Source organism: Ureibacillus massiliensis 4400831 = CIP 108448 = CCUG 49529, assembly GCF_000772965.1.
Lineage (GTDB): Bacteria > Bacillota > Bacilli > Bacillales_A > Planococcaceae > Ureibacillus > Ureibacillus massiliensis.
In genome coordinates this window covers 1-57671 of sequence record NZ_JPVQ01000014.1, presented here as the reverse complement: position 1 = coordinate 57671, position 57671 = coordinate 1, and the positions used below count along the sequence as shown (strand labels likewise).

Here is a 57671-nt window from a genome sequence, read left to right as displayed (position 1 = left end):
ACGAATGGAATGAAGAAGAGCAAATAGAGTCAACTGAATTTGTTGTAAAGGACGCAAATGGCAACATTTTATCCGATGGTGATACTGTTTCGGTTATTAAGGATTTAAAGGTTAAAGGAAGCTCACAAGCATTAAAACAAGGAACAAAAGTGAAGAACATCCGCTTAGTTGATGGCGATCATAATATTGATTGTAAAATTGACGGATTTGGAGCTATGCAGCTGAAATCAGAATTTGTAAAAAAAATCTAATAGAAAACGCGTAAACTCATTGGTTTACGCGTTTTTTATATTATTCTTCAGTTGGCATGTAAGCATCAAGTGTATCTTGTAAATCAGCATCTTTGATGTCAACATTTGCAGCTTTAACTAATTCCATTAATTTTGTATTTGATTTTTGAGAAATTAAAGTTTGACGAATTTCTTCTTTTTTCTCTTCAAATGTAGGGTAATCTGCAACTTCACGTTTATCTGTTACTTCAATGATATGATATCCATATGAAGATTTAACAGGCTCACTAATTGTATTTAATTCAAGTGCGTATGCAGCATCATTAAATTCAGTAACCATTTGACCAACAGAGAACCAGCCTAGCTCTCCACCATTTGCAGCAGTGCCAGTATCAACACTGTTTTCACTCGCTAATGTAGCGAAATCTTCACCATCTTGAAGTTTTTTGTAAATTTCATCGGCTTTATCTTTATCTTTTACTAAAATATGACGTGCATTTAGTTCATATTTACCTTGATCGTAGTAATTTTGTAGTTCTTCATCAGTAATGCTTGATTGCACTTCTTCAGATAGTTTTTGTGTAAGTAATCCAAATTTAAGCTCATCTTTATAAGCTTCTTCAGTGTAACCGTACATTTCTAAAACGGAATTATACGATTCGCCGTACATTTCTTTAAATGAATCAAACTCTTTATTTAAATCTTCTTCGGAAACTTCGTAAGTATTTTCTAATACTTGTTTAACGACTAATTGTTCAAGCAATTTTGGCCCAGCCATAGTTTTTAACTCTTTGTAGAATTCATCCTTTGTAATTTCACCGTAAGATGTTGAAACAACTACCTCATCAGCTGCATTATCTTCTGTATTGTTGTTACATGCAGCAAGGGTGAATACAGAAGAAGCTAGTCCAATTGCTAATAATGTTTTTTTCATTTGTATTTAACTCTCCTAACTTCATAATAAATGCATTAGATACTATAACATAAACGAAGAAAAAACAAAATGGTTGCCCGTGATTAGTTTATTGCCTAAGATTCATGAACATCTCCGCATAATATAGCTGTTAGAAAGGAGGTGTTCGGAATGGGCAGTTCTTATAGCGGCGGCGGTTACGGAGCTGGTTCTGGTTTTGCGCTATTAGTTGTTTTGTTCATCTTATTGATTATCGTTGGTGCAGCGTTCATCTACTAATTTAGAATAAAACATAAAATAGGGTATGCAAACTTAGATGTAGAGCTAGAGGCAGATAGATGCCTTTAGCTCTTTTCAATGCTAATAATAACATTAACAAAAAGATCGAATTTCAATCTGTTACATTGCTAAAGAAACCTCAACATAAAAAGATACAAGTAAGATAGTAATCAGTACATTAATTGTACGGAATATTTTAGAATGCTTTTCTTCAGGAATTTCCTTTTGCACTACTAGTGCATAAGTCATTCGATTTATTTGGAATAAGTAAAATAATGAGAATAGCACTATCACTAAAAGTAGCAAGTCTATTCCTCCCCTCTTTCGCTTCATTTTAGCATATCAAAGGATAGTTCCAGTGACAAGTTAGAGATTATTGGATATTTGGAGGTACTAAAATTTCATAGCCTCTAGGTGTTTCTTCAATCATGGCATTGCGTGGTGCACGCAACAAATTTTTAACATATAGTATGTCGATTAAACAAATACTGCAATGACATCCAAGCAATAAGCACGAATAATGTGTGTATTGTGGAAAGGAATAGGCTACATAAATCAATATAGAATTTATAAGTAAAAAAGGTAGAATTAACACGAAAATATAGTGTGTTTTAGGAATAATTTCCGTTAATCGCATACGAATAATGGGAACAAATCGATAGTCAATTTTTATTTTTAAACGGACATTTTTGCGATATTTAAATAGTGAAAAATAATGAATAAACTTATGAATGGGGTATAGAAATAGGACAATTAAGAAAAACAACCAAACATAATTATCGGTATACTGTATCGGATCAAAATACCCAAAGAATATAAAAGAGAATGAAAATACAAGTATAAAAACAATAATTGCCCACAAAGTTAGTCGAGTTGTCCCGTATTCATGTTTTATGTTGATTGTTTTCCAACAATGCATCGAAATGGCTCCTTTTTTACTTGTTAGTAAAAATATTTTAAAGGAAAAAGCAAAGTTATGCCACTTTCGTTGGATAGTTATTTAAAAATATATGTAATTTGATTCTATAAATAAAAAAAGAGTGTTATATAAACACTCAAAATCTATCTGGCGATTATTTCCTTTTCTTTCTCGTGCATATTATCAAAAACTTCGTTGTAATTTTTGAAGGAACGCTCGAAAATTTCTACAAAATCATCGCCGTAAATATTTCGAATAACAGCCATTACATCAAGAAACTCTGGGAATCTACCATACAATTCTTTTAATGGAAGAGAGCCATCAAGAATAGAATGTGGTGTATCAAGATAACATTTATTCATCTGAACGATTAGTTCAGCTCCAGCTTCAGTAAGTTCAATGTAAGTATTTCGTTTGTCGTCATCACGTTTAGAGAATTTTAAATATCCTCGCTCCTCTAATTTCTTAGAAAAGTTAAATGCAGTGGAAACATGCATCACACCAAATCTAGCAACATCTGATATAGATGCCCCTTTTAAATGATGAGAAATCCACAAAATATGGTGTTCGTTGATATTTAAGTCAAATGGTTTAATCCAAAGTTGCCAGTCTTTTTCAACAGCTTTCCATAAAGCTTTTGATAAATGTCCAATTCTTTGACTATAAAGCATTGCTTCTTTTAATGTATAAGATTCTTCAGACAAAGAAATCACCTTCTACTTTCATGGCATTTTAAAATATTATAGCAATAAAAGAAAAAAGTTTAAAGTTAGAAAAATAGAATAATTGAATTCTGATTAAAAAATGTTATTTTTTCATAAAAAAAGATAATAAATTGATATCGAGAACGTTAAATGTAGGTAATTTTACACAATTTGAAAAATTCAAAAAATACTATTTCTTGTTGATTTTGTCTAAATTTTTCTCGATTTCTGCAATGGAATTCTGTAAACCTTCTAATTCCTGTTTTAATTTTATTGCACCGGGTTCGATTTCGTGGCTATATTTGGTAATGGACTGTTTTAAGTCCGATATTATATTAGGGATATTATTTTTCACTTCATTTTTCAATTGAACAACAGCTACTTTGAGAGATGCTGTTTTTTGTATTAAATCGTTTACATTATCTTTAGCTATTTTTGTATTTCTTGATATATTTGAACGAAGTTGATCACCTGATTGTGGTGCAGTTAAAATGGCTGCAGTAAGTCCTCCGACTAATCCAGCAGTTACCCCTAATAAAAAAGTTTTCGTTTTCATTTCATCCAGCTCCTTACAAGATACTATGTGTAGTCATTGCCAAAATTATAATTCCTAACAGCTAAATTATACTATGAAAATGTAAAGAAAAAGAAGCTATCTAAATAAATTAGATAGCTTCTTTAAAAATTCGTTTGATTATGCCTGAGTTGCTGCGGTAATGAATTTTGATCGTTTTAAGATGTTTGTAATAATTGGATAGATGATGAAAAATGCTAGAGCATTTAAACCACCTGTTACTAATACTACAGTTACAAATAAAGCAGCAAATGATTCTGGTGGTAAATTTGCAATTAGTATTGCTGAAATTAAAAAGATTGTTCCAGATAAAATCGTACCTAATCCGACAAGTAAAGTGGAAACGATAAGATTTGTTACTAAATGTTTTAATAATAGAACAACTACTAAAAATACGATACCAGTTATTAATTTATCAATGATATTTGGAACAAATCCTCCAGGGAACGTTGAAAATAAACCAGATAACACACCGGTAGAAATTGATAGTACAAACATTTCCTTAAATGTTGGGAATAATAAAATTCCGATGAACATCATTAAAACCATAAAGTCTGGTTTCATTCCTCCACCGTAGCCAGGAATGACAAAGTATAACACTGTGCCAACCCCTACTAATAACGCCATTATTACAAGATTCTTTGTATTCATTTTTCTCTCTCCTCTAAGCTATTCTAAGCTATTTGCCTGTCTTACATTTCCTAACGTGTTCTCGTAACCGTTAGCGAAATATAGTTATTCATGATTTTAATTGTTATATAAATATTTTGCAACCTAATTTAATAGAATAGTATAGAGATTTTCTATTATTAAATTAGGCATTTAAATTTTCTTTAATTTTTTCTGCGACTGTACCTAAGACATCGAAAGTGAATTCACTTTGTTTTGTTTCCCATTTCATTTTTAATCCATCTGTTTCATCGTAGCGAGGGATAAAATGTAAATGATAATGGAATACAGTTTGACCTGCAAAAGCTCCGTTATTATTTAACGTATTCATGCCAACAGGATTAAATGCTGATTTTATTGCACCAGCAATTTTAGGAGCAACAGCATACAAATTTCTTGCAACATCTTCAGGCATTTCAAAGATGTCTTTTACATGTTGTTTTGGAATTAAAAGTGTATGACCTTTCGTAAGTGGTGACACATCCATGAACGCTAACACATGGTCATCCTCATAAACTTTTGTGCTTGGTATGGAACCATCAATTATTTTACAGAAAATGCAATCAGACATATAAAACATCCTCTCATGACAAGTTTTAGTAATAATTATAAGTTTAGCATATGTTAACTGATTACATTCACATTTTTTGTTAAACTAAATATAAGGATAGGAGTGAAAAAAATGGCATTGCTAGAATTAACAGATGTAACAGGTGGCTATACTCGGAAACCAGTAATTAATAACTTATCTTTTACCATTAAACAAGGAGAATTGGTGGGGCTAATAGGGTTGAATGGTGCTGGGAAAAGTACCACAATCAAACATATCATTGGAACATTAATTCCACAAAAAGGTCATATTAAAATCAATGGCATCTCTTTAAAGGATGATATTGAAACCTATCGTTCATCATTTTCATATATTCCAGAAACCCCAGTTTTATATGATGAGCTAACATTGAAGGAACATTTAGAATTAACAGCAATGGCTTATGGAATAGACGAAAAGACGATGAAGGAACGTTCTGAGCAATTATTAAAAGAATTTCGTATGGAAAAGCGTCTTAATTGGTTCCCATCTCATTTTTCAAAAGGGATGCGACAAAAAGTAATGATTATGTGTGCATTTTTAGTTGAGCCACTGCTTTATATTATTGACGAACCATTTGTTGGCCTTGACCCATTAGGGATACAATCTTTGCTAGATCAAATGGATAACAAGAAAAAAGAAGGCGCTTCTATACTAATGTCAACACACATTTTATCGACTGCTGAAAAACATTGTGATCGCATTATATTACTTCATGAAGGACGAGTTCGTGCGCAAGGAACGATGGATGATTTAAGAAATGCCTTTCAAATGCCAAATGCTACACTGGATGATTTGTACATTGCCATGACGAAGGAGCAAGACAATGAATAGTTTGTCACATGTTTGGGCGAAAAGGTTTCAATATTATCTCAATGAAGTCCAAAAATATATGCGCTTCGTTTTTACTGGGCATTTGGCTTTGGTGATGGTATTTGTCATAGGGGCAGTTGGATATCAATATAGTGAATGGCTAAAAATCGTTGAAAATCAATTTCCTGCTGAATGGTTAATCGCAATCATTGTTGGGCTAATTTTAGGTTTTAGTCGCCCTGTCACATTGCTTCGAGAGCCTGATCAGGTGTATTTATTACCTTTAGAGCTGGAAATGGAGAATTATTTTAAAAAAGCACTAAATTGGACATTTTGGTCTCAAATTTTAACCGTTTCAGTTGTTTATATTATTGGAATTCCATTACTCAATAAGGTGACTGAGTTAACACCAACACAAGTCTGGATTGGGTTAGCATTAGTCATTGTGTTGAAATATTTAAACGTTCAAATTGAATTTAATTTCAGGTATGCAATACGGGGGAAAAACGTAATACTCGATCGTTTCATTCGAATTGTTTTTTCAATTTTAGCGATACAAACGATTTTAACGGAATTTTATCCACTTACCCTGTTATATCTGGCTTTACTAATATTTTATTATTTTAGTTGGAAACGTAGCGTGAAGGAGCAACCTATTCCGTATGAGCATTTTGTAAAACTAGAAGAAAATCGGATGAAGGCATTTTATCGATTTGCGAATTATTTTACAGATGTTCCTCATTTAAAAGGTGCGATTCGTAAACGCTCTTGGTTGAATTTTATTTATTTCTTTGTGCCTTACACAAAAAACAATACACAAGGTTATTTAGTATTCCGCACTTTTGTACGAACAGATGATCATTTTTACTTATGGGTAAGACTTACGGCAATTTCTGCCCTCGTTGCAGCATTTGTGGAAATTCCAATAGTAATATTAATCGTCACTGCTGCATTAGCATTTGCTACTACAATTCAATTAAAATACGCTCTGTTGTCCTCTAGTGATTTTCGAATGGACATGCTTTTCCCTATAGCAAAAGATTCCAGAGTAAAAGCTGTACAAAAATTAATTCGTGTTTTCATAGTTATACAGGCAGTGATTGTTTTATTATGTTCTATTGGAGATGCGCTTTTTTATGTACCACCACTTTTAATATTGTTAATAAGTGAGCTTACATTTTATTTAACAAAAAATCCAAATCAATAATGGAAAAATCCTAATCATAAGAGTCTTTCTTACGATTAGGATTTTTCATTTATAGAGTTGAAACAAGGATAAATTGAACATCTGTATTACTACTATTCCACCAGTAATGATTTTTGCTTGAATCTAGCATAATGGAATCCCTTTCATTTAATTCGTATATTTTCCCTTCAATTGAAACAGTTAGGACACCAGATAAAACATAAATAAATTCATGGCCAAAATGGGTAAATTCAGTGCCTTGATTTTCTTTTGGTTGGAGAGTTACGAGAATTGGATGGAAGGATGCACCTTTAATATTCTTTGATAAGTCTTCATAAAAAAAGGGAAAATTATTAGTTGAACTATCATGTTTACTGTTAGCGAAAAATATACTTGGATTAACATTAAGGGCATCACTTATTTTCCTTAATGACTCCAATGTCACATTGCATTTATTCCTTTCAACCTGTGATAAGAAGCTTATGGAAACACCTGTTTTTTCAGAAAGAGTTTTCAAGGTCATTTTATGTGTTTTTCTTAAATATCGTAGCTGTTCACCAATTGTCATACGAACACATCCTAAAAAATAATTAAAAAAATTATACTCTAGTATTATTTTATACTCAAACTAAAATTAAAATATTGACTGAAAAATAAGAATAGAATAATAATTTAATTGTAGATTTAAAGTGTTGCTTTAATTCACCGCAATTTTATTTATTTTTTTATCCAAAAATTAAAGTAGCACTTCAATTTATAAAAAATAAGGAGGATTATTGTGAGTAAAAGTCAAATGACGAGAGTTTGGATCGCTAGTTTAGTAGGTAGTTCGATTGAATGGTTTGATTATTTCCTTTATGGTACTGTTGCCGCACTGGTATTTAACCAAATGTTCTTTGCAGCTGAGGATCCGACTGTTGGTTTAATGTTGGCCTATGCATCATTTGCTTTAGCATTCTTTATTCGTCCGTTAGGTGGAATCATTTTCAGTCATATTGGGGATAGAATTGGACGGAAAAAAACACTTGTTTTAACACTCACAATAATGGGAGTTGCAACAGTTTTAATGGGACTACTCCCGACTTATGAAGCGATTGGTGTTGCTGCTCCTATACTTTTAATTACACTGCGATTAATACAAGGTATTGGTATCGGGGGTGAATGGGGAGGATCAGTATTACTTGCGGTTGAATATGCCCCTAAAGACAAACGTGGCTTTTTTGGTGCCTTCCCACAGATGGGGGTAACAATCGGGATGTTTCTAGGGTCTGGGGCATTAACCTTTATTACTTCCGTTGTTTCACCTGAAGCCTTTGTAGCATGGGGCTGGAGAATACCTTTCATTGCTAGTGCATTATTAGTTGTTTTTGGGCTTTGGATACGTAAAGGACTTGATGAGACACCATCCTTTAAAAAGGTACAAGAATCTGGAAATATACCTAAATTGCCAATCGTTGATATTTTTAAAACTCAATGGAAGGAAGTATTTATTGCAGTAGGTGGTAAAGTTGTAGAAACAGCGCCATTTTACATTTTTGCTACCTTCATCGTTTCTTATGGTACGAACAATTTAGGGTTCTCTAACACGGAAGTATTGGTAGCGGTCATGATTGCTACAATTATTACAACAATTCTTATGCCGTTTATGGGTGGGCTTTCTGACAAGTTTGGCCGTAAGAAGGTTTACATTTTTGGAACAGTTGCGATGCTACTCTATGCATTCCCGTATTTCTGGTTATTAGAACAAAGAACCTTTGCAACTTTGCTAATAGCTACAATTTTAGGATTGGGGATTATTTGGGCACCGATTACAGCTGTGTTAGGTACGATGTTTTCTGAAATTTTTGATGCGAAAGTTCGTTATACTGGAGTATCTTTAGGTTATCAAATTGGTGCGGCTGTTGCAGGTGGTACAGCGCCGTTAGTGGCGACTGCACTACTTGTACAGTTCACAATTCCTATATCCCAGTAGCGTTGTATATTATTTTGACTTCTCTTATTTCATTGTTGGCAGTTTGGGCGGTAAAAGAGAAGAGCAATCAAGAGCTAGATGAGTTCGAAGAGGAGAATTCAATAGAAAAATCCATAGTAGAAAACAATGAAACTACAGTAATAAATTAAAAAAATTTTAATGTCATCGGGGTGTGTCAATTGATCGTTCTAAATCAAAAAGAGATTATGAGTTTTTACCATATGAAAGATGCCATAAAGGATGTACGAGATACTCTATTAGCGAAAGTAGAAAGTAAGGTGCAATCGCCACATCGAACAGTATTGGAGTTTCCGCAGAAGGGTGCAACATCCATTTATATGCCGAGTGCTGATTTAGAAAATGATGTGGCGGCAGTAAAGGTTGTTACGATTTTCCCTAACAACCCATCAAAGGGGCTCCCTACAACACAAGGTATTATTGTATTAACAAGTACTGAAAATGGGGAACATCTTGCAGTCATGAATGCTTCCTATTTAACAAGACTTCGAACAGGTGCAATGACTGCCTTAGCAACCGATTCACTTGCAAGAAAAGATGCTAATATATTAACGGTAATTGGCACAGGTGAAATGGCTTTTGAACAAACTATCGGTGTTTTAGCTATTCGAAATATCAATCAACTCCTTTTATTTAACAGAACAATTGAAAAAGCACATCAATTTAGTGAAAAATTAAAAGGATTTGGCGTAGATATTCCAATTGTAATTGCATCAAGTGTGAATGAAGCTGTTAGTAGCGCAGATATTGTATGCTGTGCAACAAAATCGAATACACCAGTGTTTGATGGCAAGTTTTTAAGACCAGGAACGCATGTGAATGGTGTAGGCTCCTATTTGCCTCATATGCATGAGATTGATCGAACGACCATTTCAAAGTCTTCGAAAATTGTCGTTGATGACATTCATGGTGCAAAAGACGAAGCGGGAGAATTAATAGATGCTGAGGAAAATGGAGTATGGTCATTCACCAGTGTGTATGGTGAACTAGAATCATTAGTTAGTGGGCAATTAAAAGGCAGAGAAAATAAAGAAGAAATCACCTTCTTTAAATCAGTCGGAGCATCCTATTACGATTTAGCCGTAGCAAAAGGTGTCTATAAAAAAGCGATAGATTTAAATAAAGGGTTAGCAATTGAAGTGTAAAAATAGGGGGACCAGAAAGCTTTAAAAATTCTGGTCCTTTTTGTATTTGACGCCAGCTTTGAGAAGGGGAGGGCGTTACTGTATGTTTACTTTTTATCGGGAAGCTTTCCAGAAAATGTCGTTACGTAACTAGCTGCATTGAAAATATTTTGTTTTTTTATGCCAGTAGCAGTAGCAGGCTTTGCATGTGCATTTGCAAAGGATTTTGATTGTTTCCATGCATCAAAAGCCTGTTTATTTTCCCATTGTGTTAACACAATATAAGTATCATCTTTAATCGGACGTAATAGTCGAAATGCAACAAAACCGTTCATTTTTTCGATATCTCTTGATCGGTTGAGGAAACGTTGTTCGAAAATTGGACGCCCCTCATCAGCCACAGGAATATTGTTGAATACAAAGTATCCCTTTTGTTGAATGTCATTAACAGAATCGATTACCTCAAACTTACGTGGTGTAGTAAATACGGTTTTCCCTTCAGTTTCATGGAGTAGCGCGGTTTTGTCTGACCCATATAAAATAAACATTGTTTCATTTTCATGTTGTTTTAATATTTTCTCCATGTAATCAGGTGTGCCAAAAGTAAGATATAAGTACACTTGTTTAACCTCCGATCCAATGAATATCAAGTAATTTGTCATAAAATAAAATCAACTCACCGATATTATATTCTAATTGGATAGAATAAGTCTTGTATCCACATTTAATCCTTTTGTACTGTTAATTTCTTGGGTGTCAATATTCGCTATGATTTAGTTCGATATTTTGCATCATATTTCAATTAAATTGAGTTTTTTGTATAGTAAAATGAAACAGAATTGTTACTAATTAATGAACAATTTTATGACATTTAGTCCATAAAACTATACAATATAATAGGAAAAGTTTATATTGGAGAACGGATAACAATGGTAAGTAGAAAAAAGTAGGTTTAACTTAAAAGTTAGAATAAAAATGAGTTTTCAAGCATTATTACTAAATTTCATTGAAACTTTGAGGGAAGGAAATAGTTTAAAATGAGAGCAATTAATGACACATTATTGCGTGCTGCAAGAGGGGAACGAACGGAATATACACCTGTTTGGTATATGCGACAGGCGGGTCGTTCACAGCCTGAATACAGAGCGATTAAAGAAAAATACTCTTTAGAAGAAATTACACATCAACCAGAATTGTGCGCATATGTGACACGTCTACCTGTTGAAAATTATGACGTTGATGCTGCAATTTTATATAAAGATATTGTAACGCCACTTCCTGGGATTGGTGTAGATGTGAAAATTAAAGCAGGAGTTGGACCGGTAATTTCAAACCCAATTCGTTCAATGAAGGATATTGAACGCCTAGGTGAATTTAACCCGAAAGCGCATACACCTTTTGTTTTGGAAACAATTAAATTACTAACGGAAGAACAGCTAAATGTACCTTTAATCGGATTTGCGGGTGCACCATTTACACTAGCTAGCTATATGATTGAAGGAGGACCTTCAAGAAACTATGCGAAAACAAAATCCTTTATGGTGTCAGAGCCAGTTGCATGGTTTGCCTTAATGGATAAGTTAGGCGATATGGTCATTGCAGATATTACTGCGCAAGTGGAGGCAGGAGCAAAAGCAATTCAAATATTTGATTCTTGGGTTGGCGCTTTAAGCGTTGAAGATTATCGTGTGTTTATTAAACCGATTATGACTAGAATATTTGCAGAATTACAAAAAGAAAATGTACCATTAATATTATTTGGAGTAGGGGCAAGTCATTTAGTTAATGAATGGAATGACCTTCCGATTGATGTATTAGGATTAGATTGGCGTATGCCGATTCGAAAAGCTCGTGAAATGGGCGTTACAAAAGCTGTTCAAGGAAACTTAGATCCAACTTTATTACTTGCAAATTGGTCAGTGATTGAACAACGTGCGAGAGATATTATTGATCAAGGTCTTGAAATACCTGGTCATATTTTTAATTTGGGCCACGGTGTGTTCCCGGAAGTGGATCCAGCAGTTTTAAAACGACTAACAACATTTATACATGATTATAGTAGAGAAAAAGTTGCTCAACTAGGACAATAATATTTTGAGGTGAAAACATTGAAACCAGTTCATGGACTACTAGTAATGGCATACGGAACGCCATACAAAGAAGAAGACATCGAAAGATATTACACACATATTCGACATGGTCGTAAACCATCTGAAGAACATATAGAAGATTTGAAAAGTCGTTATAAAGCAATTGGAGGGTTATCTCCACTTGCGAAAATGACAGAAAAACAAGCTCAGGCACTTTGTGAACGTCTAAACGAGGTGCAGGACGAAGTGGAATACAAATTATATATTGGTTTAAAACATATTGAGCCGTTTATTGAAGATGCAGTAGAAGCAATGGTAAAAGACGGTATTGAAGAAGCAGTTTCAATTGTTCTTGCTCCACACTTCTCAACCTTCTCTATCAAAACATATAATGGTCGTGCACAGGAAACAATCGATAAATTAGGAAGCTCATTAAAATTAACTTCTGTAGAAGCATGGTATGATGAACCAAAATTTATCGAGTATTGGAAACAGGCTGTGGATGCAGCATTTGCTGAAATGCCGGAAGAAGAAAGAGAAAAAGCTTGTTTAATCGTTTCAAACCATTCTCTACCGGAAAAAATCAAACAATCTGGTGACCCATATGAAGATCAATTATTTGCTACAGCAAAATTGATTAAAGATGCAACTGGTGTGAAAAATGTTGAAGTAGGCTGGCAATCAGCTGGTCAAACACCAGAACCTTGGTTAGGACCAGACGTTCAAGATTTAACACGTGAATTGTTTGAAGAAAAAGGATTCCGTTCATTTGTTTACGTACCTGTAGGCTTTGTAACAGAACATTTAGAAGTACTATATGATAATGATTATGAGTGTAAAGTAGTATGTGAAGAATTAGGTGCAAATTATCGTAGACCTCCTATGCCAAATACACACCCATTATTTATCGACGCGATGGTGGATGCGATTTTTAGAAGAATAGCTAACTAATTTAGGAAGCGTGATGAAGGTGACTTTAAATAGAAAAAAAGTTGCCGTTATAGGCGGTGGGATAACTGGTTTAACGGCAGCGTTTTATTTGCAAAAAATAGCAGAGCAAAATAACTTGCCGTTAGACATTATTTTAATAGAATCATCTTTACGCCTAGGAGGTAAAATACAAACCTTAAGGAAAGATGGTTTTATTATTGAACGAGGCCCCGAATCCTTTTTAGACTATTCAAAGAATGTACGAGAATTAGCACGTGATTTGGATATTGAAGATCAATTAATTAGGAACAACGAAGGGAAAACGTATGTTGCGGTAGGTAGTGGGTTGTATCCCATTCCAAATAGCTTAATGTTTGGTGGACCACTCGGTGTTTCCTCCTTTATGACTTCAGGCTTAATATCTTTAAGTGGAAAGCTTCGAGCTGCGGGTGATCTGATACTTCCGAAAAAGGAAGTGGAGGATGAGCCAATAGGGGATTTCTTCAGAAGAAGATTTGGTCAGGAAGTTGTTGAAAATCTTGTAGAGCCGCTTCTAGCGGGTACATTTGCTGGTGATATCGATCATTTAAGTATCCAGGCAATGTTTCCACATTTTTATGAGATTGAAAAACAGCATAGAAGCCTAATAGTTGGATTGAAAAAGGAAAGTCAATCTGAAAATAAAAAAGTCGCAGAATCCTATGAAACATTTCATAATGGATTAGCAACGTTAATCGAATCATTGGAATCGCATCTTCAAGCTAAATCAATTTTTAAAGGTGTTAAAGTTGAAAAGATTGAAGAAGAAAATGAACAATATAAAATTCATTTAAATAATATGGCGCCTATAAAATGTGATTCTGTCATATTAACGACACCATACAATGTGGCAAAAGATATTCTCAAAGATTTTAACATTTTAGATGAACTGCCAAAAATGAATTATTCAACAATTGCTACTGTGACAATGGCTTTTAAGAGAGATGAAAATCTACTGAAAAAGGATGCTATGACGTTTTTCGTTTCACGCAATAGTAATTACGCGATTACAACATGTACATGGTGTAATCATAAATGGAATAATGTAGCTCCAGAAGGTTACGACTTGTTCCGTGTTTATATTGGTCGACTCGGTGATGAAGCAATTGTAGACTTGTCAGATACTGATATTGAAAAGACAGTATTAAGCGATCTACAAAAATCCATTGGTATAATGGAATCACCAATATTTACAGTTGTTTCGCGATGGAAACAAGCGATGCCACAGTATGCGGTAGGGCATGAATCGCGAATGGAAAAGTTGAAACAGTCTTTAACTGAAGAATATCCTCAAATTAAATTGGTCGGGAGCTCTTATGATGGCATCAGTATACCTGATTGCATATCGCAGGGGAAAAAGGCTGCTTTGGAAATGATTGAGTCGATATTTGAAAAGCAATTTATTTAAGCTTTAAAAAAGTAGACAAAGTCGTAGCAGACTTTGTCTACTTTTTTCTTACTTAAATGATTTTATTGCAGTGTATCAACATATTGCCCTATTTTTTTCATTTAAACTTCACAAATATGAAGTAAGATTTTTAGTAGAGGTGATGTCCATCGTATGAAAAAAGCAATTGTATTCTCGCTACTTTTTGTTTTAAGTATCATATCAGGCTGTTCGAAAGACAGCTTCACACCTATTAATTATCATCAGTCCTTTGTAGCATCAATAAACATTTCAGATCCATCCATTGCATTTTACGATCATAGAGGAGAAGAAATAGCAAAATGGTCTTTTGATAATAGTTATACAGGTGGAGTTCTTCTTCAGCAAGATCGATTATTGCTTTATGGCCATCAGCTGACGAAGGTCGATATTTATGAACTTTCATCTGGAAAGCATTTAAAATCCATTGATACTGGGGTAGGCATCACCAATGCTTATTTTGATGAAGCTCACAAAATATTGTTTTTAGCAAATAGTCATACGAATACAGTCACGAGCTTCGATGAACATGGGAATTTGCTTAAGGAATGTACGTTAGGTGACTATCCAATGTCTATGACATCATATAATGGACAACTGTATGTCATTAATTATAAAGACACGAAGCTATCAATTATAAACATCAAGACAATGGAAATAGAAGAAGAATGGACTATAGAAAAATCGTCTAATGGAATACTCATCATACCTGAAAAAAATGAAGTGTGGATAGGTGGGCATGGTGAGGGGAGTCATGCAAATCAGTCGGTAAGTGTTCTTAATTTAACAAATGGAAAGCTTCTAGGCCAAATTGATGTATCCATAATGCCTGTAGGTTTTGCAAGAAATGACGATGAAATTTACATTATTAATCATGGTGCCAATGAATTATATGCCACCAATTTAAATGGAGAATTGTTATGGAAATGTGAAGTTGGAGCAAATCCATTTGCCATTGCATCCTTTTATGAACAAGTTGTTGTAGCAGGCTTTGATGATCATAAATTGTACTTTTTGAAGGATGAAAAGATTATCAAAACAGTCGAAACAGGTAGGGGACCTTTTCAGCTACTCGTAAGGGAGGTTAAATCGTGACTACAGTATTAGTTGTTGATGATGAAAAGGATATGCGAAATTTAGTGGAAGTCATGTTATCAAAATCAAATATGAAAACAATCGCTGTTTCAAATGGTATTGATGCCTATATAGAAATTGATAATGGCGGAATTGACCTCGTTTTATTGGATGTAATGATGCCTGGTGAAGATGGCTTTACAGTATGTCAAAATATCCGTAAATTATCACCAATACCTATTATTTTCTTAACTGCACGAGACGCTAATGATGATAAAGTAAAGGGTTTAACGATTGGAGCAGACGACTATCTCGTTAAACCCTTTACAGCAAGTGAGCTTGTAGCAAGAATAAATGCAGTATTAAGAAGAACGAGTGGAGAAATGACGGTTTCACCTAAACAAAAATTAATTGAAAGTGGGATTATAAAATTAGATGAAATCTCACGAAAAGTATATGTAAATGAAAACAGTGTACCTTTAACGCTCAAAGAATTCGAACTGCTCTATCTATTTATAAAAAACCCGAATATTGTTTATTCAAGGGAACAATTACTCGATAGAATATGGGATATGGATTATGCAGGTGGTACAAGAACCGTTGATACCCATATTAAAACATTAAGATTAAAGCTAGCAAAAGAATCAAAGGAAGCAAGCGAATATATTCAAACGGTGTGGGGCGTTGGATATCGCTTTGAAAAAAGTAAATGAAAAAGCTTTCAACAAAAATATGGTTGTTGATATTACTATTTTTAACTGTCACTGTCATCTTTATGGTATTGTTTACTGATTTTTTATATGAACGCTTATATGTAAGCGATTCAGAGCAGTCGATGATTGAAGTGGGCGAAAAGCTCCAGTCCTTATATAAAGGTGGAAAGGTTACGGATGAATTAGTAGATAAAATTGAAGAGTATAACCTGTTTTCAAATTTCAATGTATTTGCTGTTCGAAATCCGAGAGAATTAAGTGCCTGTGTACCTTTTGAAATTGATTACGATACTCTAATAGGTCCGGATGAAAGACAACAATTACTTCAAGGTAAATCCATCACGAAAATAGGTTATGAACAGCGATTTGATCGTGAAGTGATATCGGTTATTTTACCCTTTACAGATCAAAATCGTTTAGAAGGTATTCTTTACCTCTATTACCCTTTAGCTAAAATATCAGAGTTAGCTAATACAGAAGTATTAGTATTAATCACTAGTGTTGTACTATTTTCAATGCTGATCGCATTCTTTGTACATAAAGGGTTAAGGCGTATTATGAGACCGCTGAACGAACTTCACCAAGCTGTTGAAAAAATGTCTGAAGGAGATTATCATACACGTGTTCAAGTTGCGTCTTCTGATGAAATTGGCAAGCTTTCAAAGGCTTTTAACGAAATGGCAGACGCTATCCAGCGTGAGGATGAAGAGCGGAAAATCTTTTTAGCAACTGTATCCCATGAATTGCGAACACCGATTAGCTATGTAAAAGGTTATAGTGAAGCGATACAAAATGATTTTATCGAAGGTGCAGAGCGAGAAGAAGCCATCAAATTAATAAATCGAGAAGCCAACCGAATGGAAAGATTAACGAACGAAATTCTCGAGCTGGCTCGCTCAAAGGAACAAGAGGCTATCAACTTATATCCAATTGTCCTTGCTGAAACTATACGTGAGAGTATTACTCTTTTAGAGCATCTTGCGCAGAAAAAAGAGATTTATATACAGACTGATTTAGATGAGAGCATCATTGTACAAGGTGATGAAGAAAAATTAAAACAAATATTTATCAATGTTATTGAAAATGCCATTTGCTATTCAAATGAAGAGTCCACTATTAACGTACTAACGAAGTCAATCAAAGGAAATGCTATTGTTGAAATTGCTGATAAGGGTATCGGCATCCCTAAAGAGGATTTACCATATGTAACTCAAAAGTTCTATAGAGTAAATAAAGCTAGAAGTAGGGCTGATGGTGGAAGTGGATTAGGTTTATCTATCGTAGACCAATTAGTTAAACTGCATCATGGTAAATTATTTATTCAAAGTGAAGAAGGAAAAGGAACGACTGTTACAATAACAGTTCCATTACTGGAGGAATAAAAATGAAAAATTGGTTAATTAGTTTATTTGTGATTTCAGTATTACTTGTAGGTTGTTCATCAGGAGAAACGCCGGCTGCTACAGATGAGATTGATGTTGCGGCATTAGAAGTAAAAGTAGAAATATTAACACCAGAAAAAGTTGAAGTGAATGAACCGGTTCAACTTGTAGCACATGTACAACAAAATGGTGAAAATGTGGATGATGCTGAATGGGTTAAATTTGAAGTTTGGGAATCTGGGTTCCGTGATCAAGGACAAATGATTGAAGGAACATTAGAAGGTGATGGGAAATATGTAGCCGAAATTACTTTTGATCATGACGGCGTATACTATATGTATGCACATACTACAGCTCGTGGAATGCATGTAATGCCGAAGCATCAAATGACTGTTGGAAATCCCGATATGAGTAAAGTGATTGAAGATACAAATGACGATTCTACAATGAATATGGATGATATGGAAGGACACGATTCTTCTGAAATGGATTCATCAGAAATGGAATCCTCTGAAATGCATGAAGGCCATTAGAAATAATAAAAACCTCAAAGCTTGAGCATAGCTTTGAGGTTTTTTTGCGGTTAGGAAAGTATAATTTTTTGAAACCGCATAAGAAAAGACATCCGCTCGACCTATTTGATTCCGAGTCGTGTTTTTCTAATAAGCAATTTAATTATAGATTCATTTATAAATAAGGTGTAAGCAATATTTATAGAAATTTATATTATAGGGAGTGGCATTTGTCACAAGTATTATTGTAGCATTCGCTTTGTTCTTCAATTTTGTCTCCGCATTGAACACAAACCTTTTCAGGTAAGTTTTTGAAAAACTCAACAACATTTTCTAACATGTGTATTGTCCTCCCTTCTGGACATCTGTTATATTATAACCCTTTGTTGTAATCATTGTATTATAACAGTTTTGGTTCGTCAATATGAAAAGAGGAATTTTTTAAAAAATTTTTCGAATACACTAATAGCGTGAAAAAATAGACAAGTAAACTAAAATCATCGATACTTAATAGTCGTCATAAAGTTTTAATTTGGCGAGAAATTTTGGAACAGTTACAATAAAGGTACATACATAAAAATTTTAAACAATATATAAGGGGGGTACTTCATCATATGGATCATCATCGTATATTCATCGTGGAAGATGATATTAAAATTGCTACATTATTGGCAGAACATTTAAGAAAGTATCAATACAACGTAGCCATTGCAGAAAATTTTGAAGAAATAGTTGAAGAATGCTTATCCTTTAGTCCCCATATAGTATTGCTTGATATAAACCTACCTTCTTATGATGGATATTACTGGTGTCGACAATTAAGACAGCATACGACATGTCCAATCATTTTCATATCTGCCAGGTCAGGTGAGATGGATCAAATATTTGCTTTGGAAAATGGTGGGGATGATTTCATCACGAAGCCTTTCAATTATGAAATTGTTTTAGCAAAAATCAAAAGCCATTTACGTAGAACCTACGGAGAATATTCGTCAAGACAAGAAGAAAGAACGATAAAACTAGGTCAACTAACGCTGTATCTTGAACGAATGGAATTGAACGCGAAAGAGGTGGACATTCCACTGCAAAAAAAGGAATGCATTATATTGGAGCTTTTAATGGGACAATCCCCAAAGGTTGTATCTCGGGAAACGTTACTTGAAGAGCTTTGGGATGATCAAGCATTTGTTGATGAAAATACATTAAATGTTAATATGACACGAGTACGCAAAAAATTAGCAGAGTATGGAGTGACCTCTGTGATAGAAACAGTGCGTGGAGCAGGCTATCGTTTTGTGTTAAGTCCGGAGGAAGTGTAATGGGATTACGTTTATTTATTAAAGAACATATATCTTTTATTCTCTTTGAATTATGTGTAGTACTTTTTATATTATCCCTTTATTGGCTAGATGGATTTCGAAACATTAATACTGCTCTTTACTCCATTATTATTAGTGTAATGCTATTGTTCTCATTTCTGGCGATGCGTTATTTCGTTAGACGTAATTATTTAAATAAAATTACACAGCTTCCAAATGTCATGGAGGATGCACTTCAGAAAAATGCTAAAACTGTGGAATATATTCAAACGGAGCAATATTTGCATGAGCTGTATCATGTTTATCAAATGGAAGTACAAGCATTATATGCCAATCAAATTCGCCAAGAAAAGTTTCTAAACCAATGGATTCATCAAATGAAGACACCTATCTCAGTTTTAGAATTGCTGCTCCAAAATGATGAACAGCTTGATAAAAAAAGTGTCCAAGAAGAAGTAGACAGATTAAAACGTGGATTAGATATGGTCCTTGTTAATGCTCGAATTGAGAAATTCGAAGAGGACATGCAAGTGGAGCAAGTACAGTTAGGAGAGCTTGTAAAAGCAACTATTAATGATAATAAACGTTTATTTATAACAAAACATGTTTTTCCTGTCATTCGAGTTGAAGAGGAAATAATTGTTGCAAGTGATTCGAAATGGTTGAAATTTGCTCTTGGTCAATTTATAACGAACGCGGTGAAGTACACATTTGAAGAGAATAAGAAAATAGTTATTTCTGCTGAGAAAAACAATGATACAGTCCAGTTACATATTAAGGATGAAGGAATCGGTATTCCCAAATCCGACTTATCCCGTATAACAAAACCATTTTTCACAGGAGAAAATGGCCGGAAAACAGGGGAATCTACAGGAATGGGACTGTATCTAGCGAATGAAATATGTGAAAAACTAGGGATTAAGTTAACGATCGAATCCGAAGTTGGGAAAGGGACTACTGTAACTCTAACCTTTTAGAAACTAACTATAAATGAGGGACCTGATATGCCAATCTTGCAAATTGAAGACTTAACAAAAGTATATGAAGGAAAAGTTACTCATCGAGCATTGAATCAATTAAGCTTTGAAGTAGAAAAAGGCGAATTTTTAGCTGTGATGGGACCTTCCGGCAGTGGGAAAACGACATTGTTAAATTTAATTTCTACGATCGATAAACCAACTTCAGGTGAAATTATCATTAATGGCATTTTACCTTCAAAGCTAAATAAACAAGAGCTTGCCCTGTTTAGAAGAAGACAGCTTGGGTTTGTTTTTCAGGATTTCAATTTACTTTCAATGTTAACGGTAGAGGAAAATATTGTTTTACCACTAACACTTGATGAAAAGCCGATTGCATTGATGGAGGAGCGAATTGCAAATTTAGCAGAGAAGCTTGGTTTAAATGATTTTCTTCATAAAAAACCAAACGAAATATCTGGGGGACAGGCACAACGAACAGCCATTGCAAGGGCTTTAATACATGAACCGACTGTAATATTGGCGGATGAACCGACTGGGAATCTAGATTCGAATAATTCTCGTGAGGTACTTGAATTATTAAGTGCCATTAACAAGGAGAGGCTTGCGACGATTATTATGGTTACTCATGATCCGATTGCAGCAAGTTTCTGTGATCGTGTTTTATTTATTAAAGACGGCGAATTTTTTAATGAAATCTATCGCGATGAACGACGTCAAACATTTTTCCAACGAATATTAAATGTTCTTAGTTTATTAGGAGGAGGAAATGTAGGTGACCTTTCATCAATTCGCTTACCGTAATGTTGTACGAAATACTCGAATATACGCAGCTTTTTTCTTAGCAAGCTTATTTTCTGTATTTGTCTTTTTCATTTACTCAATGCTAATGTTCCATCCTGAAATAGAAAATGGATTTTTAGGAAATGTTTCGATTGTTGGAATGATAGTGGCTGAAATAACGTTAGTGCTGTTCTCTTGGTTTTTTATCTTTTATTCCATGAAGGCATTTTTAGAAGCGCGGTCAAAAGAGTTTGCCATATTGCTTCATTTAGGAATGGAAAAAAAACAATTAAATAAATTGATATTTTTAGAAACGATGCTGATTGGAACGGTTTCGATTGTTATAGGGCTATTGTTCGGTTATGCCTTTTCACGGTTTTTCTTTATGATTGTTAGGGAAATTTTAATGCTCGAAGAACTTCCACTGTACTTCTCATGGGAACCATTTGTCTTAACCATTACAGTATATTTAAGTGCATTTATCTTCATATCATTATTTAGTGCGAACTTTAGGTCGGAAAGAACGCTAATAGATTTTATTAAAGGCATTAATGAGTTAAAAGTGCAGTCAAATTATTCGGTTAAAAAAGCAATGCTTGGTATTGTATTTATTTGTACAGGCTATTTTTTACTGCTATTTACTACTCGTATGACAATTGTTGGCTTTACAATTCTTGTCATTATCTTTATTTCCTGTGGGACTTACTTTTTCTTTACAGATACGACACAAATGATCTTGGATAAAATACGAAATCGGAAGCAATTTTATTGGAAAAATTATCGTGTGTTATCTGTTGCGGAGCAGTCCTTGATTATGAAAAATAACGCAAAGATGTTTTTTGTGGTGACGATGGTCACAGCTTTAGCATTTCTTTGTGTTGGCTTGCTGGCAACGTTATCCTCTTATACGTCCCAATTTGATAAGGTAAATCCACTTGGACTTATTTATAAAGGGCATACGGATAATCCTTATGAAAATAAGCACATTACTTCGATTATTCGAGAGCTACAGGAAAAAGGGCTCTCTTACCATATGACACGTTTTGAAGTGAAAAAACAAACGTCTTCCTTTACTCAATATGAGGTAGAAGTGTTTAGGGAATCAGATATTAATAGTTTACTTTTTTCATATGGATATCCAATGGTTCGATTAGACCCTGGTGAATCAATGTTTATACCATATTCAGAGGAATCGATTAAAGAGCTTTCTACTAAGAAGGTTGAAACGGTACTAGTTGAAAACAATGTTCCCATTACGATAGATCAAGTTTACCCGAAATTAATTTTCCCGAGCTCAATTATCAGTTTGAACTCAATCATAGTAAGTGATGAGGATTATAGAAAATTGGTTCACCCATACAGAGGGCATCCAGATGTTGAACCGGGCTATCATTTGTTTACATTTGATATACCCCAATGGATTGAAACAACGGATATAGGCTTAACTATTTCCTATATGGTGTCGAGAGAGTATTTAAAAGAAGAATATAAATTACCTTATTACTTTGAAAATGCAGGATTAAATTATTCTTATATTTTATCCACATATTCTTTGTTTACATTATTAGGACTTTTAGTTGCTGCTGTATTTTTGTTGGCAGCGGGAAGCTTTATTTACTTTAAGCTACATACAAGTCTTGAGTTCGAAAAGAAAAAGTTCGAAGTGCTGAAACGAATGGGGTTAACAGATCAGGAATTAAAAAAATTAGTTAATTCTTACTTGGTACCTCAATTCTTTTTACCATGGGGACTTGCAATGTTGCATAGCTTGTTTGCCTTTTTAGCATTGCAAAATATTATGAAGGATATTGCAGATATTTCTATTTTAAATGAAATTCTGTTTGCTTTTATTTTCTTAGTATTACTTCAGGTTGTTTATTTTTATTTGATCAGATGGCGTTATCTTGCTCATGTTCGAGATTAATGAGTATCTTTTTGTAGAAGGGTGGGGCTTTATTGAATTTAGCTGAACAAGTAAAACAAATTGTAATGAGTACTCCGCATAAAAAGGCCTATCATTATCAAGGGAAAGATACTTCCTATATTGAATTTGACCAGCTAGTTGGGACATTGGCTTTTTCATTACAAAAAGTAGGGATAAAAAAAGGTGACCATATTGCATTTTTGTTAGGAAATACTCCAGATTTTTTAATATCCTTATATGCTTGTATGAGAATTGGAGCAACAGCAGTTCCGATTAATCCAATTTTTACTTTAGATGAGATTAGTTATATTTTTAATAACGGTGATATAAAAAGCGTGATTGCACATGATACTCTATTACCAATGCTTGATGAGGGAAAATTAAACTATCCTAAGGTAGAGACATTTATTGTTTGCGAATCATCTAACGATCCATTAATAAACTTAGACTCAATTTCAAAAGAGATGAAAAATAGACTTCATTTCTTTTCGGATTTCCTAAGTGAGTCGAGTTTGATAGAGACCTTTGATATTCAAGATGAGGATACTGCTATCATTTTATATACTTCGGGTACTACCGGAAAGCCAAAGGGTGCGGAACTTACCCATGTAAATTTATTTGCTAATGCTCGAGATGTTGCCCATTTTATGAAATTTACTGCAGAGGATCGAGTGATTGCAACATTACCGATTTTCCATGTATTTGCACTTACAGTTGTCATAAATGCTCCATTATTTGTTGGGGCAACAATATTAATAGCTCTTCGTTTTAGTCCGAGTGAAATATTTACTTTAGCAAAAAGCCAAGAAGCAACAGTCTTTGCAGGTGTACCGACAATGTATAATTTCTTATATCAATACCCTAAAGGGAATGCGCAAGATTTCTCAACATTGCGTATGGCCATATCCGGTGGAGCTCCACTCCCACATCAAGTTCTTCATAATTTTGAGGAGAAATTTAATGTGCGAATTTCAGAAGGCTACGGATTATCTGAAGCATCTCCTGTAACATGTTTTAATGCACTTGATGCTGAACGGAAAGTAGGATCTATCGGAAAATCTATCACAAATGTTGAAAATAAAGTAGTAGATGAACAAGGATGTGAACTGCCGCCAAATGTGGTAGGGGAATTAATTGTTCGTGGTCCTAACGTGATGAAGGGCTATTATAAAATGCCTGAGGAAACGGCAAAAACCTTACGAGATGGTTGGTTGTATACAGGGGATTTAGCTAAAAAAGATGACGAAGGCTATTTTTATATTGTTGATCGAAAAAAAGATATGATTAATGTTGGTGGGTTTAAAGTATATCCTAGGGAGGTTGAAGAAGTATTATATCAATTTCCCGAGGTTCTAGAAGCAGCTGTTATTGGTAAGGAAGATGAAGACTTTGGGGAAGTAGTATATGCCTTTGTAGTATTAAAGGATAATGGAATTTTGCAGGAGGAATTAATCGAATACTGCTCAAGGCATCTAGCCAAATATAAAATTCCCAAAGTGATAAAAATTTTAGAAGCATTACCAAAAAGCTCAACGGGAAAAATTCTTCGAAGAACTTTAAAGGAAATGAACTTTTAAACAAAATTAACGTTTAACTAATAAATGATTCTTCTAAAGTGAAGATGACAGACTACTATGTAACAAGTAAAATAAAAATAATATATTATTTCATTGAAAGCGAGAACATTATGTCATTTATTCAAGGGTTAATCGACTTCATTCTACATATTGATGAGCATCTTGTTGAAATTATTCAGCAATTTGGAGGATGGGCATACGGAATTATCTTTTCCATCGTCTTTGTAGAAACTGGTGTCGTAATCATGCCGTTTTTACCTGGAGATTCTTTACTATTTGCTAGTGGTACATTAGCTGCTCTAGGGGCTTTTAATTTATTTGCTTTAATCGTACTGTTTATATCAGCAGCTATACTAGGTGATACACTTAATTATCATATTGGGAAAAAGGTAGGACTAGCTATTTCACCAAATTCATTTCTTGGCCGTTTTATTAATGAGGAAAGAATGCAAGCAGCCCAACGCTTCTTTAACAAACATGGTGGTAAAACAATCGTATTTGCTCGCTTCATGCCATTTATAAGAACATTTATCCCATTTGTAGCAGGCGCAAGTCGAATGAATTATAGATATTTTCTCATTTACAATGTAATTGGCGCAGTTCTATGGGTACTTATTTGTACTTTAGCAGGTTATTTCTTCGGAAATATTCCAATTATTAAAGAAAACTTCTCGATTGTTATCTTATTAATTATATTTATTTCCGTATTACCAGCAATTTTCGGCGCATTGAAATCAAGGAAGCGTAAATAAAGGGATATATATAAGCCACTTTGCGATTTGCAAAAGTGGCTATTTTCCTTTAAAAACCGGTTTCCGTTTCTCCGCGAATGCTTGTAAAGCCTCGATCCGATCTTCGCTATTTAATGTTAATTCATATGCTTTACGCTCTATTTGTAAGCCTGTTTGTATGTCCACATTCATACCATGTTTCACTGCAAATTTTGCTTGTAGAAGGGCGATAGGTGCATTTTTTAGAATCGATTGAACAAAATCCTCAACTGTTTGATCAAGCTCTTCAGCAGTGCTAATTTTTGAAATAAGACCAATCTGATAAGCTTCCTCACTTGTTATATGTTTTGCTGTCAGGATTAGCTCCATGGCTTTTGTTTGCCCAATGAGCTTTGGTAACCGTATTGTTCCTCCAGCGCCGGGTGTAATTCCTAAGCTTGTTTCTGTTAAACCTACTTTTACGTTAGATGAGGCAATTCGGAAATCACAACAAAGTGCTAATTCAAGACCACCGCCAAATGCGTATCCGTTCAAAATACAAATGGTTACTTGTGGTAGTTGTTCAATCATGTTAAAAACTTGTCCAAACTTATTTAAGTTTCGAATAACAAGTGAATCCGGTAAATGTTTCCGTTCCTTTAAATCAGCACCAACTGAAAATGCCTTTTCTCCGGCTCCTCGTAATATTACTGCCCTAATTTCAGAATCCTGAAGTATAGATTCAACCGCTATTTCTAATTCCACTAACATTTCGTAATTAAATGCATTTAAAACCTCTGGACGGTTTAATGTTATGTAGGCAATATGATTTTTCACTTCAAATAATAATGTTCCCAAAATTCACACACCCCTTTTTACCAACTTATGTTTCTTTTGTTGTTTTATGTTGGTGTGCATAACCGAGAATAAATTTTTTTAAAAATAATATTTTCATTATCGAAGGTATCATGTATAAAACTTTGCTGTTACGAAAAAAATAACGTAACTGAATATTTATATCCTTTTACCGTTTGAGGCTGATTGAATGAAAAAATGATTCCAAATATGGTAATATAATATTTGACGTTTTTCTAAAAGATTTGTGAAATCAAAGAAAACGGTTACTAAAAAGGATATTATTTTCTTAGTAACAAAATTTATACAATGGAGGGGTACAAATGAAAAAAGCATGGCTTGCACTTGTGTTTGGTTCAGCAATTTTCTTAGCTGCTTGTGGTGGCGGAGATGAAGCAACTAATAATGGAACAGACACAGAGCAAACAAATCCTACTGACGAAGATACTACGAATGACAATGCTACTGATGGAACAGAGCAAGGTACAACTGATGATGGTACTACTGATCAAGCAGCAGCAGATGGTCAAGCAGTTGTACAAAAAAATTGTATATCTTGTCATGGTCAAAATTTAGAAGGTATGGGTAGCTTCCCTGCTTTAAATAATGTTGGTTCTCGTCTTTCAGAAGAAGAGATTTTAAACGTTATCCAAAATGGACAAGGTGGCATGCCTCCTAATATTGTTCAAGGTGATGAAGCACAAGCTGCAGCAGCTTACTTATCAACATTGAAATAATTTTTTTCAAGCGGCAAAATCTTTCATAGAGATTTTGTCGTTTTTTTACTTTCTTTAATAAACTTTTGGGGAAATTATTCTAATAGAGTAATGGGAGTTCTGTTTATTTATATCGATTCGACATAATTGATTTCATTTCTACTATAACATGCTAAAATAAGTACAGTATGTCAATTAAGGTAAGGGGTGTTAAACATGATACAAGTTACGTCAAAGGATGTTATGGAAAAATTTAATTTAAATTTAGTAAGTGGAAATGAAGGAATCGGTCGTTACATAACTACAAGTGACATTTCTCGCCCTGGATTAGAAATGGCGGGATATTTTACACATTATCCGGCAAACCGTGTACAATTAATTGGACGAACAGAATTATCGTTTTTTGATATGCTTCCATCAAATTTAAAATATGAACGCATGTTAAAGCTTTGTTCACAAGACACTCCTGCTATTATCATATCTCGAGGGATGGAAGTGCCGGAAGAGCTGATTCAAGCCTCCAATGAAAATAGTGTACCAGTACTTACTACATCGATGAAAACGACACGTTTTTCAAGTAGATTAACGAACTTTTTAGAAAGTAAGTTGGCACCTTCAGCAGCAATGCATGGTGTACTAGTGGACGTATATGGTATTGGTGTATTAATCATCGGAAAAAGTGGTGTAGGGAAAAGTGAAACAGCTCTTGAATTGATTAAGAAAGGTCATCGGTTAGTAGCGGATGACTGTGTGGAAATACGACAAGAAGCAGAGGATTTAATCGTTGGTAGTCCACCGCCTTTATTAGAACACCTTTTAGAAATTCGTGGAATTGGAATAATTGACATTATAACACTGTTCGGTGCTAGTGCAGTAAGACCTAAAAAGCGAATTACACTTATTGTAGAACTAGAAAACTGGGATCCAGAAAAAGTCTATGATCGACTAGGTCTAGATGAAGAAAAGATGAAAATAATCGATACAGAAATTACGAAATTAACGATTCCTGTTCAACCAGGACGAAACGTCTCAGTAATTATTGAAGTGGCGGCAATGAACTATCGATTGAAAAAACTTGGTGTAAATGCAGCTCAGGAGTTTTCACGCCGTTTAGATGAAGTAATTTCAATGCAAGATGATCTAGATGATTATTAATAAATAAAGATCTATTTTAGGCTAGAGAGGAGACAAGGAATGAGTTTATTACTTGATATCAATCCAGTTGCTTTCACCATCGGGAGTATTCCAGTACGATGGTATGGAATTTTAATAGCTTCTGGTATTGTTATAGCATATGTGGTTGCCCAATATGAAGGGAAGAAAAGAGGTTTGCCAAAGGACTTCTTTGCAGATTTACTTATTTGGGCTATTCCTATTTCAATCATTTCTGCCCGTATCTATTATGTAGCGATGGAATGGGATTATTATGGTGCAAATCCCGATAAAATCATTCAAATCTGGAATGGTGGTATTGCCATTCATGGGGCACTGATTGGTGCTATTATTACTGCATTTATATTCTGTCGTAAAAAGGGTATCAGTTTTCTTAAAGTCGCTGATATTGCAGCTCCAAGTATTTTAATCGGCCAAATTGTCGGTAGATGGGGCAATTTCATGAACCAAGAAGCATATGGTGGCCCAGTTTCAGAAGAGTTTATACGCAGTCTAATGTTGCCGGATTGGATTATCAATCAAATGTATATCAATGATCCAGTATATGGGCTATCCTATTTCCACCCAACATTCTTATATGAATCTTTATGGAATGTAGTGGGACTTATCATTTTATTATTATTACGAAAAGTGAATTTACATCGAGGCGAAATCTTTTTCTCATATTTAATATGGTATTCTATCGGTCGATACTTTATCGAAGGTTTAAGAACAGATAGTCTATATTTATTTGGACTTGATTTGAGATCAGCACAGGTAGTATCTATTTTATGTATAGTAATCGGTGTTATTGGAATTGTTTATCGAAGACTTAAAGTACGTCCAGTCGTGAGATATAAAGATAAATAATTTACGTAAAATATAAAATCCATTCATGCTTCACTTTGGTTAACAAAGGAGTTAAGAAATAATGAAAGCTATACTTTTTGATTTCGATGGTACATTGCTGAATACGAATGACTTAATCATTCAAACATTTATGCACGTCTTAGAGGAAAGATTTCCTGGGATGTACAAGCCAGAAGATTGTATTCAATTTATAGGACCATCCTTAAAAGAAACCTTTGAGGAGATTGCACCTGATGAAGTGGAGGATATGATTTTAAAATATCGCACTTGGAATCATGAGCACCACGATGAATTAGTGACAGAGTATGAAGGTGTAATTGAGACATTAGAACAATTAAAGTCTCAAGGAATTCGACTAGCCATCGTTTCAACAAAAAGGCGTGATACGATTGAGCGCGGATTAGATATTATGGGAGCCCGCCATTTCTTTGAGTTTTGGATCGGTATTGAAGATGTCACAAATGTTAAGCCAGACCCGGAACCTGTGTTGCTAGCAATCGAAAAATTAGGGGTCGATAAAGGTGAAGTGATGATGATTGGAGACAATTACCATGATATCGAAGCAGGGAAAAATGCAGGAGTAAAAACTGCTGGTGTTTCATGGTCATTAAAAGGTGAAGCGTTTTTAAAACAATTTAATCCAGATTATATTCTTTATCATATGTCTGATTTATTGTCGATTGTGAAGGGGTAATTAGTTTATGAGGAGAACGGAACGATACAAAGTAGAAGGGGCTAACTCATTATGGCATGTATATAGAACCGTTTCCTTTTGGAAAGTGATGAAATGTTTTATTTTCATCCAAATTGGACGTATTACACCATTTATGAGTTGGAAAAATTGGATTTATCGTAGCTGTTTAAAAATGAAAATCGGTCAAAAAACATCGTTAGCTTTAATGGTTATGCCAGATTCAATGTTTCCAGAGCGCATTTCAATTGGAGATAACACTATTATCGGGTTTAATACAACGATATTAGCACATGAATATTTAATTGATGAATATCGGTTAGGAGATGTAAACATAGGCAGTAATGTCATGATAGGTGCAAATTCAACGATATTACCTGGTGTGGAAATTGGTGATGGAGCGATTGTATCTGCTGCAACATTAGTTCATAAAGATGTGCCAGCTGGATCGATGTGCGGTGGGAATCCAATGCGTATTATTTATACAGCAGAAGAAATGGCAGAACGAAAAAAGAACGATGTTCCAATATGGCAGAATGCATGAGTGCAAAGTAAAAACTCACTATTTTCTAAATAGTGGGTTTTATTGTTTTATAGCTCTAAAAGTAGTTAAACCTGTAAAAGTGAATAAATGAATTGACGAAATAATCATAATTAGATACAATACTTTCATAAACTAGTTCTCTAACACTCTAGCATACTAAAGTAAAATTGGTGGGAAGTGGAAAAATGTCATCGATTAAAATGTTTGAAAAACCAATAGGGATGCGAGATACGTTCCCGATTACATATGAAAAGATGGAGGCTATGCAACAAATTGGACGTAAATTTCTTCGTGCACGTGGCTTTGATTTTATCAAAACGCCGACATTAGAATATTACGATACTGTTGGTAAAGCATCCGCTATATATGACGCTTCATTATTTAAATTAGTGGATACGCAAGGAAATACTCTTGTTTTACGACCAGATATGACTACGCCAATTGCACGTGTTGCGACGTCAAAATTATTAAAAGAAAAAATTCCTTTACGTTTAGCTTACTTCGCAAATGTTTTTAGAGCACAGCAAACAGAAGGAGGGCGCCCGGCAGAATTTGACCAAATGGGTGTTGAAATTATTGGAGATAAGACAGTTTTTGCAGATTCGGAAGTAATAATTACGGCTATTAAACTTCTTCAAAATTATGGTATTCATTCTTTTAAAGTAACAATCGGGCATGCAGGTGTTTTAAACTGCATTTTAAGAGATTATACAGAGAGTGAAGAGCAAGCAAATAAACTACGCTCACTATTAGTAGAGCGAAACTATGTTGGCTTTGAGGAAGCAGTTGTAGCTTTTGATTTACCTAAAACAAAATCAAATGCATTATTAGAGTTTATAAACGAGGCTACAAATATTGAATCAATACAGCAAATTGAAAAGTATGTATCCAAAAATGATGCTCTTTTATATATGAGACAGCTGGCTGAAATTATGGAGGCTGCTGATTTATCTGAGTATGTTTCATTCGATTTCACGCTTTCTAGTCACATGAACTACTATACAGGAATGCTTTTTGAAGTGTTTGCAGAAGGAAGTGGCTTCCCTCTTGGTAATGGCGGACGTTATGATGGACTATTGCAACGCTTTGGTAACGATGTTGGGGCTACAGGCTTTGGGCTTCGTGTTGACCGCTTACTTGAAATACTCCCTGCACTACAAAAAGAAGAACAAACATCTCTTGTTATTTTTGAAAATGCACAGTTTACAAAAGCATTAGGGATTGCTAATTCATTACGAACTGAAGGTAAACTTGTAACATTACAAGCGAAGGAAGGACTTTTAGACGAACAAGCATTTATCAAATTATTTGATGAAGTTGTTTATGTAAGCCAGGAGGATGTTGAGCAATGACAGAATTAACAATTGCAATGCCGAAAGGACGAATTTTTGAGGAAGCATACCAAATGTTGATTGATTCAGGATTTAACTTGCCTGAGGAAGTGGAAATGTCCCGCAAACTAATGATTGAAATTCCTGAAGAAAAAATTCGTTTTATATTAGCAAAACCAATGGATGTACCCGTATATGTTGAACACGGGGTAGCGGATATCGGCATAGCAGGGAAAGATACATTACTAGAGCTTAAAAGAAATGTTCATGAATTATTAGATTTGAAAATAAGTCAATGCTACATCGCTTCTGCAGGATTACCGAATACAACGATGAACGAAATTGCACCACGTATTGCAACAAAATATCCGAATATTGCGATGAATTATTATAAAGAAATTGGCGAACAAGTAGAGATTATTGAATTAAACGGTTCAATCGAGCTTGCACCGATGATTGGATTGGCTGATCGCATCGTTGATATCGTATCAACAGGTAGAACGTTAAAGGAAAATGGACTTGTTGAATATGAACATATAACCGACGTTTCTTCTCGATTAATTGCAAATCCAGTAAGTTATCGAATGAAAAGTGCCCGTATCCAAGAAATCGTATCCCGATTAAAAAAACTAGTTAATTAGAGAGAAGGAGTACTTGTGAAAATTACAAAGCTAACTGATGCTATATCATTAAAAAGACAACTAGAAGGTGGCAATGAAGAGCAGTTAAAAACTGTTCGCCAAGTTTTGCAAGATGTTCGCGACAATGGCGATGAGGCTGTTCGAAAATATAGTGAGATGTGGGATGGTATTTCACTTAGTGATTTTCGTGTTTCACAAGAAGAAATTGATGAGGCTGTTGCAGGCTTCGATCCACAATTAAAACAAGATTTAGTAGAGGCAGCTGAAAATATTCGTTATTATCATGAAGCGCAAAAACGAGACGGCTATAAGCTTCCTTTAGCGGATGGCTCTTGGCTGTCACAACGAATTATTCCACTCGATGCAGTTGGTTTATATGTACCAGGTGGTTCTGCTGCATATCCATCTTCCGTTCTAATGAATGTAATCCCTGCACAAGTGGCGGGCGTTGAACGAATTGTCATCACATCTCCTGCTGGAAGGGATGGTTTGCTTCCATCAGCAGTCTTAGTTTCTGCTTCAATTCTAGGAATCTCAGAAATTTATAAAGTCGGTGGTGCGCAGGCAATAGCAGCCCTTGCCTACGGTACAGAAACGATTGCACCAGTTGATAAAATAACAGGACCAGGTAACATCTTTGTAGCCCTTGCCAAACGTGAAGTATTTGGGGAAGTAGCCATTGACATGATTGCTGGTCCAAGTGAAATTTGTGTATTAGCTGATGATTCAGCTTTTGCTGATGAAGTGGCGGCAGATTTATTATCTCAAGCAGAACACGATCCATTAGCATGTGCTGTGTTAATCACAACAAGTGAAAGACTAGCCAAAGAAGTAAAAGAAGAAGTTGAAAAACAGCTTACAGGACTTCCGCGAGAAGAGATAGCTCGAAAATCCATTGAAAACTTTGGTCAAATTTATATTGCTGAAAATATAGATCGTGCAATTGAAGCAGTAAACTCGTTAGCACCTGAGCATTTAGAAGTGATTACAAAAGATGCAGTCGATATTTCTGAAAAAATTCGCCACGCGGGTGCTGTATTTATCGGTCGATATAGCTCAGAACCGGTTGGAGATTATTTTGCAGGTACAAATCATGTCTTACCGACAAATAGTACAGCAAGGTTTGCAAGTGGCTTAAATGTAGATGACTTTATAAAAAGAACAAATGTTGTTTATTATAGCGAAAAAACATGGGAACAAAATGCACCTAAAATTGCTCGACTTGCAAGAATGGAAGGTCTTGAAGGTCATGCTCGTGCAGTAGAATCTCGTGGTTGGTCTAAAGGAGAGTAAAAAATGAGCGAATTAAAAAGAAGAGTTGCAAAAATCGAGCGCATGACAAACGAAACGAAAATCAGTGTTGAATTAGACTTAGATGGCGAAGGAAAAGCAGAGGTTAATACAGGGGTTCCTTTTATGGACCATATGTTAGACCTTTTCATTAAACATGGTCTTTTTGATGGTAAGATACTTGCTCACGGCGACACTCATATTGATGACCACCATACAACAGAGGATATCGGAATCGTATTAGGTCAAGTAATCCGAGAAGCGCTAGGAGATAAAAAAGGGATTAAACGATATGGAAATGCCTTTGTTCCAATGGATGATGCACTAGCACAAGTAGTCATCGATTGCTCAAATCGTCCCCATTTGGAATACCGTGTTACTCCTACATTAACTGAAAAAGTCGGAACCTTTGATACAGAGCTTGTCCATGAATTTTTATGGAAATTTGCATTAGAAGCACGTATGAATGTTCATGTACTTGTTCCATACGGTCATAATACACATCATATTATTGAAGCGATCTTTAAGGCACTAGCTAGAAGTATTGATGATGCAGTACAAATTGACCCACGTGTAAAAGGTGTGCCTTCAACGAAAGGATTGTTAACATGAAAATTGGCGTAATTGATTATGGAATGGGCAATTTATTTAGTGTAGAACAAGCATTGAAACGTCTAAACTGTGAACCAGTTATTTCTTCTGATTTTCAAGTGCTAGAAGCTTGTGACGCATTAATTTTACCGGGTGTAGGTGCTTTTCCAGATGCGATGAAACGATTAAATGAAACAAAACTAAATGAATTTATAGTAGAGCAAAAAAAACGAAACAAACCACTGTTAGGAATTTGCTTAGGAATGCAGCTGCTCTTTGAAAAAAGCGATGAAATCGAATTGACAGCAGGTATTGGCGTTTTCAAAGGACATGTTAAACGATTTGAAGGTGTATCACGTATTCCACATATGGGGTGGAATGAGCTTCAATTTACTTCAGTTCCAGAATGGCTAGTTGAAAATTCAATGCCTGAGGAAAGATTCGTTTACTTTGTACATTCCTTTTATGCAACAGAGTTTGCACAAGATGAACTAGTGGCGTATGCTGATTATGAAGGTGTGAAAGTTCCAGGGATAATGAAAAGTGGAAGTTTTACAGGTATGCAGTTCCATCCAGAAAAATCAGGTAAGTTTGGCATGTATTTGCTAGAGCAATGGCTACGTGGTGTGGAGGTGTCTGCATGTTAACAAAAAGAATTATTCCTTGTTTAGATGTGAAAGAAGGGCGCGTTGTAAAAGGCATTCAATTCGTTGAATTACGAGACGCAGGAGATCCTGTAGAACTGGCCAAATTTTATGATGAACAAGGTGCAGATGAATTAGTATTTTTAGATATTTCCGCATCCCACGAAGGGCGAGAAACAATGGTCGATGTGGTTAGAAAAACGGCTTCAGCATTAGCGATTCCCTTTACGGTTGGTGGAGGAATTCGAACGCTCGATGACATGAAACGCATTCTTCGTGCAGGTGCTGACAAAGTGTCAGTGAATACGTCAGCATTATTAAGACCAGAGCTTATAAAAGAAGGCTCGGATTTCTTCGGTGCTCAATGTATTGTTGTGGCGATTGATGCAAGATACAGTGAAGAAGATGGAACGTGGATGGTATATACCCACGGTGGTCGCAATAAAACAGAATGGAAAGCAGTAGATTGGGCAAAAGAGGCAGTACGATTAGGTGCTGGTGAAATTTTGCTAACTAGTATGAACCAAGACGGCGAAAAAAGTGGATTCGACTTAGGACTTACGAAAGCAGTTCGAGAGGCAGTAACTGTACCAGTAATTGCAAGTGGAGGGGCAGGTAATGCAGAACACTTTTTAGAGGTTTTACAAGATGTTGATGCAGATGCAGCTCTAGCAGCATCGATTTTCCACTACAAAGAAACGAGTGTAGCAGAAGTTAAAGGCTATCTACGGGATAAAGGAGTTTATGTAAGATAATGGACGGTTTAAAATTTGACGAAAAAGGTTTAATAACAGCAGTCGTACAGGATGCACAATCAAAAGAAGTATTAACTGTTGCATATATGAATGAAGAATCATTACAAAAAACGATTGAAACAGGTGAAACTTGGTTTTACTCACGCTCTCGTCAAGAATTGTGGCATAAAGGAGCAACAAGTGGTAATATACAAAAGGTTGTTTCAATTAAAGCAGACTGTGATCAAGATGCTTTAGTGGTAGAAGTAATTCCAGCTGGCCCTGCTTGCCATAATGGGACTACATCTTGCTTTACAGAACAAGTTGTTGAAAAAGAATCTGTAGGCTCTGTTGATATCATCCCTCAATTAGTAGAGATCATCCGTAAACGAGAAGCTGATATGCCTGAAGGTGCCTATACTACATATTTATTCGAAAAAGGAATCGATAAAATTTGTAAAAAGGTCGGAGAGGAAGCGACAGAAGTAGTAATTGGTGCAAAAAATCGCGATGCACAAGAAGTAACATGGGAAGCAGCAGATTTAATTTATCACTTACTTGTACTACTACAAGAACAAAAAATTAGTGTGTATGACGTATTAGCAGTGCTAAAAACGCGTCATGAAGAAAAGCGTGCAAGTACAAAAAAATAACACATCTGATATAATGAAGAATCATTTAATTATGTTATAATATTAAGGATTTTAAAGGAACGTATTTTTACGTTCCTTCTTTCGTGTTATACGAAAATGTTTTGGAGGAATCAATTTGGAAAATCAACGTAGAAAAAAGCAAGAGAATAATATCGTTTCGTTTATTCCAAATGGTGATTATTACTTTAAAAAAGCACTAAAAGCTATAGAACAAGATCAAATGGCAAAAGCTTATAAATACATGAAACGAGCTGCAGAGCTAAGCCCAGATGATGCCCATATACTGATGCAGTTTGGCATAATGGAAATGGATGCAGAAAATTTCGAAAGTGCTTATGAACATATCCATACCGCACATAGCTTAGAACCAAGCGAATCAGAGTTCGTATTTTTCTTAGCGGAAGTTTCTGGTTGTATGGGAATCGTGTCTGATGCAAGAAAATATGCAGAGATGTACTTACAGATGGAGCCTGATGGACTTTATGCCTTTGAAGCAAATGAAATTCTTGACTTTGTAGAGTTCGAAGAAGAATTTGAACCAATAGACGAAGAAGATGGTGAAAAATTTGTTGCTCAGGAAAAGGCTCGACGTTTAATGGAAAATAGCCAATTTAAAGAAGCTATTGAAGTGTTAGAGCAACTAATCGAAACATTCCCGGATCTTTGGCCTGCTTATAACAATTTAGCCCTGGCTTATTTCTATACAGGAGAAATCGATCAAGCAAAGGCTCTTTTAAACCATGTCTTACGAGAAAATCATGGCAACCTTCATGCAATCTGTAATTTAGCTGTCATCGCTTATTACGAAAAGGAAGAAGAGCAATTAGCAGATTTAGTTAAACTGCTAAAAAAAATCAATCCATTTGATTGGGAAAATCGTTATAAATTAGGTGCAACACTATCTTTAATAGGTGAGCATGAATTAGCCTTTAACTGGTTACGTAGCATGAATAAACGTGGTTTTGAGGGTGATACTGGTTTTTATTTTTGGTTAGCACAATCAGCCTATTTTAGTGGTCATGAAGAGATAGCTGAAAATGCTTGGAAAACATTAGTTGAAATGGACCCTTCCAAAAAGGGGTTAGAACCGTGGCGGCATATAAGTAAAAGTGTTGAAACTAACGCCCTTGAACAAAATCGAGATGTGATTATCGAAAAAATCACAAGTAAATATAGTGCACATCGTATGTTTGGTTTCTTCTTATTAAGCAAGTCTGCCCATAAGCAAGAAATCATTGCACACCCAACTTGGGTTGATCTTACTAAATATAATGGTTTAGAAAAGCTTTCGTTGGCTTATGCACTAAACCACAAATTTAACAAAGACAATAAAATTGAAAAATTCTTCGTAAGAGCAATGGAAGTTGCAGAACAGCTTTATGAAAAAAGCGGAAGCATTACTCCAGAAATTCAATATTTGTATCAAATGTGGTTTGTTTTATGTGAAAGAGCATTAGAAAATTCCTATGAATTTAAAAATATAAAAGCTTTAGCGGCAGCAGTTGAGTTTATGTTTTACTCAACGATTAACAGTAATCGTGTTACGAAAAAGGAATATGCGGCGAAATATAATATATCTGTTGCAACATTGACAAAATATGTAGAAGATTTAATCGAATACTTACCCTTTGACTCTAAGTAAGCAATATATTTGAAGTCAGGTGAAAGTTGCACTACGATTAAATAAAGTAAGGTTCGCGTGAGGAGGAACTTATTGTGGCTGAAGAAAAAATTTATGACGTAGTAATTATCGGAGCTGGCCCAGCTGGTATGACAGCAGCTGTTTATGCATCACGAGCTAATTTATCAACTATTATGATTGAGCGTGGAATCCCTGGCGGACAAATGGCTAATACAGAAGAAGTTGAAAATTACCCAGGCTTTGAAACGATTTTAGGACCTGAATTATCAACAAAAATGTTTGAACATGCAAAAAAATTCGGTGCTGAATATGTTTATGGCGATGTTGCTGAAATCATTGATGGCGACGAATATAAGGTGATAAAAGCAGGTTCAAAAGAATATAAAACTCGTTCGATCATTATTTCAACAGGGGCAGAATATAAAAAAATGGGCATACCTGGTGAAAAAGAACTTGGTGGTCGCGGCGTTAGTTACTGTGCAGTTTGTGATGGTGCATTCTTCAAACAAAAGAATTTAATTGTTGTCGGCGGTGGTGACTCAGCGGTTGAAGAGGGCGTTTATTTAACACGTTTTGCTGACAAAGTTACAATCGTTCATAGACGAGATAAATTACGTGCACAAAAAATACTACAAGATCGTGCATTTGCAAATGAAAAAGTTGATTTCATTTGGAATCATACGGTGAAAGAAATTAATGAAAAAGACGGAAAAGTTGGTAGCGTAACATTAATCAATACTGTTGACGGCTCTGAACAGGTTGTTCAAGCAGATGGTGTCTTCATTTATATCGGTATGGTACCACTTACAGCGCCATTTAAAAGTTTAGGTATTCTAAATGAACATGGATATGTTGTAACGAATGAAAAAATGGAAACAAGTGTGAAAGGTATTTTTGCTGCTGGTGACGTCCGTGATAAAATGTTACGACAAATTGTTACAGCTACAGGTGATGGTAGTATTGCTGCACAAACAGCACAACACTATGTAGAAGAATTAAAAGAAAAATTTAGCATTCAAAGCTGATTTTTAATAAGGTTTTAACTTGAATGTAACTTCTTTGAAATATTAAAGGGCTATAATGGTCTTATAAACGTTATCCCCCTTTTTGTGTGATTTAGATTTGGTTGTTTCCGAAACAATTTGGAAACAACCTTTTTTTTGAATTTGTTTTTATTTCGTAAATAAATCATATTATTATGTAACCAATGGATTAATGCAGTTATAATAGAAATAGTTTAAGTCGTAGGTAGATTAGAGGTGTTGTTATGCAGAGAATTGCAAATTTATTAGCAGTACAGGATGGAAAAGTTCTGCTTCTTCAAAAACCAAGAAGAGGTTGGTTTGTAGCCCCAGGGGGAAAAATGGAAAGTGGCGAGTCCATCTATGAAGCTGCTATACGAGAGTTTCATGAGGAGACGAACGCTACACCAAAAAATGTCCATTTAAAGGGAATTTTTACGATGGTCATTAAAGAGAATGATGAAGTAGTCGATGAATGGATGCTATACACTTTTGTTTCTCACGGAATAGAGGGAACTCCTTTCGAACAAACAAGGGAAGGGAAATTAGCATGGCATTCGATAGAAAGCCTTCACTCTTTACCAATGGCTGAAGGTGATCGCACGAATTTACTATTTGCTGCATTAAATGAAGGAATTCAATATGGCACCTTTGAATACACAGAAGATTTTGAATTGCTAAGTAAAAGAATCCAAACGTCGAACGAACATTAAAAAGGAGATGTTGATCATGGGTAGAAGTGATCGCTTTACACATGAAATTGTCATTATCACTGGGATGAGTGGGGCAGGAAAGACAGTAGCAGTTCAAAGCTTTGAGGATTTAGGTTATTACTGTATTGATAACTTACCACCCGAATTATTAACAACGTTTTTAGCACTTATGAAAGAGTCGGAGAGAAAAATTACTCGTGTTGCTGCTGTAATGGATATGCGCGGTGGAGAGTTTTTTGACTCTTTAATCGATGCTCTTGATAAGTTAGAAAAAGTAGAAGATCTTGTCACACGCGTTTTATTTTTAGATGCAGATGATGAGACACTTGTTCGACGTTATAAAGAAACACGAAGATCGCATCCTCTTGAACCGAATGGATTGCCTCTTGATGGCATAAAAAAGGAAAGAATGCTCCTTTCTGAACTAAGAGGACGAGCAACTTATGTTTATAATACATCTTCCACGAAGCCAAGAGAACTAAGAGAACGTATTGCAAATGAGTTTTCCAGCTTAGCTGGTCCACAATTTTCACTAAACGTGATGTCTTTTGGCTATAAAAATGGCATACCTATTGATGCCGATTTAGTATTTGATGTCAGATTTTTAAAAAATCCATATTATGTAGAAGAGTTACGTTATAAAACAGGATTACAAGAAGAAGTATCATCATATGTATTAGCAACAGATGAAACGAAAATATTAATTGAAAAACTAACGGATTTATTTAGCTTTATGATTCCTCAGTATATACATGAAGGAAAGTCGCAATTAGTCATTGCATTTGGATGTACTGGAGGACAGCATCGTTCAGTCACATTAGCAGAATATTACGGAAAACTATTTAAACAAAGCTATCAAACTGTAATCACCCATAGAGATATAGACCGCAGAAAGGATTGAAGTAATGAAGAAAAAGAAAACGAGTATCGTAGTGATCGGAGGTGGAACTGGATTATCCACATTATTGCGCGGATTAAAAAAATATCCCTTTGATATAACAGCAATCGTGACTGTTGCGGATGATGGAGGATCTTCCGGACGCCTTCGTGATGACTACGATATTCCGCCACCAGGTGATATTCGAAATGTCATCGCAGCTCTTTCTCATGCAGAACCATTAGTTGAACAAATGTTCCAATATCGCTTCGCTCATTCAGTAGATCTTGGCGGACATTCGTTAGGAAACCTAATGCTTACAGCTCTAACGGATATAACAGGAGACTTTAGCCACGCGATTGCTGAAATGAGTAAAGTACTAAATGTGCATGGAAAAGTGATACCAGCAGCAAATAAAAAAATTACGTTAAATGCTGAATTAATAGATGGCTCCTTTATTGTAGGCGAATCAAAAATTCCAAGCTCCCATTTGCCTATTAAAAGAGTCTTTTTAGAACCAAAACATGTGAAACCGCTTCCTGAGGCGATACGAGCAATTCAAACAGCTGATATTATTTTAATCGGACCAGGAAGTTTATATACAAGCATTATTCCGAATTTATTAGTAAATGAAATTGGCGAGGCAGTCGTTAAAGCAAAAGGGCGGAAGATTTATATTTGTAATTTAATGACTCAAAAAGGTGAAACACTTAAATACAATGCCTGTGATCATGTTCAAGCAATTTATGATCATGTAGGAAAGCCTTGCCTGGATTCGATTTTAGTTAATAACTTTGAATTACCTTCACCGATTAAGGAAAATTATAAAGAAGAGAATGCAGAACCAGTATCTGTGGATGTTCATAAACTGGAAATGATGGGATTAGAAGTCATTAAAAAGGATATCGCCATTATACAATCAGGTGTAGTTCGTCATGAATCAACGAGAGTTGCACAATGGTTAAGTGATTATGCACCTAAATATGTTATTTAGTACTAAGTATGTGATATTATAATTTTCATACATAGTTTGAAAGGGGGGTTATAATGGATGTCATTTGCATCAGAAACAAAGAAGGAACTAACCCAAATTGAAGCAAATGATAGCTGTTTAAAAGCGGAAGTATCCGCATTAATCCGTATGAACGGCTCTATATCATTTGCAAATAGGCAACTTAGTTTAGATGTACAAACGGAAAATGCAGCGATTGCCCGTAGACTCTATACGATTATAAAAAAACTTTATGGATATAATGTCGAATTATTAGTTCGTAAAAAAATGCGACTGAAGAAAAATAATGTATACATCTGTCGGGTTCGTGAGGGTGCACGCGATTTACTAAAGGATCTTGAGATTGTCTCTGAAGATTTTCAGTTCAATCATTCTATCTCGAAAACACTTATTCGTAATAAGAATGAAAAGCGTGCATATTTGCGTGGTGCATTTTTAGCAGGTGGCTCAGTTAATAACCCTGAAACCTCATCATATCATCTTGAAATCTACTCACTATATAAAGAACACGGCGATGCGTTGGCAGAGCTAATGAACACGTTTAAATTAAACGCTAAAACAATTGAACGAAAAAAAGGATTTGTCACATACTTAAAAGAAGCAGAGAAAATATCTGATTTCTTAGGAATAGTTGGTGGATTCCAAGCGATGTTAAAGTTTGAGGATGTTCGAATTGTAAGAGATATGCGTAATAGTGTAAATCGTATAGTCAATTGTGAAACAGCCAATTTAAATAAAACAATTGGTGCAGCTATTAGACAGGTGGAAAATATTCGATTTATTGAAAATGCCATTGGATTGGACCAGTTACCTGAAAAGCTTCGAGAAATTGCAAGATTACGAGTTGAATACCAAGATGTCACATTAAAAGAGCTTGGGGAAATGGTATCGACAGGAACAGTAAGCAAATCCGGTGTCAATCACAGGCTAAGAAAAATTGATGAGATTGCCGAAGCGCTTCGACGCGGTGAACAAGTAAACTAAATTGAAAAAATAAGGAGAACATTATTGTTCTTTTTTGGTAATTTCGATAAGATAAAAATATATATTGATGAACGGTTGTGAAAGGGAGTATATTAAATGGTTGAAACCAATTTAGAAGTTAAGTTGAAAACAGGTTTACAAGCTAGACAAGCGGCCTTATTTGTACAGGAAGCAAATCGATATAAATCAGAGGTATACCTTCAAAAAGATGAAAAGAAAGTAAATGCTAAATCTATTATGGGAATTATGAGCTTAGCCATTGCAAGAGGCACAACAATTACCCTAATTGCTGACGGCAATGATGAGAATGAAGCTATCGAAGGACTTTCTAAAATCATCGAAAAGCAAGAGTAATCAATAACCCAAGATGTAAACGCTCGCAACTCAATGGCATTTTTGGCCAGGAAATGCGAGCGTTTTTATATGTTTAGAAGACAAAAAATCTGCTATTCGCTTTATAAAAGGAATAGCAGATTTTTAAATATGGGTAAGTTCTTATAGTTATTTAATTATTATTTTTCTTCAATAGTAGTAATAATAGTGTCGATTAAACCATATTCTTTAGCTTGCGTAGCAGTCATGAAGTTGTCGCGGTCTGTATCTTTTGCAATTGTTTCAAGTGGTTGACCAGTACGTTCAGCTAAAATACCATTTAATTTATCACGTAAGAATAAAATACGTTTTGCAGCGATTTCAATTTCAGTTGCTTGCCCTTGAGCGCCACCAAGTGGTTGGTGAATCATCACTTCTGCATTTGGTAATGCAAAACGTTTACCAGGTTCACCAGCAGCAAGTAAAAATGCACCCATTGAAGCAGCCATACCGATACAGATTGTAGATACTTTCGGTTTAATATACTGCATTGTATCGAAAATAGCCATACCAGCAGTAATAGATCCACCAGGAGAGTTAATGTATAAAGAAATATCTTTATCTGGATCTTCTGCTGCTAAAAATAACAATTGTGCAACGATTGAGTTAGCAACATTGTCATCAATGGCACTACCTAGCATAATAATACGGTCTTTTAATAAACGAGAGTAAATGTCATAAGCACGTTCGCCGCGACTAGTTTGTTCAATAACTGTAGGAATTAAATTCATAATAAAATCCTCCTTAAAGGTTATAAGTATTCATCTGAAATATTGCTTATTTCAGCTTCATTCATATGATACACAGAATAGTCAAGAAAGGTCAAATATAAACACCTAACTATTTGACCATTAGATTCATTACAATTATTCTATGTTCAACTTATAGAATTTAAAACTATAAATTTCTATTAAATAATTGCAAATAAATATATTACATAAAAGTTGAATTCAAAGTGTAACATTTGTATAATGAAAAAGTCGCATTTAAAAGGTACTACTCATTTGTAAATGTCTTCATGCCCTCGTGGTGTAATGGATAACACAGAAGATTCCGGTTCTTCCGCTGGGGGTTCGATTCCCTCCGAGGGCGCCATTAGTAAATGATACTTTATTAATTTTACCAATTTAATGGGAGTATATACTACTATTTAACAGGTTTTTCTAATTCTTATTTCACTACATATTTTCTATTAATAATGTGAATACTTAGTGAAATAATATTTTTTTTAGAAAAAGGTTGATAATTGTCTCGAAAATTAGTAAATTAATATAGGCTGTAATGATTAATGAATATCAAGTAATAATTTAAACAAACATCAGGCTACAAATCGTTTTGAATTGTAGCTGTTTTTCATTAATCGCATCCTAACATGCCCTTAAAGGGGCGCCATTTTACTGTTTTAAATTATATTTTTCATAAGAAAGACCTTAACTTGATTTCTATAGTTTAGCAGCCTATAGAAATCAAGGGGATGAGAATATGGGATAAAATGTTTAACTGTACCGAAACATTTTATCCCCATTCATTCTAGAATAAACTAGTGATGATAAAAATATCTTTTCATATAAAAAACAATCATTTATGATCGATGATAGAAGTATTATTTTAGTTTTAAGGTTTTAACAATAGCAACCGCCGTACTCAATAGCCTTGAGTATGGCGGTTTTTTGTTTACACTACTTTGTCATTACATATTACTACTTTTAGAATTTTGAAATAGTCATATAGCAATGTTCTATTAGGATAATAAATATAATAGGAAATCTAACATTAAGAGGTGTTGGATACATTAAATAGTATTCATTAAAATTAATAAAAAGTTATTATTTTGAAAATTAAGTATTGTGCAAAAAATGGTTAATAAATATAATGAAATAGATTACAAGTGTTTTCAAAGATAGATATTAGTTTGAAAACAATTTTATTATTTTAGGGGGTTTCATTTATGTTAAAGAAAAATAGTCTTCTTATGTTACTAGTTCTTGCAGCATTAACGTTTGTACTAGCAGCATGTGGAACAAGCAGTGATAATAGTAATAGTAGTGAAGGTACAAATGGATCAGAGCCTACTACTGAAACAGAGGGTACTTCGTCTGAAACAGAAGAACCAGCAGAAACTAAAGAATTACTAGTAGGTACAGATGCTGCATATGCACCATTTGAGTCAATGGATGATAACGGAAATATTGTAGGTATCGATGTGGATATCGTTAATGCACTTGCTGAAGAATAAGCATTAAAGCTGAAGTTCAACATGTAGGCTGGGAGCCATTATTTACTCAAGTAACAAATGGTCAAGTAGACTTTGGTATTTCTGCAATTACAATTACAGAAGAACGCCAAGAAACATTTGACTTTACAGATCCATATTATGAAGCTACTCAATTAATCATTACAAAAGCAGATTCAGGCATTACTTCATTACAAGATTTAAAAGATAAGAAAATCGGTGTACAAATTAACACAACAGGACACTATGCTGCTCAAGACTTACAAGGTCAAGCAAGTACAAATATTTTAACTTATGAAACAACACCAATCGCAATTCAACAAATGATCAATGGTACTGTTGATGCGGTTATCGGTGATAATGCAGTATTAATCGAATTTACTAAAACAAATCCAGATTCAAACCTTATCACAATTGAAGATGATAGCTTTGAAAGTGAATACTACGGATTAATGGTGAAAAAAGGTAATACAGAATTACTAGATCTATTAAATGAAGGTATTCAAAAGCTTAAAGAAAGCGGTAAGTTAGCTGAAATTACAGGTCAAGAGCTTGAATAAAATTGAGTAGGAGTGTTTCAGATGAACATCTTTGATATGCGCTGGGAAATTGTCTGGAACTACCGTGATTTTTTCATTAATGGTATCTGGGTGACGATTGTTTTAACCGTATGTGGTTTTCTTGGTGGTATCATACTAGGGGTATTATTTGGGCTTGGTAAAACTTCGAAAAAGAAGTTGTTTTATTGGCCATGTAAAATATATGTAGACCTAATCCGTGGTACACCGATGCTAGTTCAAATTTTAATTATAGACTTAGCGTTAATACCATCGGTTTTCGGTCAATCATTCGGATTTATGGTTTCAGGTATTGCAGCGTTAATTTTAAATAGTTCTGCATATATAGCGGAAATTATTAGAGCAGGTATCGAGTCGATAGATAAAGGCCAAATGGAAGCTGCACGCTCACTAGGTTTATCACACGGTAAAGCGATGCGTAAAATTATTTTACCGCAAGCATTTCGTCGCATGGTTCCACCATTAGGGAATGAATTTATAGCGTTACTAAAGGATTCGTCACTTGTAACTGTTATTGCAGCTAATGATATTTTATTCGCTGCGAAAATGGCGGCTGGAGCAACATTTAGCTTCTGGGAGCCATATTTAGCTGCTGCATTGTTATATCTAATTTTAACTTATGTATTAACAAAAGTTATTGGAATGGTTGAAAAACGATTTAGCAACGATTACAACCCTCGAAAAAATCGAAGAGAAGGGCGGCTAGCAGCATGAGTACAGTTGAAGGTTTAGATAAAAAAGAACTGGATGCCAAAAATCACAAAAGTAGCCTTATTCGAATCGAAGGTTTAAAAAAGTCTTTTGGTAAGCTTGATGTATTAAAAGGCATCGACTACGATATCGATGAACGTGAAGTTGTTTGTGTTATCGGTCCATCAGGTTCAGGAAAGAGTACATTTTTAAGATGTATTAATTTACTTGAAGAGGTTACAGATGGCTCCATCTATATTGAGGATGTCAAAGTAAACGATCCAAGTACAGATATTAATGAAATTCGTACTGAAGTTGGGATGGTTTTCCAACAGTTTAATCTATTCCCTCACATGATGGTAATTGATAATGTAACAATGGCACCAATCGAAGTACGTAAAATGAATAAGAAAGATGCTGAAGAATTGGCGTTATCTTTATTAGATAAAGTTGGGCTTAAAGAAAAAGCCTACAACTACCCTCAGCAACTTTCAGGTGGGCAGCAACAACGTGTTGCAATTGCACGGGCACTTGCGATGAAGCCTAAAATTATGCTTTTTGATGAACCAACATCCGCTCTTGACCCTGAGATGGTAAAAGAGGTTTTAGATGTTATGAAGCAATTAGCTAATGAAGGTATGACAATGGTTGTTGTTACCCATGAGATGGGCTTTGCCAGAGAAGTTGCCGATCGTGTCATTTTTATGGATGGTGGATACATAGTTGAAGAAGGTAAACCTGAAAATGTATTTGGAAATCCCCAAAATGAACGAACGATAGCATTCTTAAGTAAGGTTTTATAGACAGTTAAAATCCATTCAGTGAAAAATATTCACTGAATGGATTTTTAATATTACCCATGATATGAGCTAGGTATGGGTAGCATCGAGATTTAGTTAGGCATATCCTTTGCTTTGTCTGCTTGACCATACATATTTAACATTGCTTGCATATCTTGAGTAGATAATTGTGGGATTTGATAGTAGCCTTGCTTGTTTTGGTAAAGTGAGAGCTCATAAGCCATCTCAATACAGTTTGGAATGGAATCTTGTAATACACGGCGTACTACAGGGTTTGTCGCTTCTAAAGCGGCTGTCGTTTTACCTGTTGCACTCATTTTGTGGCAGTTTAGCAACCAACCTGAGATAATGCCGTCATTAATTTCATTAGCAGATTGCATCGGTTTTTTTGGTTGACCAGGTGTTAGACCGTATTTTGAATCGTTACCCATTTGCATTTTATAAGAGCGTGTTGGGTGACTAGGGTCTTGTCCTGTTTTAAAGCATTCTGCAGTAATGTTGTACTCATCAAGCATAAAAGCATATTGTCTATCCAAAATATTTAAGAGCTCTTGGTCTTGAACATGAGGACGTAAAAAGATAAAAGTATTTAACGCGCCGATTCCAGCACTTAACACTTCATGAACATCTAGTACTTCATGTGCACCATGATTCATTGAAAGGGGCATATTCGATTGAGTGGATTGAGTTTGATCCATAAAGTTATTGTTCATAAATTATCCTCCTTTTAATAAAATTAAGGTCGTTCGCAGATTAGTTTGTGTAGCTTATTTTTGATTATTCATTGAAAAATTTGATACAATAATTGGTAATAAGCGAGGGGTTATATAAATGATAATAAAGTATTACAGCAGACCAGATTGTTTATTATGCGAAGAAGGTTTTACTGTATTAAAATTAGTTCAAGAAGAGCTACATTTCGATATTGAAATCATTAACATTGAAGAAAACGATCAAATGCATGAAAAGTATATGCTCATGATTCCTGTAGTCGAATGTAATGGTGAAGTTGTGCAATACGGCAATTTAGATTATGTTTCGCTTTACGAAGGCCTAGCAGAAAATTAACAAGAAATAAAAATAAGCTTTATCTTTTAAGGTCATAATGAATGAAGGTTAATATTATCTACTTAAGGTAAAAATGTAGTTGTACAATAAAAGTATTGTTTATTGGAGGTAATTTTATGGCTGTGAAAATTGCGATTAATGGTTTTGGACGTATTGGTAGATTAGTGTTTCGTGAGGCGATGAAACATGATCAATTTGAAGTAGTTGCTGTCAATGACTTAACAGATGCTCATCAATTAGCCCATCTTTTAAAATTTGACTCCGTTCATGGAATCTACGATGCGGATGTGCAATCAGAAGATGATGCATTTATTGTAAACGGGAATAGAGTTAAAGTTCTTTCAGAAAAAGATCCTGCAAAGCTTCCTTGGGGAGAACTTGATATTGATGTAGTAGTTGAATCAACAGGAAGATTCCGTTCAATGGAAGAAGTTTCTAAGCATGTGCAAGCAGGAGCGAAAAAAGCGATATTATCTGCCCCTTCAAAAGGTGAAATGCCTACCTATGTTATGGGGGTTAATCATACGAACTATTCAAAAACAGAGAACGTCATTTCAAATGCTTCTTGTACTACAAATTGTTTAGCCCCTGTGGCAAAGGTTTTAGATGAAAAATTCGGAATTAAACGTGGATTAATGACGACGGTTCATTCCTATACAAATGATCAGCGTATTTTAGACTTCCCACATAGTGACCCAAGACGTGCTCGAGCTGGTGCGGTTTCTATGATTCCGACAACAACTGGTGCAGCGATTGCAGTGGCGAAAGTATTACCACAATTAAAAGGCAAGCTAGATGGGTTTTCGATTCGCGTCCCAACTCCAAACGTATCATGTGTTGACTTTGTAGTTGAATTAAATTCAAACGTAACAATAGAACAAGTAAATGGCGTATTAAAAGATGCGGCAAATGGAGAGCTAAAAGGAATACTTGGTTATAACGAATTACCGCTCGTTTCAATTGACTATAACGGTAATTCAAATTCTTCAACTGTCGATGGTCTCTCAACAATGGTTTTAGAAGATAATATGGTAAAAGTACTTGCGTGGTATGACAACGAAATAGGTTATTCCACACGTTTAATGGATTTGGCACTATATATAGCTGAACAAGGCTTCTAATATAAATGTGTTATACTTTTTGACAAATTGTGAAAAAGTGTAACATATTAAAACTTTTTTTCTATATTAAGTATAGCCTTAATATATTTTTCCATTTATAATGATGGAGGGTAAAAGGAGCGGTGTACACGCCCGCTCCTTATTTTTATTAAATAAATATAGAAATATTAGAATGGTTGATCGCCTTTCGTAAAATTAGGAGGATTTTCTTCATGTTTTCAAAGAAGACGATGAATGATATTGATGTACAAGGAAAACGTGTATTTGTTCGAGTTGATTTTAATGTACCGATGGAAAATGGGTCCATTACAGATGAAACAAGAATTCGTGCTGCGATTCCTACAATAGAACAATTAGTTAACAGAGGCGCAAAAGTTATTTTAGCTTCTCACTTAGGAAGACCAAAAGGTGAAGTAAAAAAAGAAATGCGATTAACAGCCGTTGGAGTACGTCTTTCTGAACTAATTGGCAAACCAGTTACAAAACTGGACGAATCAATCGGAACAAAAGTTGAAGAAACAGTAGCGAATATGAAAGAAGGCGACATTGTACTTCTTGAAAATGTTCGTTTCCATAAAGGTGAAGAAAAAAATGATGAAGAGCTTGCAAAAAGTTTTGCTGCTCTAGCTGATATTTATATAAATGATGCCTTTGGGGCTGCTCACAGAGCTCATGCTTCAACAGAAGGCATCGCAAAATACATTCCAGCGGTATCAGGTTTATTAATAGAGAAAGAACTAGTGGTGTTAGGAAAAGCTCTATCGAATCCTGATAGACCATTCACAGCAATTATTGGTGGTTCAAAGGTGAAGGATAAAATCGGCGTTATTGAAAATTTACTCGATAAAGTAGATCACCTACTAATCGGTGGTGGGCTTTCCTATACATTCAGTAAAGCAATGGGCTACTCGATTGGTAAATCTTTATTAGAAGAAGATAAAATTGAATTAGCACAACACTTTATTCAAAAAGCAAAGGAAAAGGGTGTGCAATTACATTTACCTGTTGATGCAATTGTTGGAAGCGAATTTTCCAAAGATGCTGAAAGAAAAACGGTAGATATCGATAGTATCCCAGAAACTTGGATGGGACTAGATATCGGACCAAAAACAGCTAGTGAGTACGCAGAAATCATTAAAAATTCTAAATTAATCATTTGGAACGGTCCAATGGGTGTATTTGAAATGGAGCCATTTGCAAATGGTACAAAAACAGTAGCACTTGCAATGGCTGAAACAGAAGGTTACACAGTTATTGGTGGTGGTGATTCTGCTGCAGCAGTTGAAAAGTTTGGCGTTGCAGAAAAAATGGATCATATCTCTACAGGCGGAGGAGCATCACTTGAATTAATGGAAGGTAAACAACTTCCAGGTATCGTTGCATTAAATGATAAATAAGGGAGGCTTACTCATGCGTAAACCGATCATTGCTGGAAATTGGAAAATGTATAAAACCTTTGATGAAGCGACTGAATTTGTAGAAGCGGTGCGCGATAAAATTCCATCTGAAGAAATCGTGGACGCAGTAATTTGTGCACCTGCATTATATTTACCTACATTAGTTGATATTGCCTTTGAAACTGATTTAGCAATTGGTGCACAAAATATGCACTTTGAAAATGAAGGTGCATTTACTGGAGAAATCAGTCCTGCCCAATTATCAGCAGTAAATGTTGATTATGTCATTATCGGGCATTCAGAACGTAGAGAATATTTTAACGAAACAGACGAAGCAGTAAATAAAAAAGTGCGTGCTGCGATGAATCATGGAATCGTTCCAATTATTTGCTGTGGAGAAACATTGGAAGAACGTGAAGCAAACCAAACAGAGCAAAAAGTAGAGAAGCAAGTAAAAGCTGCTCTTGATGGATTTACAGTAGAAGAAGTGGAACATATGGTCATTGCTTACGAACCAATTTGGGCAATCGGTACTGGTAAAACAGCAACTGCTGATGATGCGAATACAGTATGTGGAGCAATTCGAAACGTGGTGGAAGAACTATATGGACGTGATACTTCTGAAAAAATTCGTATTCAATATGGTGGCAGTGTGAAACCAGAAAATATTAAAGAATTACTTTCAAAAGAACATATTGATGGAGCACTTGTAGGTGGTGCAAGTTTACAAGTGGATTCCTATTTGAAATTATTGGAGGCGGCAATGTAAAATGCCAAAACAACCAGTTGCATTAATTATTCTAGACGGCTTTGCATTTCGTGATGAAGTATTCGGAAATGCGGTAGCACAAAGCTCAAAGCCAAACTTTGATCGTTATTGGAACCAGTTTCCACACTCAACTCTAATAGCGAGTGGTGAAGCGGTTGGTCTACCTGATGAACAAATGGGAAATTCTGAGGTAGGCCATTTAAATATCGGTGCTGGCCGAATTGTTTATCAAAGTTTAACAAGAATTCACAAGTCCATTCGTGAAGGGGATTTCTTTAAAAACGAGAAATTTATTGAAGCGATTGAACATGTGAAAGCAAATAATTCAAAGCTACATCTGATGGGATTATTATCAGATGGTGGCGTTCACAGTCATTATGAACATCTCTTTGCACTCCTAAAGTTAGCAAAACAACATGGAGTTGAGGAAGTATATGTACATGGCTTCTTGGATGGTCGCGATGTCGGTCCTACAACAGCACTTGGCTACATAGAAGAAACAGAGAAACAAATGAATGAAATTGGTGTAGGGAAATTTGCATCAATTCATGGTCGTTACTATTCGATGGATCGCGATAAACGTTGGGATCGTGTGCATTTATCTTATAATGCATTAGTTGATGGAATCGGACAAACGGCTCCAAGTGCAAAGCTTGGTATTGAAAATTCATACAGTCGTGAAGTGTATGATGAATTTGTCGTTCCTTTTGTTGTAACGGAAGAAGGTAGTCCGGTAGCTACAATTGATTCGAATGACGCGGTTATATTCTTTAACTTCCGACCAGACCGAGCAATTCAATTGTCTACTGTCTTTACAAATGATTCTTTTGTTGGGTTTAAACTTTCAGAAAAGCACCCACAAAATTTAAAATTTGTTTCTTTTACACATTACAGTGCTGATGTAAATGCACTTGTAGCGTTTGAAAATATTGATTTAGTCAATACTGTCGGTGAAGTGATTGCAAGAAACGGATTAACACAGCTTCGTATAGCCGAAACTGAAAAATACCCACATGTAACCTTCTTTATGAGTGGAGGACGTGAGGAGAAATTCCCTGGAGAAGAGCGAATCTTAATTCCTTCTCCCAAAGTAGCTACATACGATTTAAAACCAGAAATGAGTGCTTATGAAGTAACAGAAGCGCTAGTAAGTGAGATACAAGCTGATAAATTTGATGCAATACTATTAAACTTTGCAAATCCTGATATGGTTGGCCATAGCGGTATGCTTGAACCAACGATAAAAGCAATTGAAGCTGTTGATGAATGTTTGGGTAAAGTTGTAGACACGATTTTAGAAAAAGGTGGCGCTGCAATTATCACTGCTGATCATGGTAACTCTGATGAAGTAGTTACTTTAGAAGGTGAACCTATGACAGCACATACAACAAATCCTGTTCCTGTAATTGTTACAAAACAGAACATCGAAATGCGCGATGGAGGCATTTTAGCTGACTTAGCTCCGACTATGTTAAAATTATTAGGACTAAATCAACCACAGGAAATGACAGGTAAACCATTATTTGAATTTGAGAAATCAAACTAAAAGGAGATTGGATCATCATGCCATTTATTACACAAGTTTATGCTAGAGAAGTTTTAGATTCACGCGGTAACCCAACTGTTGAAGTTGAAGTATTTACAGAGTCAGGTGCATTCGGTCGTGCGATTGTTCCATCAGGAGCATCAACTGGCGAATATGAAGCTGTAGAGCTACGCGATGGCGATAAATCTCGTTATCTTGGTAAAGGTGTATTAAACGCAGTAGAAAATGTAAACACAATTATCGCTGAAGAACTAGAAGGCAACTATTCTGTTCTTGATCAAGTAGTTATTGATAAAGCATTAATCGAGCTTGATGGAACTGAAAACAAAGGGAAACTAGGTGCTAATGCAATTCTAGGTGTATCTTTAGCAGTTGCCCATGCAGCAGCAGATTACTTAGATATTCCTTTATACCAATACCTTGGAGGCGTAAATGCAAAACAACTACCAGTTCCAATGATGAACATTCTAAATGGTGGTGCACACGCAGATAATAATGTTGATATTCAAGAATTCATGGTCATGCCTGTAGGTGCTGAGTCTTTCCGTCACGCATTACGTATGGGTGCTGAAATCTTCCATAATTTAAAAGCAGTTTTAAAAGAGAAAGGCTATAACACTGCTGTAGGTGACGAAGGTGGTTTTGCACCAAACCTTGGTTCTAACGAAGAAGCTATTACAGTGATTCTTGAAGCCATCGAAAAAGCTGGCTATAAAGCTGGTGAAGAAGTACGTATTGCACTGGATGTAGCATCTTCTGAACTTTACAACAAAGAAGACGGCAAATATCATTTATCAGGTGAAGGTGTTGTGAAAACATCAGAAGAAATGGTTGCTTGGTATGATGAGCTAACTTCAAAATACCCAATTATCTCTATTGAAGATGGTTTAGATGAAAATGACTGGGCAGGTCACAAATTATTAACTGAACGTATTGGTAAACGCGTTCAATTAGTAGGTGACGACCTATTCGTTACAAATACAAACAAATTAGCTCAAGGGATTGAGCAAGGCGTTGGTAATTCAATCCTTATCAAAGTAAACCAAATTGGTACTCTAACTGAAACATTAGATGCAATCGAAATGGCGAAACGTGCAGGCTATACTGCTGTCATCTCCCACCGTTCAGGTGAGTCAGAAGATTCAACAATTGCTGATATCGCTGTCGCTACAAATGCAGGCCAAATTAAAACAGGTGCTCCATCTCGTACTGACCGCGTTGCGAAATATAACCAATTATTACGCATCGAAGATCAACTAAGCGCAACAGCTCAATATCTTGGATTAAAATCTTTCTATAATTTAAAATAAGTAAGTTTTCGAAATCGGGTTCCGTAGCGGAGCCCGGTTTTTTTATGCTTTTGAGAAGCGAGTAATTCTGGATCATAAGCGGAAGTAGAAAGAGCTTCCGGATTTAGAGAATTCTAGATCTGTAATAGACAAGAGTGGAAGAGAGTTCGAGATAATAGACAAACTGGGGCAGATAATAGACAAACGGCGACGAATAATAGACAAGGGCGGAAGCGGCTTTAAGATAATAGACAAAAGTGGCGGGATAATAGACAAACTGGGGCAGATAACAGACAAACGGCGACGAATAATAGACAAGGGCGGAAGTGAGTTCGAGATAATAGACAAAAGTGGCGGGATAATAGACAAACTAGGGCAGATAATAGACAAACAGGAGTGGATAATAGACAAGAGCAGAAGCGGCTTTAAGATAATAGACAAAAGTGGCGGGATAATAGACAAACAGGAGTGGATAATAGACAAGAGCAGAAGCGAGCTCGAGATAATAGACAAAAGCAGTGGGATAATAGACAAACGGAAGCAGATAATAGACAAAAGCCGAAAAGAGTTCGACTCCCCCTGCATAACCCCAACCTCAATCACAATCACAATCACACCAAAAATAAAAAAGAACCACCCAATCAAGAATGGTTCTTATCCTAACATCAAATCCTACTTGCAATATTTTCTGGAATGATATAGTATCGCCCTTTTTTATCTCCTACAGCTACTAACCCCAACCGCGATAAAATTTTGGAAGCAATTTGCATAGAATCAATTTCAAAAAAGTCACGAAACTCGTTGTTTTTAATGCGATCGTTAATGAGGATTCGATAGTCATCTAATGCTTGATAAAAAGCCTTTTTGTTTTGAACGCCACATTTTGGACAGCACCAAGTTCTGTTTTTATAAATCATTTGAACTTGATAATTACATGCTTCACATAACACGCCCTTTTTAATGCGATCTATGCTGATAGCTGGTTTTGTATCCTTTCTTTTTAAAGAAGACAACAATAACTTAGATAGTTTATTTAAGCTTTTCTCGGTCAGGACAGGTGAATGCTTTGATAGTAATTTTGAAACATGAAATCGTAGACCGCTTGTATGGAAGAAGGGAACACTCTTCGGAACTTGTCCAATGATTGTAGAAGGATTTGAAAAGACAATTGCATATTCAATAGGTAATGTAATTTGCAAATTGGTGAAAAGTCTTTCAAAATATTGCCCATGACGCAAAACTTGAGCTACGGGATCTGAAAAACTTTCAATAACGCCATCTTGTCGGGTACGAATAAATTGATTTTTCTCTTCTTCATAATCAACACGGCCACTCATATGTTTAATATCCAGGATGAAAAGAAATTTCGGAGTGAGGAGAAGTGTGTCAATTTGGTGGGGAAATCCAAATTCATTCATAAGTTCATAATTGAAAAAGAGACTGTGTTTTTCGAGATTGGTCATTTCGAACCAATGTCGATCAACCATTTTTTCACCTTCGAACCCAGCATGTAGACGTTTTGAGACCTCGTAAAAGTAAGGGTAGTCGTCATCACTTGTTTCAAGTCGACGTAATAGCGCATCTGCCACGATGAGTGACTTCGACTTTTCTCGTTCAAGCAATAACAATGTTTCACCTCCTCAAATAGAATAATAATATCCACAAAAAGGAATTTAAAGAAAAAAATAAAAACTGCCCCAAAATATTATTTTGGAACAGTTAAAGAAAAAACAATTAAACATGAAATCTTTATTTCGAACTAGTAACTTCAACCGCAGCTTCGTCCACATTTGAATTTGAATCAGAATCCACGTCATCATCCTGATCCTTATTACTTCCCATTCGACTTGCTTTAGCAGACCAATATGTTGAAAGAATCGGCCCTGAAATATTGTGCCAGAAGCTAAAAATCGCACTAGGAACAGCCGTGATTGGTTCAAAGTGTGCAGTTGCTAATGAAGCACCTAAGCCAGAGTTTTGCATACCCACTTCAATGGCTACTGCTTTTTTGTCTTCATATTTTAAATTAAATAATCTACCTACGCCATAGCCGACTAAATAGCCAAGACCATTATGAAGAACAACGATAGCTAAAATGAATAAACCTGATTCGATGATACGATCGCGGCTACCACTAACTACAGCTGCTACGATTAAAACGATTGCTATAACCGATACAACTGGAAGAATATCAATACTTTTTGCAACAATTGGTTTAAATAATACTTGCGCGATGAAACCTAATACAATTGGTACTAAAATAACTTGAACAACAGACATTAACATTGCCATGAAGTCTACAGGTAGCCATGCACTTGCTAATAAATAGATTAATGCAGGTGTCATGATTGGTGCTAATAAAGTAGTGAAAGAAGTGATCGTTACAGATAATGCCACATTCCCTTTTGAAAGTAATGTCATAACGTTTGATGACGTTCCACCAGGACAACAACCTACTAAAATTACACCAACAGCAAGCTCAGGTGGTAGTTGGAAAGCAACTGCTAATCCAAATGCAAGTAATGGCATAATGATGAATTGCGCTAGAACACCAAGAATTACACCTTTTGGGTATTTAACGACTAATTTAAAGTCATTCAATTTTAAAGTCATCCCCATACCAAACATAACAATACCAAGTAAAGGAGTAATATATGCACTAAGCCACGTAAAGTTTTCTGGAATCCACATCGCTAGTCCTGCAGCTAGTAATACCCATAGGGCAAATGTATCCCCCGCAAATTTCCCGATTTTCTGTAAAGCTCCCATTATTGTGTTACCTCTTTCCTATATATATTTTTGTATTATTATAGTTAAGTAGATTCAGAATTACAACAAAATTCAGAAAAATTAACAGACTATTTTACATGACAAAGTCAATTGTAGATAATTATAGACAATTAATACTGTTAAAATAGTGAAAATGCCAAATTATAAAAATTCCCTTAATAAAAATCTAATCAAGTGAAATACTTAAATTATTGCTATCCAATTGATTATTTGCTTTGAACATTGTCAATGTAGCCTACTTTTGGTATACTATATTTTGTTGTGAAGTTTCTATTTCAGGAGGTGGAGTATATGCACACACTATTCTTAACATTATTACTAATCGACAGCTTAGCACTAATTGCAGTTGTATTATTGCAATCAAGTAAAAGTTCGGGATTATCAGGGGCCATCTCTGGTGGAGCTGAGCAACTTTTTGGAAAGCAAAAAGCAAGAGGTATGGATTTAGTTTTACATAGATTAACGATTGTTCTTGCAGTAATATTCTTTATATTGGCATTATTAGTTGTTAAATTATAATCTGAATAAAAATAATGTGAGCCTAACCGAGCATGGTTAGGCTTTTTTATTGTTAAGGAAATTATAAAATTTCGCTTTGTGGATAACTTTT

The 57671-nt window shown here is 35.2% G+C and carries 61 protein-coding genes, 1 tRNA gene and 2 pseudogenes (1 of these 64 running past the window's edge); 49 read left to right on the top strand and 15 right to left on the bottom strand.

Annotation, left to right across the window (positions count from 1 at the left end):
* On the top strand, positions 1–251 hold the 3' portion of the coding sequence (locus CD30_RS09410; protein ID WP_036175821.1) for a zinc ribbon domain-containing protein YjdM. The gene continues 82 nt to the left of window position 1, outside the view; the window shows 251 of its 333 coding nt (coding positions 83–333); its start codon lies beyond the left edge, outside the window; its stop codon occupies positions 249–251.
* A 40-nt stretch (positions 252–291) separates the two neighbouring features.
* Here the strand turns inward: CD30_RS09410 and CD30_RS09405 are convergent, their stop codons facing one another.
* Positions 292–1164 (bottom strand): peptidylprolyl isomerase, encoded by an 873-nt coding sequence (locus CD30_RS09405; RefSeq protein WP_036175817.1) that lies wholly within the window; start codon positions 1162–1164, stop codon positions 292–294.
* Positions 1165–1314: 150 nt separating this feature from the next.
* Here CD30_RS09405 and CD30_RS19775 point away from each other — a divergent pair, with 150 nt between their 5' ends.
* Entirely contained in the window at positions 1315–1422 is a 108-nt protein-coding gene (locus CD30_RS19775) for a YjcZ family sporulation protein (RefSeq protein WP_084077777.1), read from the top strand.
* Positions 1423–1542: 120 nt separating this feature from the next.
* Here CD30_RS19775 and CD30_RS09400 read toward each other — a convergent pair whose 3' ends face one another.
* The 6 genes from CD30_RS09400 to CD30_RS09375 all read right to left on the bottom strand — a co-directional run bounded on the left by CD30_RS09400 (position 1543) and on the right by CD30_RS09375 (position 4859).
* Positions 1543–1728: a hypothetical protein gene (locus CD30_RS09400; RefSeq protein ID WP_036175814.1), complete on the bottom strand. Its 186-nt coding sequence runs from the start codon at positions 1726–1728 to the stop codon at positions 1543–1545.
* Positions 1729–1795: 67 nt separating this feature from the next.
* Positions 1796–2341: a DUF3267 domain-containing protein gene (locus CD30_RS09395; RefSeq protein ID WP_036175812.1), complete on the bottom strand. Its 546-nt coding sequence runs from the start codon at positions 2339–2341 to the stop codon at positions 1796–1798.
* A gap of 143 nt (positions 2342–2484) precedes the next feature.
* Positions 2485–3051, bottom strand: coding sequence for an HTH-type transcriptional regulator Hpr (locus tag CD30_RS09390; protein WP_170933651.1), 567 nt, complete (start codon positions 3049–3051; stop codon positions 2485–2487).
* Positions 3052–3235: 184 nt separating this feature from the next.
* Positions 3236–3601 (bottom strand): YtxH domain-containing protein, encoded by a 366-nt coding sequence (locus CD30_RS09385; RefSeq protein WP_036175806.1) that lies wholly within the window; start codon positions 3599–3601, stop codon positions 3236–3238.
* A 138-nt stretch (positions 3602–3739) separates the two neighbouring features.
* Positions 3740–4270, bottom strand: a complete 531-nt coding sequence (locus tag CD30_RS09380) for a tryptophan transporter (protein ID WP_036175803.1) — start codon at positions 4268–4270, stop codon at positions 3740–3742.
* Between the two features lie 163 nt (positions 4271–4433).
* Positions 4434–4859 carry an HIT family protein gene (locus CD30_RS09375; RefSeq protein ID WP_036175800.1) on the bottom strand — a complete coding sequence of 142 codons (426 nt, stop codon included), beginning with the start codon at positions 4857–4859 and terminating at the stop codon, positions 4434–4436.
* A gap of 111 nt (positions 4860–4970) precedes the next feature.
* On the opposite strand from CD30_RS09375, the gene CD30_RS09370 reads away from it, so the two are divergent.
* A complete protein-coding gene (locus CD30_RS09370; RefSeq protein ID WP_036175797.1) occupies positions 4971–5711 on the top strand; it encodes an ABC transporter ATP-binding protein in 741 nt (246 codons plus the stop codon).
* Complete coding sequence (locus CD30_RS09365; protein WP_036175794.1) at positions 5704–6897, top strand: ABC transporter permease; 1194 nt, start codon at positions 5704–5706, stop codon at positions 6895–6897. The genes CD30_RS09370 and CD30_RS09365 overlap by 8 nt, the downstream gene beginning before the upstream one ends.
* A gap of 49 nt (positions 6898–6946) precedes the next feature.
* Here the strand turns inward: CD30_RS09365 and CD30_RS09360 are convergent, their stop codons facing one another.
* A complete protein-coding gene (locus tag CD30_RS09360) occupies positions 6947–7444 on the bottom strand; it encodes a helix-turn-helix domain-containing protein (protein WP_036175791.1) in 498 nt (165 codons plus the stop codon).
* 225 nt (positions 7445–7669) lie between these two features.
* Between CD30_RS09360 and CD30_RS09355 the strand changes: the two are divergent.
* Positions 7670–8997 (top strand): annotated as a pseudogene (locus CD30_RS09355) (MFS transporter).
* A gap of 21 nt (positions 8998–9018) precedes the next feature.
* Complete coding sequence (locus CD30_RS09350) at positions 9019–10011, top strand: ornithine cyclodeaminase family protein (RefSeq protein WP_408056754.1); 993 nt, start codon at positions 9019–9021, stop codon at positions 10009–10011.
* A gap of 86 nt (positions 10012–10097) precedes the next feature.
* Here CD30_RS09350 and CD30_RS09345 read toward each other — a convergent pair whose 3' ends face one another.
* Positions 10098–10610 carry an antibiotic biosynthesis monooxygenase family protein gene (locus CD30_RS09345; protein ID WP_036175785.1) on the bottom strand — a complete coding sequence of 171 codons (513 nt, stop codon included), beginning with the start codon at positions 10608–10610 and terminating at the stop codon, positions 10098–10100.
* Positions 10611–11027: 417 nt separating this feature from the next.
* Here CD30_RS09345 and hemE point away from each other — a divergent pair, with 417 nt between their 5' ends.
* From hemE to CD30_RS09310, 7 genes are all read left to right on the top strand, one after another.
* Positions 11028–12080 carry a uroporphyrinogen decarboxylase gene (gene hemE / locus CD30_RS09340; RefSeq protein ID WP_036175782.1) on the top strand — a complete coding sequence of 351 codons (1053 nt, stop codon included), beginning with the start codon at positions 11028–11030 and terminating at the stop codon, positions 12078–12080.
* A gap of 18 nt (positions 12081–12098) precedes the next feature.
* Positions 12099–13031, top strand: coding sequence for a ferrochelatase (gene hemH / locus CD30_RS09335; protein WP_036175779.1), 933 nt, complete (start codon positions 12099–12101; stop codon positions 13029–13031).
* 13 nt (positions 13032–13044) lie between these two features.
* Positions 13045–14457, top strand: coding sequence for a protoporphyrinogen oxidase (hemY, locus tag CD30_RS09330; RefSeq protein WP_170933650.1), 1413 nt, complete (start codon positions 13045–13047; stop codon positions 14455–14457).
* 153 nt (positions 14458–14610) lie between these two features.
* Positions 14611–15570: a YncE family protein gene (locus tag CD30_RS09325; protein WP_036175773.1), complete on the top strand. Its 960-nt coding sequence runs from the start codon at positions 14611–14613 to the stop codon at positions 15568–15570.
* A complete protein-coding gene (locus tag CD30_RS09320; RefSeq protein WP_036175769.1) occupies positions 15567–16262 on the top strand; it encodes a response regulator transcription factor in 696 nt (231 codons plus the stop codon). Before CD30_RS09325 ends, CD30_RS09320 begins: the two co-directional genes overlap by 4 nt.
* Positions 16259–17644, top strand: coding sequence for a sensor histidine kinase (locus CD30_RS09315; RefSeq protein WP_036175766.1), 1386 nt, complete (start codon positions 16259–16261; stop codon positions 17642–17644). Before CD30_RS09320 ends, CD30_RS09315 begins: the two co-directional genes overlap by 4 nt.
* Positions 17645–17646: 2 nt before the next feature.
* Positions 17647–18177, top strand: a complete 531-nt coding sequence (locus CD30_RS09310) for a FixH family protein (RefSeq protein ID WP_036175763.1) — start codon at positions 17647–17649, stop codon at positions 18175–18177.
* A gap of 193 nt (positions 18178–18370) precedes the next feature.
* Here the strand turns inward: CD30_RS09310 and yhfH are convergent, their stop codons facing one another.
* Positions 18371–18496, bottom strand: a complete 126-nt coding sequence (gene yhfH / locus CD30_RS19770; protein ID WP_084077775.1) for a protein YhfH — start codon at positions 18494–18496, stop codon at positions 18371–18373.
* 274 nt (positions 18497–18770) lie between these two features.
* Between yhfH and CD30_RS09305 the strand changes: the two genes are divergently transcribed.
* The 6 genes from CD30_RS09305 (at position 18771) to CD30_RS09280 (ending at position 25488) form a co-directional block, all read left to right on the top strand.
* Positions 18771–19475 (top strand): response regulator transcription factor, encoded by a 705-nt coding sequence (locus CD30_RS09305; protein ID WP_036175760.1) that lies wholly within the window; start codon positions 18771–18773, stop codon positions 19473–19475.
* Positions 19475–20452 carry a sensor histidine kinase gene (locus CD30_RS09300; protein ID WP_036175757.1) on the top strand — a complete coding sequence of 326 codons (978 nt, stop codon included), beginning with the start codon at positions 19475–19477 and terminating at the stop codon, positions 20450–20452. Before CD30_RS09305 ends, CD30_RS09300 begins: the two co-directional genes overlap by 1 nt.
* Before the next feature lie 27 nt (positions 20453–20479).
* Positions 20480–21256: an ABC transporter ATP-binding protein gene (locus CD30_RS09295; RefSeq protein ID WP_036175754.1), complete on the top strand. Its 777-nt coding sequence runs from the start codon at positions 20480–20482 to the stop codon at positions 21254–21256.
* Positions 21228–23159, top strand: a complete 1932-nt coding sequence (locus CD30_RS09290; RefSeq protein WP_036175751.1) for an ABC transporter permease — start codon at positions 21228–21230, stop codon at positions 23157–23159. The genes CD30_RS09295 and CD30_RS09290 overlap by 29 nt, the downstream gene beginning before the upstream one ends.
* A 32-nt stretch (positions 23160–23191) precedes the next feature.
* Positions 23192–24736, top strand: coding sequence for a long-chain-fatty-acid--CoA ligase (locus CD30_RS09285; RefSeq protein ID WP_036175748.1), 1545 nt, complete (start codon positions 23192–23194; stop codon positions 24734–24736).
* 110 nt (positions 24737–24846) lie between these two features.
* Positions 24847–25488: a DedA family protein gene (locus CD30_RS09280; protein WP_036175745.1), complete on the top strand. Its 642-nt coding sequence runs from the start codon at positions 24847–24849 to the stop codon at positions 25486–25488.
* A gap of 39 nt (positions 25489–25527) precedes the next feature.
* On the opposite strand, the gene CD30_RS09275 is transcribed toward CD30_RS09280, so the two are convergent.
* A complete protein-coding gene (locus CD30_RS09275; protein WP_036175743.1) occupies positions 25528–26304 on the bottom strand; it encodes an enoyl-CoA hydratase-related protein in 777 nt (258 codons plus the stop codon).
* A gap of 320 nt (positions 26305–26624) precedes the next feature.
* On the opposite strand from CD30_RS09275, the gene cccB reads away from it, so the two are divergent.
* From cccB to CD30_RS09180, 19 genes are all read left to right on the top strand, one after another.
* Positions 26625–27038, top strand: coding sequence for a cytochrome c551 (gene cccB / locus CD30_RS09270; protein WP_036175740.1), 414 nt, complete (start codon positions 26625–26627; stop codon positions 27036–27038).
* Positions 27039–27233: 195 nt separating this feature from the next.
* Positions 27234–28172: an HPr(Ser) kinase/phosphatase gene (gene hprK / locus CD30_RS09265; protein ID WP_036175738.1), complete on the top strand. Its 939-nt coding sequence runs from the start codon at positions 27234–27236 to the stop codon at positions 28170–28172.
* A 39-nt stretch (positions 28173–28211) separates the two neighbouring features.
* Positions 28212–29039 (top strand): prolipoprotein diacylglyceryl transferase, encoded by an 828-nt coding sequence (gene lgt / locus CD30_RS09260; RefSeq protein ID WP_036175736.1) that lies wholly within the window; start codon positions 28212–28214, stop codon positions 29037–29039.
* Positions 29040–29100: 61 nt separating this feature from the next.
* Positions 29101–29733, top strand: a complete 633-nt coding sequence (ppaX, locus tag CD30_RS09255) for a pyrophosphatase PpaX (RefSeq protein WP_036175734.1) — start codon at positions 29101–29103, stop codon at positions 29731–29733.
* A gap of 7 nt (positions 29734–29740) precedes the next feature.
* Positions 29741–30274 carry an acyltransferase gene (locus CD30_RS09250; RefSeq protein ID WP_036175733.1) on the top strand — a complete coding sequence of 178 codons (534 nt, stop codon included), beginning with the start codon at positions 29741–29743 and terminating at the stop codon, positions 30272–30274.
* A 185-nt stretch (positions 30275–30459) separates the two neighbouring features.
* Positions 30460–31626 (top strand): ATP phosphoribosyltransferase regulatory subunit, encoded by a 1167-nt coding sequence (locus CD30_RS09245; protein WP_036175731.1) that lies wholly within the window; start codon positions 30460–30462, stop codon positions 31624–31626.
* Complete coding sequence (gene hisG / locus CD30_RS09240; RefSeq protein ID WP_036175728.1) at positions 31623–32246, top strand: ATP phosphoribosyltransferase; 624 nt, start codon at positions 31623–31625, stop codon at positions 32244–32246. Before CD30_RS09245 ends, hisG begins: the two co-directional genes overlap by 4 nt.
* A gap of 15 nt (positions 32247–32261) precedes the next feature.
* Positions 32262–33539 (top strand): histidinol dehydrogenase, encoded by a 1278-nt coding sequence (gene hisD, locus CD30_RS09235; protein ID WP_036175725.1) that lies wholly within the window; start codon positions 32262–32264, stop codon positions 33537–33539.
* 3 nt (positions 33540–33542) lie between these two features.
* Positions 33543–34148: an imidazoleglycerol-phosphate dehydratase HisB gene (hisB, locus tag CD30_RS09230; RefSeq protein ID WP_036175722.1), complete on the top strand. Its 606-nt coding sequence runs from the start codon at positions 33543–33545 to the stop codon at positions 34146–34148.
* Complete coding sequence (hisH, locus tag CD30_RS09225) at positions 34145–34774, top strand: imidazole glycerol phosphate synthase subunit HisH (RefSeq protein WP_036175719.1); 630 nt, start codon at positions 34145–34147, stop codon at positions 34772–34774. The genes hisB and hisH overlap by 4 nt, the downstream gene beginning before the upstream one ends.
* A complete protein-coding gene (hisF, locus tag CD30_RS09220; RefSeq protein ID WP_036175716.1) occupies positions 34768–35526 on the top strand; it encodes an imidazole glycerol phosphate synthase subunit HisF in 759 nt (252 codons plus the stop codon). The genes hisH and hisF overlap by 7 nt, the downstream gene beginning before the upstream one ends.
* Positions 35526–36158 carry a bifunctional phosphoribosyl-AMP cyclohydrolase/phosphoribosyl-ATP diphosphatase HisIE gene (gene hisIE, locus CD30_RS09215; RefSeq protein ID WP_036175713.1) on the top strand — a complete coding sequence of 211 codons (633 nt, stop codon included), beginning with the start codon at positions 35526–35528 and terminating at the stop codon, positions 36156–36158. The genes hisF and hisIE overlap by 1 nt, the downstream gene beginning before the upstream one ends.
* 115 nt (positions 36159–36273) lie before the next feature.
* The gene (locus CD30_RS09210; protein WP_036175710.1) at positions 36274–37800 is read left to right on the top strand and encodes a tetratricopeptide repeat protein; all 1527 of its coding nucleotides are present in this window, start codon (positions 36274–36276) and stop codon (positions 37798–37800) included.
* A 74-nt stretch (positions 37801–37874) separates the two neighbouring features.
* The gene (trxB, locus tag CD30_RS09205) at positions 37875–38825 is read left to right on the top strand and encodes a thioredoxin-disulfide reductase (protein ID WP_036175707.1); all 951 of its coding nucleotides are present in this window, start codon (positions 37875–37877) and stop codon (positions 38823–38825) included.
* Positions 38826–39067: 242 nt separating this feature from the next.
* Positions 39068–39535, top strand: coding sequence for an NUDIX domain-containing protein (locus CD30_RS09200; RefSeq protein WP_036175704.1), 468 nt, complete (start codon positions 39068–39070; stop codon positions 39533–39535).
* 16 nt (positions 39536–39551) lie between these two features.
* Positions 39552–40436 (top strand): RNase adapter RapZ, encoded by an 885-nt coding sequence (gene rapZ, locus CD30_RS09195; RefSeq protein ID WP_036175700.1) that lies wholly within the window; start codon positions 39552–39554, stop codon positions 40434–40436.
* Positions 40437–40440: 4 nt separating this feature from the next.
* A complete protein-coding gene (locus tag CD30_RS09190; RefSeq protein ID WP_036175697.1) occupies positions 40441–41406 on the top strand; it encodes a gluconeogenesis factor YvcK family protein in 966 nt (321 codons plus the stop codon).
* A gap of 57 nt (positions 41407–41463) precedes the next feature.
* The gene (whiA, locus tag CD30_RS09185; RefSeq protein ID WP_036175694.1) at positions 41464–42408 is read left to right on the top strand and encodes a DNA-binding protein WhiA; all 945 of its coding nucleotides are present in this window, start codon (positions 41464–41466) and stop codon (positions 42406–42408) included.
* A gap of 96 nt (positions 42409–42504) precedes the next feature.
* Positions 42505–42762, top strand: a complete 258-nt coding sequence (locus CD30_RS09180; protein ID WP_036175691.1) for an HPr family phosphocarrier protein — start codon at positions 42505–42507, stop codon at positions 42760–42762.
* 158 nt (positions 42763–42920) lie between these two features.
* On the opposite strand, the gene clpP is transcribed toward CD30_RS09180, so the two are convergent.
* Positions 42921–43511 carry an ATP-dependent Clp endopeptidase proteolytic subunit ClpP gene (clpP, locus tag CD30_RS09175; protein WP_036175688.1) on the bottom strand — a complete coding sequence of 197 codons (591 nt, stop codon included), beginning with the start codon at positions 43509–43511 and terminating at the stop codon, positions 42921–42923.
* 289 nt (positions 43512–43800) lie between these two features.
* Between clpP and CD30_RS09170 the strand changes: the two genes are divergently transcribed.
* The 4 genes and pseudogenes from CD30_RS09170 to CD30_RS09155 all read left to right on the top strand — a co-directional run bounded on the left by CD30_RS09170 (position 43801) and on the right by CD30_RS09155 (position 47084).
* Positions 43801–43875 (top strand) — tRNA-Arg (locus CD30_RS09170).
* 853 nt (positions 43876–44728) lie between these two features.
* Positions 44729–45573: pseudogene (locus tag CD30_RS09165) on the top strand (basic amino acid ABC transporter substrate-binding protein).
* 21 nt (positions 45574–45594) lie between these two features.
* Positions 45595–46305: an amino acid ABC transporter permease gene (locus CD30_RS09160; RefSeq protein WP_036175685.1), complete on the top strand. Its 711-nt coding sequence runs from the start codon at positions 45595–45597 to the stop codon at positions 46303–46305.
* On the top strand, positions 46302–47084 hold the full coding sequence (locus CD30_RS09155) for an amino acid ABC transporter ATP-binding protein (RefSeq protein ID WP_052126125.1): 783 nt from the start codon (positions 46302–46304) through the stop codon (positions 47082–47084). Before CD30_RS09160 ends, CD30_RS09155 begins: the two co-directional genes overlap by 4 nt.
* Before the next feature lie 89 nt (positions 47085–47173).
* Here the strand turns inward: CD30_RS09155 and CD30_RS09150 are convergent, their stop codons facing one another.
* Positions 47174–47794: a spore coat protein gene (locus CD30_RS09150; RefSeq protein ID WP_036175682.1), complete on the bottom strand. Its 621-nt coding sequence runs from the start codon at positions 47792–47794 to the stop codon at positions 47174–47176.
* 118 nt (positions 47795–47912) lie between these two features.
* Between CD30_RS09150 and CD30_RS09145 the strand changes: the two genes are divergently transcribed.
* The 6 genes from CD30_RS09145 to eno all read left to right on the top strand — a co-directional run bounded on the left by CD30_RS09145 (position 47913) and on the right by eno (position 54292).
* A complete protein-coding gene (locus tag CD30_RS09145; RefSeq protein WP_036175679.1) occupies positions 47913–48149 on the top strand; it encodes a glutaredoxin family protein in 237 nt (78 codons plus the stop codon).
* Positions 48150–48265: 116 nt separating this feature from the next.
* On the top strand, positions 48266–49270 hold the full coding sequence (gene gap / locus CD30_RS09140; protein WP_036175676.1) for a type I glyceraldehyde-3-phosphate dehydrogenase: 1005 nt from the start codon (positions 48266–48268) through the stop codon (positions 49268–49270).
* A gap of 212 nt (positions 49271–49482) precedes the next feature.
* Positions 49483–50667, top strand: a complete 1185-nt coding sequence (locus CD30_RS09135) for a phosphoglycerate kinase (protein ID WP_036175673.1) — start codon at positions 49483–49485, stop codon at positions 50665–50667.
* A gap of 13 nt (positions 50668–50680) precedes the next feature.
* Entirely contained in the window at positions 50681–51436 is a 756-nt protein-coding gene (gene tpiA, locus CD30_RS09130) for a triose-phosphate isomerase (RefSeq protein WP_036175669.1), read from the top strand.
* A gap of 1 nt (position 51437) precedes the next feature.
* Positions 51438–52982, top strand: coding sequence for a 2,3-bisphosphoglycerate-independent phosphoglycerate mutase (gpmI, locus tag CD30_RS09125; RefSeq protein ID WP_036175666.1), 1545 nt, complete (start codon positions 51438–51440; stop codon positions 52980–52982).
* Between the two features lie 17 nt (positions 52983–52999).
* Positions 53000–54292: a phosphopyruvate hydratase gene (gene eno / locus CD30_RS09120; RefSeq protein WP_036175663.1), complete on the top strand. Its 1293-nt coding sequence runs from the start codon at positions 53000–53002 to the stop codon at positions 54290–54292.
* A gap of 644 nt (positions 54293–54936) precedes the next feature.
* Here eno and CD30_RS09115 read toward each other — a convergent pair.
* Together CD30_RS09115 and CD30_RS09110 are read right to left on the bottom strand one after the other, a co-directional pair.
* A complete protein-coding gene (locus CD30_RS09115) occupies positions 54937–55899 on the bottom strand; it encodes a nuclease-related domain-containing protein (RefSeq protein WP_036175660.1) in 963 nt (320 codons plus the stop codon).
* A 121-nt stretch (positions 55900–56020) separates the two neighbouring features.
* Positions 56021–57040 carry a bile acid:sodium symporter family protein gene (locus tag CD30_RS09110; RefSeq protein WP_084077772.1) on the bottom strand — a complete coding sequence of 340 codons (1020 nt, stop codon included), beginning with the start codon at positions 57038–57040 and terminating at the stop codon, positions 56021–56023.
* 312 nt (positions 57041–57352) lie between these two features.
* On the opposite strand from CD30_RS09110, the gene secG reads away from it, so the two are divergent.
* On the top strand, positions 57353–57580 hold the full coding sequence (secG, locus tag CD30_RS09105) for a preprotein translocase subunit SecG (RefSeq protein WP_036175656.1): 228 nt from the start codon (positions 57353–57355) through the stop codon (positions 57578–57580).
* The last annotated feature ends 91 nt before the right edge of the window (positions 57581–57671 follow it).

Excerpts from the sequence above, each read along its gene's own strand:
- CD30_RS09405 (WP_036175817.1), bottom strand. The coding sequence starts at position 1,164 with ATGAAAAAAACATTATTAGCAATTGGACTAGCTTCTTCTGTATTCACC.
- CD30_RS19775 (WP_084077777.1), top strand. The coding sequence starts at position 1,315 with ATGGGCAGTTCTTATAGCGGCGGCGGTTACGGAGCTGGTTCTGGTTTT.
- CD30_RS09395 (WP_036175812.1), bottom strand. The coding sequence starts at position 2,341 with ATGCATTGTTGGAAAACAATCAACATAAAACATGAATACGGGACAACT.
- CD30_RS09385 (WP_036175806.1), bottom strand. The coding sequence starts at position 3,601 with ATGAAAACGAAAACTTTTTTATTAGGGGTAACTGCTGGATTAGTCGGA.
- CD30_RS09380 (WP_036175803.1), bottom strand. The coding sequence starts at position 4,270 with ATGAATACAAAGAATCTTGTAATAATGGCGTTATTAGTAGGGGTTGGC.
- CD30_RS09375 (WP_036175800.1), bottom strand. The coding sequence starts at position 4,859 with ATGTCTGATTGCATTTTCTGTAAAATAATTGATGGTTCCATACCAAGC.
- CD30_RS09370 (WP_036175797.1), top strand. The coding sequence starts at position 4,971 with ATGGCATTGCTAGAATTAACAGATGTAACAGGTGGCTATACTCGGAAA.
- CD30_RS09365 (WP_036175794.1), top strand. The coding sequence starts at position 5,704 with ATGAATAGTTTGTCACATGTTTGGGCGAAAAGGTTTCAATATTATCTC.
- CD30_RS09360 (WP_036175791.1), bottom strand. The coding sequence starts at position 7,444 with ATGACAATTGGTGAACAGCTACGATATTTAAGAAAAACACATAAAATG.
- hemE (WP_036175782.1), top strand. The coding sequence starts at position 11,028 with ATGAGAGCAATTAATGACACATTATTGCGTGCTGCAAGAGGGGAACGA.
- hemY (WP_170933650.1), top strand. The coding sequence starts at position 13,045 with ATGAAGGTGACTTTAAATAGAAAAAAAGTTGCCGTTATAGGCGGTGGG.
- CD30_RS09325 (WP_036175773.1), top strand. The coding sequence starts at position 14,611 with ATGAAAAAAGCAATTGTATTCTCGCTACTTTTTGTTTTAAGTATCATA.
- CD30_RS09315 (WP_036175766.1), top strand. The coding sequence starts at position 16,259 with ATGAAAAAGCTTTCAACAAAAATATGGTTGTTGATATTACTATTTTTA.
- CD30_RS09310 (WP_036175763.1), top strand. The coding sequence starts at position 17,647 with ATGAAAAATTGGTTAATTAGTTTATTTGTGATTTCAGTATTACTTGTA.
- yhfH (WP_084077775.1), bottom strand. The coding sequence starts at position 18,496 with ATGTTAGAAAATGTTGTTGAGTTTTTCAAAAACTTACCTGAAAAGGTT.
- CD30_RS09305 (WP_036175760.1), top strand. The coding sequence starts at position 18,771 with ATGGATCATCATCGTATATTCATCGTGGAAGATGATATTAAAATTGCT.
- CD30_RS09300 (WP_036175757.1), top strand. The coding sequence starts at position 19,475 with ATGGGATTACGTTTATTTATTAAAGAACATATATCTTTTATTCTCTTT.
- CD30_RS09295 (WP_036175754.1), top strand. The coding sequence starts at position 20,480 with ATGCCAATCTTGCAAATTGAAGACTTAACAAAAGTATATGAAGGAAAA.
- CD30_RS09280 (WP_036175745.1), top strand. The coding sequence starts at position 24,847 with ATGTCATTTATTCAAGGGTTAATCGACTTCATTCTACATATTGATGAG.
- cccB (WP_036175740.1), top strand. The coding sequence starts at position 26,625 with ATGAAAAAAGCATGGCTTGCACTTGTGTTTGGTTCAGCAATTTTCTTA.
- hprK (WP_036175738.1), top strand. The coding sequence starts at position 27,234 with ATGATACAAGTTACGTCAAAGGATGTTATGGAAAAATTTAATTTAAAT.
- lgt (WP_036175736.1), top strand. The coding sequence starts at position 28,212 with ATGAGTTTATTACTTGATATCAATCCAGTTGCTTTCACCATCGGGAGT.
- ppaX (WP_036175734.1), top strand. The coding sequence starts at position 29,101 with ATGAAAGCTATACTTTTTGATTTCGATGGTACATTGCTGAATACGAAT.
- CD30_RS09250 (WP_036175733.1), top strand. The coding sequence starts at position 29,741 with ATGAGGAGAACGGAACGATACAAAGTAGAAGGGGCTAACTCATTATGG.
- CD30_RS09245 (WP_036175731.1), top strand. The coding sequence starts at position 30,460 with ATGTCATCGATTAAAATGTTTGAAAAACCAATAGGGATGCGAGATACG.
- hisG (WP_036175728.1), top strand. The coding sequence starts at position 31,623 with ATGACAGAATTAACAATTGCAATGCCGAAAGGACGAATTTTTGAGGAA.
- hisB (WP_036175722.1), top strand. The coding sequence starts at position 33,543 with ATGAGCGAATTAAAAAGAAGAGTTGCAAAAATCGAGCGCATGACAAAC.
- hisH (WP_036175719.1), top strand. The coding sequence starts at position 34,145 with ATGAAAATTGGCGTAATTGATTATGGAATGGGCAATTTATTTAGTGTA.
- hisF (WP_036175716.1), top strand. The coding sequence starts at position 34,768 with ATGTTAACAAAAAGAATTATTCCTTGTTTAGATGTGAAAGAAGGGCGC.
- hisIE (WP_036175713.1), top strand. The coding sequence starts at position 35,526 with ATGGACGGTTTAAAATTTGACGAAAAAGGTTTAATAACAGCAGTCGTA.
- CD30_RS09200 (WP_036175704.1), top strand. The coding sequence starts at position 39,068 with ATGCAGAGAATTGCAAATTTATTAGCAGTACAGGATGGAAAAGTTCTG.
- rapZ (WP_036175700.1), top strand. The coding sequence starts at position 39,552 with ATGGGTAGAAGTGATCGCTTTACACATGAAATTGTCATTATCACTGGG.
- CD30_RS09190 (WP_036175697.1), top strand. The coding sequence starts at position 40,441 with ATGAAGAAAAAGAAAACGAGTATCGTAGTGATCGGAGGTGGAACTGGA.
- whiA (WP_036175694.1), top strand. The coding sequence starts at position 41,464 with ATGTCATTTGCATCAGAAACAAAGAAGGAACTAACCCAAATTGAAGCA.
- CD30_RS09180 (WP_036175691.1), top strand. The coding sequence starts at position 42,505 with ATGGTTGAAACCAATTTAGAAGTTAAGTTGAAAACAGGTTTACAAGCT.
- clpP (WP_036175688.1), bottom strand. The coding sequence starts at position 43,511 with ATGAATTTAATTCCTACAGTTATTGAACAAACTAGTCGCGGCGAACGT.
- CD30_RS09160 (WP_036175685.1), top strand. The coding sequence starts at position 45,595 with ATGAACATCTTTGATATGCGCTGGGAAATTGTCTGGAACTACCGTGAT.
- CD30_RS09155 (WP_052126125.1), top strand. The coding sequence starts at position 46,302 with ATGAGTACAGTTGAAGGTTTAGATAAAAAAGAACTGGATGCCAAAAAT.
- CD30_RS09150 (WP_036175682.1), bottom strand. The coding sequence starts at position 47,794 with ATGAACAATAACTTTATGGATCAAACTCAATCCACTCAATCGAATATG.
- CD30_RS09145 (WP_036175679.1), top strand. The coding sequence starts at position 47,913 with ATGATAATAAAGTATTACAGCAGACCAGATTGTTTATTATGCGAAGAA.
- gap (WP_036175676.1), top strand. The coding sequence starts at position 48,266 with ATGGCTGTGAAAATTGCGATTAATGGTTTTGGACGTATTGGTAGATTA.
- CD30_RS09135 (WP_036175673.1), top strand. The coding sequence starts at position 49,483 with ATGTTTTCAAAGAAGACGATGAATGATATTGATGTACAAGGAAAACGT.
- tpiA (WP_036175669.1), top strand. The coding sequence starts at position 50,681 with ATGCGTAAACCGATCATTGCTGGAAATTGGAAAATGTATAAAACCTTT.
- gpmI (WP_036175666.1), top strand. The coding sequence starts at position 51,438 with ATGCCAAAACAACCAGTTGCATTAATTATTCTAGACGGCTTTGCATTT.
- eno (WP_036175663.1), top strand. The coding sequence starts at position 53,000 with ATGCCATTTATTACACAAGTTTATGCTAGAGAAGTTTTAGATTCACGC.
- CD30_RS09110 (WP_084077772.1), bottom strand. The coding sequence starts at position 57,040 with ATGGGAGCTTTACAGAAAATCGGGAAATTTGCGGGGGATACATTTGCC.
- secG (WP_036175656.1), top strand. The coding sequence starts at position 57,353 with ATGCACACACTATTCTTAACATTATTACTAATCGACAGCTTAGCACTA.